The sequence below is a fragment of the Streptomyces sp. NPDC044061 genome (assembly GCF_056434305.1).
This window is the reverse complement of record NZ_JBWKFL010000005.1, coordinates 1-55,422: the sequence shown is the minus strand read 5'-3', so window position 1 is coordinate 55,422 and position 55,422 is coordinate 1. Positions and strand designations below refer to the sequence as shown.

The window sequence follows — 55,422 nt, the reverse complement described above, 5'->3', positions numbered from 1 at the left end:
GTTCAAGGGGCGTGCCAGGCTCGTACGACTACGCGCTGCCGACCCGCCGCCCGCGCAGCCCCGATCCGATCGCCCAGCCGAGGCCACCCGCCGCGACCAGCACCAGGGCGATCTCCGGCAGGATGCCCAGCTCGGTGGCGGGGGTCTCGGAGGTGCGCAGCGGCACCTTCTGGACGAGGTAGGCGGGCACGAACATGCCGGTCTTCTGAGTGATCGTCCCGTCCGGCATGATGACCGCGCTGACGCCGCTGGTGACCGGCACCGTCACGGTCCGGCTGTGCTCGACGGCGCGGACGCGGGACATGGCGAGCTGCTGGTAGGTCATCTCGCTGCGGTCGAAGGTGGCGTTGTTGCTCGGTACGGAGATCATCTCCGCGCCGTGGGTGACGGTGTCCCGCACGGCCCAGTCGAAGGCGGCCTCGTAGCAGGTGGCGAGGCCGACCCGGGCGCCGTCGATGTCGAACACGCCCGGCGTGCTGCCCCGGCTGAAGTCCTGGCGGACCATGCCGGTCCAGTTCTTGTTGATCGCGCCGACGAGCCCGCGCAGCGGGAGGTACTCGCCGAACGGCTGCACCTGCCGCTTGTCGTAGGTCTGCGTCGGTCCCTTGACCGGGTCCCAGAGGATCTGCTCGTTGAGCAGCCTGCCGTCCTTCTCGACGACCCCGCCGACCGAGATGGGCACCCCGACGGCCTTGGCGGCCTCGTTGATGACGGTGGCCGCGTCGGGGTTGGTGAAGGGGTCGATGTCGGAGGAGTTCTCCGGCCACAGGACGTAGTCGGGCTTGGCGGCCTTGCCGGACTTGATGTCGGCGGCGAGCTCGAGGGTCTCGCGCACGTGGTGGTCGAGGACCGCCCGGCGCTGTGCGCTGAACTCCAGGCCGGAGCGCGGCACGTTGCCCTGGATGACCGCGACGGTCGCGGTGCCGGCCTCCGCCTTGTCGCTCACCAGTGGCCGGGCCGCGACCGCTCCCGCCACCGGCACGGCGACGCTCAGCAGCGCCGCGGCCGCCGCCCCGCGGCGGAGGGACCGGGTGCGGCGCCGCTCGGCGACCAGGCGCCCCGCCTCGTACAGGCCGAATCCGCACAGGACGACGGCGAAGCCGAGCACCGGGGTGCCGCCCACCGCGGCGAGCGGCAGGAAGACACCGTCCGCCTGACCGAAGGCGATCTTGCCCCAGGGGAAGCCCCGGAACGGCACGCGCGCGCGTACCGCTTCTCCGGCGATCCAGACGGCGGCCGCCCACAACGGCCAGGCCGGTAGCTTGGACACCGCGGCCGTGCCCACCCCGACGAGGGCGACGAAGAGGGCCTCGATGGCGACCAGCGCGAGCCAGGGGCCGGGACCGACCTCCACGCCGGTCCACACCAGCAGCGGCAGCAGGAAGCCGAGTCCGAACAGGTAGCCGAGGCCCAGGGCCGCCTTCCAGGTGCGGCCGCGCAGCACCCAGGCGAAGCCCGCGAAGGCGGGCAGGGCCAGCCACCACAGGGTGCGCGGCGGGAAGCTGACGTAGAGCAGCACTCCACAGAGGGCGGAGGCGACGGCCGGGACCAGACGCAGGAGGCGTCGACCGCGCGCGGACGGCGCGGGGGGCGACTGGAGCTGGTCGGACTGGCCCACGGAAGTTGCGGTGACGGTCACCCGGGTGAGTGTACGGCGAGTGACGTTGACGCCGACAGCACGGACCGTACGGGCCCCGTGCGCACCCGGACCGCGCCGGAAATGACGCTGTTCCTGCTCTACTCGTCCACAAGTCGCTCTTCAGCCGTTACGGTGTGCCCCAGCCTCAGTGGTGCGGCCGGTTCGGGTGCGTGCGGCCGGGGCCTGCCACAGGTCGGGGGACCGGGGTGCGAGGGGCGGCGGGTGGGGTCGACGGGGACGAGGTCCGCGGCCGGTGCGGACGGCGCGGACGCCTACAGCGTCAGACGAAACGTTTCCGACGGGGCGGGCATGATCCTGCTCGGAGCGTGCGCCGCGTGGTCGCTGGTCACGGCGGCGGCTCACGAGGGGCGCCCCGAGGGAGTGCTGCTCGCGGTGCTCGCCGTGGCCGCCGGTTACGCCACGGGCCGGATCTCCGGGGCGCTGCTCCCGGTGACGGCGCCCGGCATCGGTGCGTCGGCCGGATTCGCGCTGGCCGTGGTGATGCCCGGCTTCTCCCCCGGCCACTGGTACGCCGCCCCGCTGGGGCACGCCGGTGGTGTCGCCGCCCTGCTGGCACTCGCCACCGGCGCGGCGTGCTGCGCGGCGTGGGCCGCGCGCCGGCCCGCGCTGCGGCTCGGGCTGCGGCTGCTGGCCGTCACCATCGCGCTGACCGGGGCCGCCATGGGCTCGGCCACCGGCTGCGCCGCGAGTGCCGCCGTACTGCTGTGCTCGCTCGCCGCGGGTTCGATGCGCCACCGGGGCCCCGCCATCGTGGGCCTGGGGGTCTTGGTCGTGGTGGTGGCGGGGACGATCTGGGCGGTCGCCGCGGGCACGGTGCCCGGCGGTCTTGCCGAGGCACTGGGGGGCCGGTTGGCACCGCACCGGGTGCAGCTCTGGCGGGACGCCCTGCGGCTGGCCCACCGGCACGCCCTCCTCGGGATCGGCCCCGGCCGCTTCGGCGAGCCGAGCGGTAGGCCGCCGCAGGGGCTGCCGGCCGACGGCAGACCGCACTCCGCGCCGCTCCAGCAGGCGGCGGAGCAGGGCCTCGTCGGGCTGCTCCTGCTGGCCGCCGCGTTCGGCTGGGCCCTCTACGCCCTGTGGCGCACTCCGCGCTCCACCCCGGTCGCGCTCACCGCGGGCGCTGCCCTGACCGCACTGGCCGCGCTCGCGTCGGTGGGCAACGCGCTCAGCTTCACCACGGTGACGGCGGGAGCGGGGCTGCTGGCGGGGTGGGCGACGGCACGACCGCTGACCGGTGAGAGTGCGCGGCTCGAGCGGTGACCGACGACAGTCCGAAGGTCGACGTCGACCGACGACAGTGGTTGTTCCGGCGCCCGTGATCACGGGCCGGAGCAGGTACGGGGCGCGGCCCCGTTCGGTCCGCCGGTCTCAGAGGGTGGGGCCCGGGGTGATCTTCCGAAGCCGGTCCCTGATCACCCGGACCGCGGACTCCGCGTTGTCCACGGTGATCGTGAAGGTGTGACCGTCCCACAGGCTCAGCACGACGCCCTCGCCGCGCCGGACGACGACCGCGGTGCCCTTCTCGGGGCGCCAGCGATAGCCCCAGCCGCCCCACTGGCGCGGGGTGACGTGCGGGGTGAAGTCGGCGCCGACGACCTGGGAGAGCGGAATGCGGCGGCGGGGCACCCCGATGTGACCGCAGCGCACCTCGACGCACTCCTTGTCGAGCTTGAGGTCGACGTGCACGAAGGCGAGCGTGCCGAAGAGGACCAGCAGACCGGCCGCGATGCAGCCGACGACGGACATCGCCAGCGGGGCGACGCCCGAGGTCCAGGCCGAGTCCACGGCCAGCTCGATGCCGAGCGCCATACAGGCCGCGCCGACCAGCGCCAGCAGCCACTGCACCCGGTTGGTGGCACGTCCGGTCCAGACGTCGGGGTGCGAGGTGTCCTGGGCGTGGCGGTGCTCCCTCATGTTTACGAGGTTACTCAGGTTTCGCTGGGCGGGTACCCGCTCGCGGAGGGTGACTGCTCCGGGCGGCGCAGCCGGAGACGGTGCGCGCCCCGGGCCGGAGCCGGTCAGCGCCGGTCGGCGAGCGGGCCCGCGGCGGGGAGCAGCCGGCCTTCGGCGTAGTGCAGCGCGGCCGTGGGCAGCGTGCCCTCGCGTCCGCTCAGCAGCACCGTGAGCGTGCCCTCGGCCGGGGCCTCGGGTGCGGGCTGCTCGCCGAGGCGGCGCAGCGCCTGGGCGGCCACGGCTCCGGCGGAGCCGTGCAGCACGAGCGGCGCGGCGCCGGAGCGCTGGACGGCGGTGCGGATACGTTCCGCCACCAGCTCGTAATGGGTGCAGCCCAGGACGACGGTCGTTACGTCCTGCGGGGTCAGCGCGGCCGCCGCGGTGACCGCCGCGTCGATGGCCGACTCGTCCGCGTGCTCGACGGCCTCGGCGAGCCCCCAGCAGGGCACCTCGGTGACCTGGACGCCGCCGGCGAAATCCTCGATGAGACCTCGCTGGTAGGGGCTGCCGGTGGTGGCCGGCGTCGCCCAGATGGCGACCGGACCGCCGCCCGCCGCGGCCGGCTTGATCGCCGGGACCGTGCCGATCACCGGGATGCCGGGTTCCAGGCGGGCGCGCAGAGCGGGCAGCGCGTGCACGGTGGCGGTGTTGCAGCCGATGATCAGGGCGTCCGGCCGGTGGGCCGCGGCGGCCTCGGCGACGGCCAGGGCACGCCGGGTGAGATCCTCGGTCGTGCGCGGTCCCCACGGCATACCGTCGGGGTCCAGGGAGAGGACGAGATCCGCGTCGGGCCGCAGACGCCGTACCGCGGCGGTGGCCGCCAGGAGGCCGATTCCGGAGTCCATGAGCGCGATCTTCACCCGGCCACGATAGACGATAGGACCTCGCGGCCCGGTCCGGTGGGGCAGACTGCGCCCGTGAGCGCGATCGTGTGGACCGCCGTCGTATCCCTCGCCGCCTGGTGCTGGCTGCTGCTGTGCCAGGGCTTCTTCTGGCGCACGGACGTCCGGCTCCCCGCGCGCCGGGATCCCGGGGAATGGCCGTCCGTCTGCGTCGTGGTCCCGGCCCGTGACGAGGCCGCCGTGCTGCCGGTGAGCCTGCCGTCACTGCTCGCGCAGGACTACCCGGGCCGCGCGGAGGTCTTCCTCGTGGACGACGGGAGCACGGACGGCACCGGGGAGCTGGCCCGTGAGCTGGCCCGGCGGCACGGCGGGCTGCCGCTCACGGTGGACTCCCCCGGCGAGCCGCCCGCGGGCTGGACGGGCAAGCTGTGGGCGGTGCGGCACGGCATCGGCCTCGCACGCGCGCGTGACCCCGAGTATCTGCTTCTGACGGACGCCGACATCGCGCACGCGCCGGACAGCCTGCGCGAGCTGGTGGCGGCGGCCCGCACCGGGGACTTCGACGTCGTGTCGCAGATGGCGCGGCTGCGGGTGGAGAGCTCGTGGGAACGGTTCGTGGTCCCGGCGTTCGTCTACTTCTTCGCACAGCTGTATCCCTTCCGCTGGATCGGTCGGCGGGGATCACGGACGGCGGCAGCGGCGGGCGGCTGTGTCCTGCTGCGCGAGGACACCGCCGAGAACGCGCGGATCCCGGACGCGATCCGGCACGCCGTCATCGACGACGTCGCGCTCGCGCGCGCGGTGAAGGGCACCGGCGGTCACATCTGGCTGGGGCTGGCGGACCGGGTGGACAGCGTGCGCCCCTACCCGCGGCTGCACGACCTGTGGCGGATGGTCTCGCGCAGCGCGTACGCCCAGCTGCGGCACAACCCGCTGCTGCTGCTCGGCACGGTCGCCGGGCTCGCCCTGGTGTACCTGGTGCCGCCCGCGGCCGTGGTCGTGGGCGCGGTCGCGGGCAGCACGGCGACGGCGGTCGTCGGCGCGGTGGCGTGGGCGGTGATGACAGGGACGTACGTTCCGATGCTCCGCTACTACCGGCAGCCGCTGTGGCTCGCACCGCTGCTGCCGTTCACCGCCTTGCTCTACCTCCTCATGACGGTCGACTCCGCCGTGCAGCACTACCGGGGGCGCGGGGCGGCCTGGAAGGGCCGCACGTACGCGCGTCCGGACGCCGTGCCCGAGGAGGGCTGAGCCCGCTACTTGCGCCCGGGGGTCCAGTTCATGCCCCACCCGTAGGCGCGGTCCATGGTCCGCTGCGGGCTCACCCCGCGCTCCGGCACCAGGTACCGCGCCTCGCGCTGGACTACGAGGTCGTCGCCCGTGTGCGTGATCAGGGCGAGCGCGCAGACCGTGGAGGGGACCGTGCACTCGTCCAGGGAGAAGTCGATCGGGGCGCCGTGCTGGGGCCGCAGGGTGACCGTGGCGTGCAGGTCGGCGAAGGAGGCGGCGCCCTCGTAGATGGTGACGAAGACCAGGATGCGCCGGAAGTCCTGCTTGTGGTCGAGGTTGATGGTGAGGTTCTCACCGCTCGCCACGGCGCCGGTGCGGTCGTCGCCGTCGAGGTGGATGTACGGCGGCCGGTGCAGGGACCCGAAGGCGTTGCCGAGCGCCTGTACGACGCCCTTGCGGCCGTCGGCGAGTTCGTACAGGGCGCACAGGTCGAGGTCGAGGTCCGCCGAGCCGGCGCCCCATCGGCCGCCCCGGCCCGGGAACTGCTTGCGCACCTGCCAGTTGAGGTTGACCCGCATGGCACCGGAGGTGCCGCCCTGCTTGGCCAGCGAGACGGAAGGGGCCGCCTTGGTGAGGGTGACCTTGGACAGGCGCACCGGTGCGGCCGGAGGGACCGTGGGGGCCGGAGGGGCCGGTGGCGGGGGAACCGCGGCGGTGGTCGGCGGCGGCATCGTGACCGGAAACGGGACCGGCGGCGCGGGTGGCGGTGTGGTGGCCGGCGCGGGAGGCGGTGCCGTGGGGGTGACCGGCGGCGCGGCGTGCTGCGGCTCGTCGACGGTGATGCCGAAGTCCGTTGCCAGCCCTTCGAGTCCGCTGCTGTAGCCCTGGCCGACTGCGCGGAACTTCCAGCCGCCCTGTCGGCGGTAGAACTCGCCGAGCAGGAAGGCCGTCTCCACGGTCGCGCCGGGGCTGTCGAAGCGGGCGACCACGTCTCCGCCGCCGTCGGTCACTTCGATGTAGAGGTCCGGGACCTGACCGAACGTCCCGCCGTCCGCGGAGGCCGCCAGGACGATGCGCTCGATCCCGCTCTCCACGCGCGCGAGATCCACGACCAGGGTGTCGGTGACGTGGCCCCCGGCCGTCCGCTTGCCCTCGTGACGGACCGCGCCCGAGGCGTGCGCGGGCTGGTTGTAGAAGACGAAGTCCCCGTCGGAGCGGACCTTTCCGGCCGCGAGCAGCAGCGCCGAGGCGTCCGCGTCGGGCACGCCCGGCCCGGAGCGCCAGCCCAATTCGACGCGCAGGGCCGAGCTCGGCACCGGCGCATTCGATCCTTTCGGCATTGTCATGTCCGCCCCCATCGTGTCGGTGTCCCGGAGGTACCCGGGCTCCCGGATCATCCCTACCCGCCCAACCTATTCCCGGGGGGCGGAGAACTCCCATGGGCGGCGCGGGAAGATCGCCGGTCAACCGCCGGTAACCCGGCGGGAGCTCGGCTTTTACACGATCTAAACGATGATCGACGTCCATTTTTGCCAAGTTCGCTCTGATTGGGGATCCCGAGTCACTGCCGACACGGAAAACAACCCTCTTATCGGTCTCCCCAACCAGCACATCGTGGGCTTAACTTATGTGCCATGACCTCCCCCCGCTCCACTTATGGCGGCGGCTACTACTCCGCCTCCTTCCCGGACACCCCGATCTACGACTCGCTCGTGGCCGAGCGGGGCACCCCGCAGATCGCCCCGATCCGGGTCCCCGCCGCGTACGACTCGGGCAGCCACCTGCCCGCGCTGCCGTCGGCACTGCCCGCCCTCCCGGCGGCCCCGTCCCACCAGGCTCCCGCCTACGGCTACCCGCAGATGCCGCAGCCCGCCCCGCTGCAGCAGGCGCCCACGGCCTACATCCCTCAGCAGGCGAGCGCGCCGCGCGGGTATCCCGGCCCGCAGGCCCCGCAGCAGCCGCGCCCGATGGCGGGCGGCACGGGGTACGAGGCCATGCGCCCCGCCGCGCCGCGGCCCGCGCCCGCTCCCTACCAGGACCCGTACAACAACCAGCAGTACCGCGGCTACTGACCTGCGCCCCCGGTTGTCCGTGCCGCCTGGCACGATGGCGTCATGGGGAACGCAGAACTGCAGTCGGTCCACGTACATCCGGTCAAGGCATTCCGGGGCGTCGCGCCCCGGGAGGCCGTGGTGGAGCCCTGGGGGCTGGCCGGAGACCGACGCTGGGCACTGATCGACGACGGGGGAAAGGTCGTCACGCAGCGCGAGCAGCCGCGACTCGCACTGGCCGCCGCCGAGCCCTTGCCCGGCGGCGGCATTCGTCTGTCCGCACCCGGGCAGGAGCAGCTGACCGTCCGCGTTCCGGACCCCGCGGCGACGGTGCCCGCGATCGTCTTCGGCACGAAGGTGGAGGCGGTCCCGGCCGCCGACGCCGTTCATGAGTGGTGTTCCGCCTACCTGGGTGCCGCCGTCCGTCTGGTCCACATGGACGATCCGGCCACCCGCCGCCCCGTCGACCCCGACCACGCACTGCCCGGCGAGACGGTGAGCTTCGCCGACGGCTACCCCCTGCTGGTCACGACCGTCGCCTCGCTCGACGCCCTGAACTCGCTCATAGCGCTGGGAGATCACGCCGCCGAGGGCCCGCTGCCCATGAACCGTTTCCGGCCGAACGTGGTCATCGCGGGCACCGAGGCCTGGGCCGAGGACCACTGGACCCGGATCACCATCGGCGAGGTGGTCTTCCGGGTCGCCAAGGCCTGCGGACGCTGCGTCGTGACCACGACCGACCAGGACACCGCCGCTCGCGGCCGCGAACCCCTGCGCACGCTGGCACGGCACCGCAGGGTGGGCGGCCAGCTGCTCTTCGGCCAGAACCTCGTGCCCCTCGCGCCCGGCACGATCCGGGTCGGGGACCCGGTGCGGGTGCTGACGTAGCACATGCGGACGACTCGGTCCGCCGCACGGCACCCCGGGCCGGAAGCGAGGGCACCGGCAACGGCGACCGCGTCGGCGCACCCGCGTCGGTGAATGGCTCGGCAACCGGGAACCGGGCGGCGGGTGCCGGTCGTTGGGGAGGACGACATGAGAATTCCGTGAGAGGCCCCGATCAGGAGTGATCTCGCTCTCTCTTGGCCGGGGGCAGGGGTCGGCGACGCCGCCGGGGGCTATCACGGAGCGGAAGGGGGTGGGGGACGTGCGGGCAATCGGCGGCCTGTGGCGCTGGCGGCGCAACCCGCTGCACCGTGCGACCGATCTGACCGAGGCCTGGGTGGCCCTCGTGGCGCTGGTACTGGTCGCCGTGGCCGCGCCCGTGATCGGCTCCCTGGTCGGCGCGGCGGCCCAGGACTCCCTCCAGCACGCCGTACGGGAGCAGCGGCACGCCCGGCACCTGGTCACGGCCACCGTGGTCCGCAGGCTGGGCGGCGCCCCGGTGGAGACCGACCCCGACACCAGCGCCGCGCACGACGCCCGCAGCCGTGTCCTCGCCGACTGGACGGCACCGGACGGCACACGGCAGCACGGCCCGGCCCTGGCGAACCTCAAATCGCCGCACCGGGGCGACCACTTCAGGCTCTGGACGGATCCGCACGGACGAATAACCACCCGCCCGCTGGACTCACCGACGGCGACGACGCACGCGGTGCTCGCCGGGTTCGGCGCGGCCCTGCTGACGGCGGGCCTGGTCGAGAGCGGCCGGCGCCTGATCGTCTGGCGCATGGTCCGCCGCCGGTACGCGCGTTGGGACCAGGCCTGGGACCGGGCGGGCCCGGACTGGGGCAAGGCGGGCACCGGCAGCTGACGGCCTTCCGGCTCTGGTCAACCCACCAGCCGCGCGCACGCTACGGTGGACCGGCCGACTCGTTATCGGCACAGACCCGCGTTCGACGAGGTGGGGGCACAGCAACGCCATGGCACAGGGCACGGTCCAGGTGACGCACACCGGTACATCGCGGTGGCGGCGCCGCACGGGTGAGTACGCTTCGCTCGCCGCCGCCCTGGAGGCCGCCGCCGACGGTGACGTCCTCACCATCGCCCCCGGCACCTACCGGGAGAACCTCGTCGTCCAGCGGGCCGTGACGCTGCGCGGACCGGAGGGCTCGCCGGGCTCGGTGCGGATCGCGCCCATGGACGGTGTGCCGCTGACGGTGCGGGCCTCCGCGGTGGTCCAGGACCTGCACGTGGAGGGCCAGGACTCGGCGGCGCCCGCCCTGTTGGTGGAGGAGGGCACGCCCGAGCTGATGGACGTGCGGATCGTCACGCGGTCCGCGGCGGGCATCGAGGTGCGCGGCGGGGCGCGCCCGACCGTGCGGCGCTGCACCGTCGACAACCCGGCCGGCATCGGTATCGCGGTCCTCGACGGCGGTGGCGGGGTGTTCGAGGAGTGCGAGGTCGTGGCGGCCGGGCAGGCGGGCGTGGCCGTCCGCGGTGGCGCCCACCCCCGTCTGGAGCGCTGCCGGGTGCACCACGCCTCCGGCACCGGGCTGAGTGCCACCGGGGAGAACTCCGCGCTGGAGGCGGTGGGTTGCGAGGTGTACGAGGTCCGGGGTTCCGGGGTGCAGGTCACCCAGCGGGCCACGGCACACCTGACCGACTGCGATGTGCACCGCACCACGGCCGACGGGGTCACGCTCGACACGGACGCCGTGCTCACGCTCGCCGACTGCCGGATCCACGACATCCCGGAGAACGCCGTCGACCTGCGTTCCCGTTCGGTGCTCACGCTGACCCGGACGACGGTCCGTCAGTTCGGCCGCAACGGCCTGTCGGTGTGGGACCCGGGCACCCGGGTGGACGCCAACCAGTGCGAGATCTTCGACAGCACGGGCGACTACCCGGCGGTGTGGGTGAGCGACGGCGCCACCGCGGTGCTCGACTCCTGCCGGGTGCACGACGTGCCGGACGCGCTGTTCGTGCTGGACCGCGGCTCGCGCGCGGACGTCGTGGACAGCGACCTGTCCCAGGTGCGCAACACTGCCGTGTCGGTGAGCGACGGCGCCACCGCGCAGCTCGACGACTGCCGGATCAGGGAGGCCGCCACCGGCGCCTGGTTCCGCGACCACGGCAGCGGCGGCACGCTCAACAACTGCACGCTGGCCGGAACCCAGACCGGCGTGATCGTCACCAAGGGCGCCGACCCGACCATCGAGCGGTGCACGGTCGACTCCCCCGCCGAGGCGGGCTTCTACGTCTCCGCCGGCGGCCGGGGCAGCTTCCTGAACTGCCGCGTCAGCGGCAGCGGCGGCTACGGCTTCCATGTGATCGACGGTTGCCGTACGACGCTCAGGAAGTGCCGTACGGAGCGGTGTGCGCGCGGTGGTTACGAGTTCGCGGACCCCGGCCCGGACACGGGGGCCGGGACTGGTCCGGTCGTGGAGGACTGCACGAGCGACGAGAGCGGCAGCCTCAGGCCGCCGGCGGCGCACGAGACGGCCGTGCAGGCGTCGTCCCACTCTCCGGGGCTGCTCGGTTCGATCCCGGGGCAGCGCACCACGGAGCAGGAGCCGCTGATCACGCCGCCCGCGCCGGAGCAGCCGGCCCGCACGTCGAAGGCCGTGCTGGGCGAACTGGACGCGCTGGTGGGCCTGGAGAGCGTCAAGCGTGAGGTGCGGGCGCTGACGGACATGATCGAGGTGGGCCGGCGCCGGCAGCAGGCAGGCCTGAAGGCGGCCTCCGTCAAGCGGCATCTGGTCTTCACGGGCTCTCCCGGCACCGGCAAGACGACGGTCGCCCGGCTCTACGGCGAGATCCTCGCCTCCCTCGGGGTGCTGGAGAAGGGCCACCTGGTCGAGGTGTCCCGGGTCGACCTGGTCGGCGAGCACATCGGCTCCACCGCGATCCGCACCCAGGAGGCCTTCGAACGGGCGCGCGGCGGTGTGCTGTTCATCGACGAGGCCTATGCGCTGTCCCCGGAGGACGCCGGGCGGGACTTCGGCAAGGAGGCCATCGACACGCTGGTGAAGCTGATGGAGGACCACCGGGACGCGGTGGTGGTGATCGTCGCCGGCTACACGGCCGAGATGGCGCGCTTCCTTTCCGTCAACCCCGGTGTGGCCTCCCGCTTCTCCCGGACCATCACCTTCGGTGACTACGGCCCGGAGGAGCTGCTCCGGATCGTGGAGCAGCAGGCCGACGAGCACGAGTACCGGCTGGCGCCGGGTGCCGCGGAGGCGTTGCTGAAGTACTTCACGGCGATCCCGAAGGGCCCCGCGTTCGGCAACGGCCGTACGGCACGCCAGACCTTCGAGGCGATGGTGGAACGGCACGCGAGCCGCGTCGCCCAGCTGGCGGACCCCAGCACCGACGACCTGACGCTGCTGTACGCGGAGGACCTGCCGGACCTGCCCTGAGTCAGGCGGCCTCCGTGCCGTCCCCGCCGTCGGGCACACGGCTTCGCGTCACACCGGGGTTCCCTCTTCCGGGCGCTGCCCCGGGAGGTCCGGGCGCAGGCGGGCCAGCAGACGGGATCTCTCCCGCGCGAAGGCGGGGTCGGCCTGGTAGTCGGAGTGGCCGAGGATGGGGGCCGGGAGGGGGTGCTCGGGGGTGCGGCCGTAGACGAGCGGGTCCTTCAAGGGGGCGTGGTCCACTTCCGGGCCGCAGTCACCGGGAAGGCGGACCGGGCCGCCGATGGGGTCGGTGAGGCGGTGCAGGTTGCGCCAGCAGGCGACGTCGCGGTGCAGGGCGGCCAGGGCAGAGGGGCCGAAGTGGGCGGGGAACCAGCGGCCGTACAGACGTTCCAGCGGGGAGCCGTACGTGAGCAGGGCGACGCGACCGCGCACGGACGGGGTCAGCTGCCAGGCCGCCGCCGCGGCCAGGACGCTGCCCTGGGAGTGGCCGGAGAGCACCAGGCGGCCGCCGGTGCGCCGGGTCCAGGTCGCCATCCGCCAGGTCAGATCGGGTACGGCGCGCTCGGCGTAGCAGGGCGGGGCGAAGGGGTGGGCGGCGCGCGGCCAGAACGTGCCGACGTCCCACAGGATGCCGATGGTGCGCCGGGCCGAGGCGTCCTTGTAGGCGCGCCGGCCCCAGGTGACGAACAGCAGGAAGCCGAGCCCGACCAGCCAGGAGCCGAGCGCCTGCGAGGTCTCGGCCACGGCCTGGACGACGTCGTAGGTCCCTCGGGCCGCTCCTTCGGGGGGCCGCCCGGTGGCCAGGGCGCCGGTCAGCGCGCCGGCCCCCAGCAGGAGCGTGGTGGTGGCAAGTACGGCGACGACCAGCGGTGCCCGGTCGGTGAGGGTGGCCATGGCCCGGGCGTGGGCGATGCCGCGGGTGCGGGAGGGGTCCTCGGGCTCGCCGGGGTGGTCGTGACGTACGCGGTCGCGTTCGAAGCGGGCGAGCCGGGCGGTGCGCAGGGCGAGTGCGGCGGTCAGGGCGAGGAGCACCAGCAGCACGGGCGGGATCAGGGACGCCTGCCAGGTCAGGAGGACCGGCGGCCCGTCGAGCAGGGCCCGGGTGCCGTCCAGCCAGTCGGCGACACGCTGCGCGAGCCCGCCGGACATCACACCGCCCAGCGCGCAGGCGAGCAGCGCGACGGCCGGCCCGCCGAGGCCGCGCATCCCGGCGCGCGGGTCCGGGTGGCGGCGGTACAGGTCGTGGGCGACGGCGGCGAGGACGACGACGAGCAGACCCTGGGCGAGCATGAGGGTGCCGAAGGCCGGGTCCCCGGGCAGCCGCCCGGTGGACCGCCAGCCGGGTCGCGACCAGCCGGCGTAGAGCAGGGTGAGCAGCAGCAGGCCGAGGGCGCCGAGCGGCAGACGGTGTACGAGGTGACGGTCCAGACCCTGGTCGAGGCGGTTCTCGCTGCGGCCCCGGCGGCAGACCACGCCCACCACGGCGGCCGCGCAGCCGAGCAGGGCGGCGGCGAGGAGCCAGCTGAGGGCGTCCAGGGCCGCGGGGCCGCCGGAGCGGTGGTCGAAGCGGGCCGCGGGCGTGGCGAGTGCGGCGGCGACGGTGAGCAGGCCCGCGGCGGTGTGGGCCGCGCGCAGCCGGGCCACCAGGCGGCGGCCGTACCAGAAGCCGGGCCGGGCGAGGGCGCTGTCGTCGGTTTCCGGCTCGGGGTCGCGGGCCATCGGCCGGTGGGACTCGTACGCGCTCCAGGTGCGGTGCGAGAGGTACCAGAGCAGGGCGGTGAGGGCGGTCGGGACCGACGCGGCGAGCGCGAGCCGGCGGCCGGGCAGGCTCCACCAGGCGCCGCCCGAGGCGGTGGGCGAGAGGAAGCGCAGCCAGGAGTGGCGGCGGGCGCAGGCGGTGACGCCCGCGCACTGCCAGGCCACCAGGTCGAGGGCGACCTCGCAGGCCGCGGCCACCAGCAGCACGGTGAGGGTGAGGGCGGCCAGGCGCACGAGGAGGCCGTAGAACCGCACGGTGCGCCCGCGGCCGCGGGCGGCGGGGCGCATCCAGTGGGCGCGGTTGACCACCATGAAGGGCAGTAACAGCAGCCACAGGGCCCGGCTGCCGTCGCCTGAGGTGAGGTTGCACCAGACGTACGCCTCCTGCACCGGGCCCTGCCCGGCCGGGGCGTCCTCGGTGTGGTCGGCGCGCCGGAAGACCGCTGCCGTGTCGTCGCCGGTGATCCGGACCGACCGCGGGTCGCCGAGCATCTTCTCCGGGGTGGTGCCGCCGACTCCGTGCACCAGGAGTTCCAGCTCGGTCACCGTCTCCGTGGGCCGCGGGGCGGGACCGTCGATGTCCCGCCGGGCGACGCGTTCCTGCGCACGTTCCACTGTTTTCCCCCGTGACGCGCCTGATGGCCGGTGTCCGTGCGCGGAACAGGATCTCCGTTTCGGGGCCCCGCCACACCTCTCGCCAAGGAATCTCCCCGGTCCGTGTGACGGCGGACGGAAGGCGTTGCGCCCGGATGTGACCGGATGGCATGTGCGCGTCGTGACAGGTGGTGGCGCAACCGGTGCCCTCCCGTGAAAAGATGGGACGCCCGCACACTGAAGACGGATGGAACGTCCAGGTCGGAGCAGGTGCGGCGGGGCGTGTCGGACGAGGGATCGCGGCGAAAGGACCGGAGCGTACGTGAGTGAGAATCAGAACCTCCTCGCGGAGCAGCGCCGCGCCCTGATCCTGGACGAGGTCCGGCGCCGGGGTGGCGTTCGGGTCAACGAACTGACCCGCAAGCTCGGTGTGTCGGACATGACGGTGCGCCGCGATCTTGACGCGCTGGCCCGCCAGGGTGTGCTGGAGAAGGTGCACGGCGGTGCGGTCCCGGTGGTCGAGGCGAGCACGCACGAGCCGGGCTTCGAGGCCAAGTCGGGTCTGGAGCTGACGGCCAAGGAGGACATCGCGCGTGCGGCGGCCCGGCTGGTCACGCCGGGTACGGCGATCGCCCTGTCCGGCGGTACGACGACCTACGCGCTCGCGCAGCACCTGCTCGAGGTGCCCGACCTGACCGTGGTGACGAACTCGGTGCGGGTCGCCGACGTCTTCCACGCGGCACAGCGCACATCGGGGCAGCGACAGGGCGCGGCCACGGTGGTGCTGACCGGAGGGGTGCGCACCCCGTCCGACTCGCTGGTGGGTCCGGTGGCCGACCAGGCGATCGCCGCGCTCCACTTCGACCTGCTCTTCCTCGGCGTGCACGGGATATCGCTCGAGGCGGGCCTGTCCACACCGAACCTGGCGGAGGCCGAGACCAACCGCCGGCTCGTGCAGTCGGCACGCCGGGTCGTGGTGGTGGCCGACCACACCAAGTGGGGCACGGTCGGTCTCAGCTCGTTCGCCGCGCTGGAGCAGGTGGACACGCTGGTCACCGACGCGGGCCTGCCCACCGAGGCGCGCACGGAGATCTCCGAGCACCTGCGGCGTCTCGTGGTGGCGGGCGAGCCGGAGGACGACGAGGACATCTGACGTAGCGTCAGTTACGCTGGCCGTGCAACACCCCGGTTGGTCAAGGGACTTCACGAGGGGGTTCGTCAGCATGGTTCACCGTCTGCGCCCGGTGGGGGGCGAATTCGTCGAGACCGCCCCCGTGCGGTTCGTGTTCACGGGGCAGGTCGCGGCCGCTCCGGACGCGGTCTTCCGGGCGCTCGCGGAGGACGTGTCGGGCTGGCCGGAGTGGTTCTCGGCGGTGTCGTCGGCCCGGCCGACCGAGCGCGGGCGCGAGGTACGACTGCGGGGCGGGATCCGTTTCGAGGAGTCGGTGCTGGTGGCGAAGGCACCCGAGGTGTACGCGTACCGCGTCGACGCGACGAACACTCCCGGGGCCCGGGCATGGATCGAGGAGTGGCGGCTCTCCCCCGCGGGCGCCGGGACCCGGATGCGGATGACCTTCGCCCTCGACGGCACGGCCGCGTTCCGCCTCGTGTGCCGACTCGTACGCCCGGGCGTGGGCCGCGCGTTCCGGGACGCGGTCAGGGCACTGGACCGACGGCTCGGCTAGGGCCTTCCTTCCGGATCAGGCCGGCCCGAGCCCACGGCGCCTCCCGGCCGGCCCGGGGCGGCGTTCCACGGATGCGAGCCCCGTGGGCCGGACTCATGCTGGTGAGGGTACGCAATCCGGACCGACCTGAGGAATTCCGTCATGACCGTCCAGCCCGCCACCGGCGACGTCGTTCTTGAGACCGCCTCCCAGGAACTTGCCGACGCCACCTCCCAGCCGCCGTTCCTGTACGAGATCGGCGCGGAGAAGGCCCGCCAGGTGCTCGACGACCTCCAGGCACAGCCGATCGAGAAGCTCGCCGCCGACGACGAATGGGTCACCGTGGCCGCCGAAGTCGGCGATGTGCGGGTGCGCATCGTACGGCCGCAGGGTGCGACGCGGCCACTGCCGGCGGTGCTGTACATGCACGGGGGCGGCTGGGTCCTCGGCAACGCGGACACCCACGACCGGCTGGTGCGCGAACTCGCCGTCGGAGCCCGGGCCGCGGTCGTCTTCGTCGAGTACACGCGCTCGCCCGAGGCCCAGTACCCGGTCGCCCTGGAGCAGGGATACGCCACCGCCCGCTGGATCGTCGAACACGGCGCCGAGCACGGCCTCGACCCCGCCCGGCTCGCGGTGGCGGGCGACTCGGTGGGCGGGAACATGACCGCGGCCCTGGCCCTGCTGGCCAAGGAGCGCGGCGACGTCCGCTTCGTCCACCAGTCGCTCTACTACCCCGTCACCGACGCCGGGATGGACACGCCCTCCTACCGGCAGTTCGCCCAGGGCTACTTCCTCACCGCCAAGGCGATGGAGTGGTTCTGGGAGGCCTATCTGCCGGACGCCGCCCAGCGCTCGGCGATCACGGCCTCCCCACTCCGGGCGAGCCGGGAGCAGCTGGCCGGGCTGCCGCCCGCGTTCGTCGTCGTCGACGAGGCCGATGTACTGCGCGACGAGGGCGAGGCCTACGCGGCCAACCTCCGGGCCGCCGGCGTACCCGTCACGACGGTCCGCTACGACGGGATCACGCACGACTTCATGATGCTGAACCCGCTCAGCGGCACGCAGGCCACCCGCGCCGCGGTGGCCCAGGCCATCGCGATGCTCCGCGCGGCCCTCGGCACGGACGAGGGGTAGGAAGCGGGCCCGGGTGGCACGGACGAAGGTCAGGAAGCGAGCTCGGGAGCCGGCTCAGTCCGGCCACACGCCGGTGGCCAGCAGGGACTCGATCGCCGCCGCGTACGGGGCGATGTCCAGGCCCTGCTCCTCCAGCCAGGTGTCCGAGTAGTACTTGTCGAGGTAGCGGTCCCCGGGGTCGCACAGCAGGGTGACGATGCTGCCCGTGCGGCCCTGGGCGACCATCTCGGAGACGATCTTCAGCGCGCTCCACAGGCCGGTACCCGTGGAGCCGCCCGCCTTGCGGCCGATGGCCCGCTCCAGGGCGCGTACGGCGGCCACGCTGGCCGCGTCCGGGACCTTCATCATCCGGTCGACGGCGCCGGGCACGAAGCTCGGCTCCATGCGCGGCCGGCCGATGCCCTCGATGCGGGAGCCGCAGTCGCAGGTCACGTCCGGATCGCCGGTGGTCCAGCCCTCGAAGAAACAGGAGTTGTCCGGGTCGGCCACGCAGATGCGGGTGTCGTACTGCATGTAGTGCACATAGCGGGCGAGGGTGGCCGAGGTGCCGCCGGTGCCGGCCGTCGCGACGATCCAGGCCGGCTCCGGGAACCGCTCCAGCTCCAGCTGGCGGAAGATCGATTCGGCGATGTTGTTGTTGCCGCGCCAGTCGGTGGCCCGCTCGGCGTAGGTGAACTGGTCCATGTAGTGACCGCCCGTCTCCATCGCGAGGCGGGCGGACTCCTCGTACATCTTCCGGGAGTCGTCCACGAAGTGGCACTGCCCGCCGTGGAACTCGATCAGGCGGCACTTCTCGGCGCTCGTCGTGCGCGGCATGACGGCGATGAAGGGCACGCCGATCAGCTTGGCGAAGTAGGCCTCGGAGACGGCCGTCGAGCCACTGGACGCCTCGATCACCGGGCGGCCCGGCCGGATCCAGCCATTGCACAGACCGTAGAGGAACAGGGAGCGGGCGAGACGGTGCTTGAGGCTGCCGGTGGGGTGCGTCGACTCGTCCTTCAGGTACAGGTCGATGCCCCACCGCTCGGGCAGCGGGAAGCGCAGCAGGTGGGTGTCCGCCGAGCGGTTGGCGTCGGCCTGCACCTTGCGGACGGCTTCTTTCAGCCAGTCACGGTAGGCGGCGTCGCTGCGGTCGACGTCGAGAGTGGCGCCGGTCCGGGTCTGTGGGGTGGTGCTCACGGCGGGGCTCCTTACGGTGGGCGCCGACGACGACTGGCGCGGCCGACACCTCGAGCATAAGCATCTTTCACACCGCTTCCCACCTGCATAAACGCTTCTTTGAGCCACCCAAAGGCACGCTGGGGCACACCCGTGCGAGGCACTCGGGGGCGCATTGGCGCGAGTGCTCCGGGCGCCCGTCGCACGCGCCCCGTGCGTACTGGTGCTCCAGGCCGCATCGGGGCAGACTGCACCGGACGGGACGATCGTCCCGAACGGGGGCGCACACTGGATGACCAGAGCCGGTACGACCCCGGGCGGTACGACCGGACACGGGCCGGATCCGGACCCACGCGGGCCGGGGTCCGCGAGCGAGGCGCAAGGGGGCGGCGAAGGATGGCGGAGCCGGAGTTCACGGCCACGGGCGTGCGGATCGGCAAGCGGCTGCGTTCGCTCACCCGGGCCGGAAAGGTCCGGATCAGCGACGGCAGGCTGGAGTTGCTCACCAGTTACGGCACGGAGATCGACAGTGCGCCGGTGCAGGCGGTGCGGGCCTCCAAGCCGTGGTTCGCCCCGGAGGACCGGGCGCTGGCCGACCTCAACGGCAACCGGTACCTGCTGACGCTGGGCGAGCAGGACCCCGCTCCGGGCGAGCCGGGGCCGCCGGCGGCACGGCGGTTCATCGAGGCGGTACGACGGGCGGCGGGACGCGGCGGCTGACCTGGACCCTGTCGCGGCGAGTTGCGGGAGCGCATCCGCTGCGTCACGCTGGTCTCACGTCACTCTGGGTTTACCGGCGATAACGCTGCGAACCAGCCCGCCGGCCACGACAGCAGGCGGACGTTTGGACGCAAGCACCCTGCTGGATCCGTTGTTCTCCGTGTTCTTCCGGTTCCTCCGGACCTCACATCGGGGAGTCGCAGCCGTGATCAGTCACCCAAGCAGGCACTGCACGGTGGAGCTCCAAGCCCTGCCGTCGCGGATCGGCCAGGTCCGCAGAATCGTATCTGCGCAGTTGCGCTACTGGCATCTGGACCCGTTGATAGACCGAGCGGCGCTCGGTGTGACCGAGTTGCTCAGCAACGTCCACCGGCACGCCCGGCCGGACAAGTCGTGCACCGTCGAGCTGGAACTGCTGCTCGACCGGCTCACGGTCTCGGTGCGCGACCACGACCCGCGCCTTCCGGTGGTCGCCGAAGCGGCGGACGCCGCCCCGCTGTCCACTTGTGGCCGAGGCCTCGCGATGGTGGCGGCGATGAGCGAGAGCTGGGGGGCGCGACCGGACGGCGACGACGGCAAGGTCGTGTGGTTCACACTGCCCGCGCCGTCCACGACGCGCCTGCAGCCGGCCCGCTCGCCCCGACGTACGACCGAGCAGCAGCCGGCCCCGACGCCGGTACCCGCCGCTCCGACCCCCGTGGTGGCCCACGCCTCGGCCGCCGCACCGACTCCCGCCCGGTCGGCCGTCCCCGGTTGACCGGGCGGTGACCTCTTCGGTACGGCGCGCGGGCGACGGGGCACTGAGACCTGCCGCCCGCGCGCCGTGTCGGTCACTGCGGGGGGACCGTGGCGCGGGCGGTCGACCCGCCGGCTGGGCCCGGTCCCCCGGTCCCGGGTGCGCCGTTCGCCTTGCCGCCCGCAGTCGGAGCAGCCTGGTCGGCGGGGTCCGCCTTGCCGCCCGCGGAAGAAGGTCGGGCTCCTTGCGCGGGTGAATCGCGGGGTGGCTGTTACGAGTCCGGGCTCGCGCCGGCGATCCGCCGTGAGAGCGGATGGCGGCCGGGGCACTCGCGTCGGCGAACCCGCGGAGCAGGGGACGGCGATCGCGGCACGCCACGCCACAGGCTGGACGCAGCCGACCAGCGGCTCCGCGCGGCTGGGCAGCGCCCGGCTGCGGCGCGAGATGCACACTGCCGCCGGTCTCATCCGTATCGGTCGTGGCGGACCACCGGTCGGCCGTCCGCCCCGGGCCATCAGGACCGCGAGCGCGTGGTCGCGGTAGCCGGTCGGTCGCCCCGGCCGACGCGACCACGCATCGGGTCCGCGCCGTCGTGCGATCACTCCGTGGCGATGGCTCGGAGTACGTCCAGGCGGGCCGCTCGGTGGGCCGGGCGCAAGCCTGCCAGAGCGCCTGCGCCCAGGCCGACCAGGGCGACCACGGCGAGCCGGGCGGGTGGGAGCGCGAAGGCGAACGCGGTGTCGCTCGCACCGTCGGAGGCCTTGACAAGCACCCAGCCCAGGAAGGCGCCGAGGACGAGTCCGCCGACCGTGCCGAATGCGGCGACCAGGAGCGACTCCCAGCGGACCATGGCCCGCAGCTGCGCCCGGGTCTGCCCGACCGCCCGGAGCAGGCCCAGTTCCCGGGTGCGTTCGTGGAGTGCGAGGTTCAGCGTGTTGGCGATGCCCAGCAGGGCGATGACCACCGCGAGCGCGAGCAGGGCGTAGACGAGCGTGAGCATCATGTCGATGCCGCCGGCCGAGGACTGCGCGTACTCGTCGCGGGTCTGCACCTCGGGGTTGCCGTACCGGGCGGCCGCCTGACGCACCGCGGCCTTCCCCGCGTCGGCGCTCACACCGGGCCGGAAGGTGACGGCGATCAGCGTGTCGGCGTCCTGGGTGCGGTGCGGTGCCCAGGCGGCGCGGGTGATGACGTAGTCGCCGGCGAGTTCGGAACGGCCGTAGACGGCACGGACGGTGAAGTTCTCCGTCTTTCCGTCGGTGAAGGTGAGCCGTGTGGTGTCGCCGGTGTGCAGACCTCGGCGGTCGGCCTCCGCGCGGGTCAGGGCGAGGCCGTCGGTGCCGAGTTCACGCAGGGATCCGGTGACCGGGCCGAGGTCGAAGGTGCGGGCGAGCGCGGCCGGGTCGGTCACGGTCAACGCCCTTCCCCTGCCGTCCACTTCGGCGACCCCGCGGCCGAGACCCACCGCGGTCTCCACCTCGGGCAGCCGCCCCAGGACCGGGGCGAGCCTCGGGCTGAGCCCGCTGCCGCCCGCGCCGAACGAGGGCGTGCTGACGGCGACGTCGCCCGCGAACGACCGGGACACGGTCCGGTCCATGGTGGCCTTCAGGGAGGCGCCGAACACGGTGAACAGCGACACGACGGCCACGCCGATCATCAGCGCGCTCGCGGTGGCGGCCGTCCGCCTGGGGCTGCGCAGGGCGTTGCGCCGGGCGAGGCCGCCGGTGACTCCGCGCAGCCGGTGCAGAGGGCCACCGAGGACTCGTACGGCCGTGGTGGCCGCGACGGGGCCCAGCACCACGAAGGAGACCAGGGCCAGCAGCGCGCCGAGCCCGGCCGACCACACGGACGGCGACAGGAACACGCCGGTGAGGGTCGCCGCCAGCGCCGCGGCGCCGAGGACCGTTCCGGCGATCGCGCGGAGGCGGGAGGCGCCGGAGGAGTCGACGGCCGTCTCCCGCAGCGCTGCCAGCGGTGCGGTGCGGCCGGCACGTACCGCGGGCAGCAGCGCGGAGCCCAGGCAGACCACGACACCGACGACGAGGGGCAGGGCCATCGACAGTGTCTTTATCACCAAGTCGCCATCGGGGAATGGGAATCCGATCGCCGGGAAGAGCGCCTGAAGTCCTGCCGCGATCCCGACGCCGCCCGCGAGTCCGGCGGCGGAGGCGGTGACGGCGACGACACAGACCTCGGCGAGCGCGGCCGCGGTCACCTGGCGGCGGGAGGCGCCGAGGGCGCGCAACAGGGCGTTCTCTCGGGCACGTTGGGTGACGACGATCGCGAACGTGTTGTGGATGGAGAAGGTCGCGACGAGCAGGGCGACACCGGAGAACACGAGCAGGAAAGTGGTGAAGAGGGTCAGGAACTGGCTGGAGATCATGTCGGTGTTCTCCTGGGCCGAGCGCTGACCGGTGATGGCCTCGACTCCCCCGGGCAGCACGGGAGTCAGCCGCCGGACCAGTTCGCGCTGGTCCACCCCGGGACCCGCCCGCACCTGGATGCCGGCCGCCCGGCCGGGCCGAGCCGTGAGGTACTTCTCGGCGTCGGCCTGGGTCATGCCGGTGAACGTCACCTGGGCCATGCCGTCCTGGCCGCCGAAGGTGGCGAGGCCGACGATGGTCACCCGTACCGGGTCCGGGGTGCGCAGGACGGTGGTGTCACCGATCTTCAGACCGCCCTTCTTCGCGGCTCCCCGGTTGACCACGACCTCGCCGGAGCGCACGGGGACGCGGCCCTCGGCGAGCCGGTACGGGTTGAGCTTCGGGTCGGTGATCCAGTTGCCGGCGAGAGTCGGCGGGCCCTGGCCGCCGACGGGTTCGCCGTCGGCGCCGACGAGTTGGCCGGCGCCCTGGATGCTGGGGGCGGCGGCCGCCACACCGGGCACCCGCTCGATGGCCTCGACCAGCGAGGTGTCGACGGGCCGCCGTACGCCCTGGACTTCGCCGGGTGTGGTGATGGCGTCGGCGCCGCGTACCACGGCGTCCGTGCCGCCGGTGGCCTCGCCGAACATGCTGCCGAAACTGGAGCGGAGGGTGTCGCCCATGACCAGGGTGCCGGCCAGGAAGGCGACACCGAGGAACACCGCGAGGAAGGTGCCGGCGAAGCGCCTGCGGTGTGCGCGCAGGGAGGTGACCCCGAGTCGGACCGCCGCGTTCACGACCGCACCTCGAACGCCTTCATGCGGTCCAGGACCTTGTCGGCGGTCGGGGACTGCATCCGGTCGACCAGCCGCCCGTCGGCGAGGAAGAGGACCTCGTCGGCGTGGGCCGCGGCCACCGGGTCGTGGGTGACCATGACGACCGTGCGGTCCATCCGCCGTACGGCGCGGCTCAGGAGGCCGAGGACCTCACGGCCGGAGCGGGAGTCGAGGTTGCCGGTCGGTTCGTCGGCGAAGACGACGTCCGGGCGGCCCGCGAACGCCCGGGCCACGGCCACGCGTTGCTGCTGTCCGCCGGACAGCTCGGAGGGCCGGTGGTGCAGCCGGTCGCGCAGCCCGACGACGTCCACGAGCCCGTCGATCCAGTCCCGGTCGCCCCGCTTTCCGGCGAGGTCCAGGGGCAGGGTGATGTTCTCCGCGACGGTCAGCGTCGGCACCAGGTTGAACGCCTGGAAGACGAAGCCGACCCGGTCGCGGCGCAACAGGGTCAGGCGGTGGTCGTCCAGCGCGCCCAACTCGGTGTCACCGATGAAGGCGGCGCCCGAGGTGAGCGTGTCGAGTCCGGCCGCGCAGTGCATCAAGGTGGACTTGCCGGAGCCCGAGGGTCCCATGATCGCGGTGAAGCGCCCGGCGGTGAAGTCGACGTCCACGCCGTCCAGGGCGCGTACGGCGGTGTCGCCCCCGCCGTACACCTTCACCGCGCCCACTACGCGGGCCGCCGTGCGCAGTGCGGTCGTCGTGGTCATGCGGCACCGCCCTTGCCTGCGCGGCCGAACTGCTCCTCCAGGACGGAGAGGCGGCGCCAGTACTCGTCCTCGTCGATCTCGCCGGAGGCGAAGCGGCGGCCGAGGACCGCGAGCGGCGAGTCGCCCGCCGGACGGCCGCCGTCCACCGGGCCCCGCCAGGGGCCGCCGCGGCCTCGCCAGACCGTGCGGCGCAGGAAGGTGACGGCGCCGATCACGACGACCGCCCAGATCAGCGGGAAGAACAGGATCCACGGGCCGGGTCCGCCGTCCCAGTTCGCCAGTGTCTGCATCTCGGTTCATCTCCTCGTCGGCAGGGTTTCCGGGTGATGCCACGAGACTCCCTCCGGCGGGGCGCCCGGGTCGTCGTGCGGCCGGCGACAGTGCGCGTACCTCCCCGGGAGTACGACGGGGCGACGCGACTGCTCCCTGCGGAATGACGGAGACCCGCGGTACGGCCCTGGTCGAGGCCGGGTAAGGGGACCGGTTGCTGCTCGGCGGGGACATGGTGGCCGCCGGGGTCCGGTCGGTGGACGGCTGCCCCGGGATGCCGTACCTGCTGCGCCGGGTGCGGCCGCGGCCGGCCGGGGTGGTGGGCGCGGGGCTGCTGGACCGCATCCTCACGGAGCATCCGGGGCGGGCGTTCGCGGTCGACCCGAAGTGACCGGCCGTGGCCCGATCCGGTGGCTTCGTGTCCGTCGGGACGGTTTCGGCGCCGACCGTCGTGCGGAGGATGGGAGACGGACACCACCAACCCCGGGTTCGAGGAGACGAGACGGCCATGGCCCTGGAGATGCGCGACCGTTGCGAGCGCTGCGGGACCGCCGGGTTGCCGGCGGACGGTCCGGCGCGCATCTGCTCGTACGAGTGCACGTTCTGTGTGGCGTGCGGCGAGGCCATGGGGCAGATCTGCCCCAACTGCGGTGGTGAACTGGTCGCCCGACCGAGTCGCGTGACCGAGGGCGCGTAGCCGAGGGCGCCCGGTCGGAGCGGGCGGGGCCGCTCGGTGGGCCCCGGGGGATCAGGCCCGGATGCCGGTGTAGTCGCGGACGACCGGTTCCAGGTAGTCGACGGGCGGCCCGTCCAGCCCCTTCAGATCGTCCGGTGAGCGGATCAGTTCGATCCGGTCGAACTCGGGATCACGGCCGTCGGCGGTCTCCGTCCTCGCCAGCGCCGCGTACCGCTCGCGCAACTCCTCGGCCGGACGCGCCGGGGCGACGAACATGACGCCGACGTTTCCTCTCGCGCCCCGGGTGGTGAGCCACAGGGTCAGGGCATCGGCCGGTGTGTCTGAGCCGATCTCCTCGGCCAGCTCGCGTGCCGCGTGCCGGCGCAGCCCGGCGAGGTCCAACTCGTCCTCGCCTTCGGGCGGTTCGACGGTACCGCCGGGCAGCTGCCAGCGTCCCGGAGCCGCCGTCGAGGGCGCCATCCGGCCCACCAGCAGACGTCCGTCGCCGGAGGGCTGCGCCACGGACACGAAGAGGGAGCAGCAGGTGGGTGCGCCCGGCACCAGGCGCAGCGCGCGGAAGCGGTAGGTGGCCCGGGCCCACGACAGCACCAGGCCGTCCCGGCCGTCCGGCTCCAGCCCCGTCAGCGCTGCCACCGGGCCGTCGAACAACGCCGGGTTGGCCCGTACTTCCTGCGCCCAGAGGCGGTCCATCGCCGAGCGCTGTCCCGGGGTCAGCCGGGGCATGGCCGTCTCGACCAGGCGGATGCGCGGCGGGTGCCACAGCTCCACCACGGGAGCCGTCACCGGAGCGCCCCCAGCGGATCGTCCAGCACCGGCTGCCACGCCAACTCGGCGGCGCCCACCAGGCTGTTGTGGTCCAGAGTGCAGGCCAGGATGGGAACTCCGCCGCTCTGGCCCCACAGGCTGCGGTCGGCGACGACCGCGCGCAGACGGCCGGGGTCGACCTCGAGGAGGGTGCGGTGCAGGCCGCCGAGGATGATGCGGTCGGGGTTGAGGATGTTGACCAGGCCGGCCAGGCCCAGCCCGAGGCGGTCGACCAGGGTGTGGGCGGCGGTGCGGACGGCCGGGTCGGCGTACTGGGTGCGCAGCAGGTCGTCGGCCTGCTGGAGCAGGGACACCTCGGGTCCCGGTGCGCGACCCGCCTCGACGAGCAGGGCCAGCGGGTCCGCCTCGATGTCCAGGCAGCCCCGGCTGCCGCAGTGGCAGGGGCGGCCGTCCGGGTTGACGGTGAGATGGCCGACCTCCAGCGCGAGGCCCGAACTGCCCGTGTGGAGACGGCCGTCGAGGACCAGGGCGCCGCCGACGCCCCGGTGGCCGGAGGCCACGCACAGCAGGTCCCGGGCGCCCCGGCCGGCGCCGTGCCGGTGTTCGGCGAGGGCGGCCAGGTTCACGTCGTTGCCCGCGAAGGCGGGGCCGGTGATGCCCGCCTCGCGCACGCACTGCGCGAAGATCCGGCGGACCGGAGCGCCGACGGGCCAGGCCACGTGGAGGGGGTTGAGGGCCAGGCCGTCGGGTTCGGCGACGGCCGAGGGGACGGCGAGTCCGGCGCCGACGCAGCGGCGGCCCGTCGAACGCAGGAGCTCGGCTCCCGCCTCCACCACGGAGCCCAGCACCTTCGCCGGGTCGGCGTCCACGGTCTCGCGGCCGGGCGCGGTCGCCACGATCCGCCCGCCGAGGCCGACCAGCGCGGCGCGGAAGCCGTCGGCGTGGACCTGCGCGGCGAGCGCCACCGGGCCGTCCTCGGCGACCTCCAGCCGGTGCGAGGGGCGTCCCTGGGAACCGGCCGCCGCGCCGGGCCGGGCGTCGACACGGATCAGCCCGAGCGCCTCCAGTTCGGCGGCCACCGCACCGGCCGTGGCCCGGGTGACCCCGAGTTCGGCGGTGAGCACGGCCCGGGTCGGCGCCCGCCCGGTGTGCACGAGCTCCAGCGCGGGTCCGAGCGCACCGCGCCCCCGGTCCAGCCGCGCTCTCGAGGTGGTCCCTTCCCCCGCCTGCCGGGGGTCCGCCTTGCCGCTCATGAGGGCGAGTCTCCCATGATCCGCGCCCGTCGTGGCCTGCACCGCGATCTACAGCCCGCTCACGCGCAGGGTGATGTTCAGCCGCCCGGCCAGCCCCAGCTCCGGCGGCGCCGTGCCGGGCCGCACGCGCGGCACTCCGTGGTACGCGAGCCGGGACGGCCCGCCGAAGACGAACAGGTCCCCGCTGCGCAGCTCCACGTCCGTGTACGGCTTCGTACGGGTCTCCGTGTTGCCGAAGCGGAAGACGCATGTGTCGCCGAGGCTCAGCGACACCACCGGCGCGTGCGATCTCTCGTCGCCGTCGCGGTGCATGCCCATGCGGGCGTCGCCGTCGTAGAGGTTGATCAGTGCGATGTCGTACGACTCCGCGGGGACCGCACCGGTGCCGAGTGCGTCGGCGACGGCGCCGCGGCCCAGCTCGTCCAGCCAGGCCGGGAACGGCTTGACGGGGGCGCCGTCGCCGTCGACGACCGTGCGGGCGTAGGCGTACGGGTACCAGTGCCAGCCCAGGCAGACCTGCCGAGCGGTCATCGTGCCGCCGCCCGGGGTGCGGACGGTGCGCAGCCCGGCCGGGGGCCTGGCCCACTCCCGGCAGGCGGCGAGCAGCGCACGCTGCCGCTCGGCGTCGAGCCAGTGCGGGACGTGCACGGCGCTCGGCGCGACCTCGGCCCGCTCCCGCGGGAAAAGTTCCACGTCCATGCGCTCCATCCTGCCCGAGCCCCGACCGACCGGCCCTGAGCTGCGGCTCGGCTAGCCTGGAGCACGATGAACGACCGTATGACGACTCCGTGGGGCGAGCTCGAGCTGTCCCGCTTCCCCGAGGATCCCCGCGACCGGCTGCGTGCCTGGGACGCCTCCGACGCGTACCTGCTGCGGCATCTGGCCGAGGAGGGGGTGCCCCTGACGGGCACGGTCGTGGTGGTGGGCGACCGCTGGGGCGCGCTGGCGACGGCGCTCGCACGGCACCGGCCGACGCAGGTCACCGACTCCTTCCTGAGCCAGGAGGCGACCCGGACGAACCTCGCGCGGGCCGGGGTCGAGCCAGGTGCCGTACGCCTGCTCACCACCCAGGACCCGCCGCCGGAGCGGGTGGACGTGCTGCTCGTGCGGGTGCCTAAGAGCCTGGCCCTGCTCGAGGACCAGCTGCTGCGGCTCGCCCCCGCCGTGCACGCGGACACGGTGGTCGTCGGCACCGGGATGGTGAAGGAGATCCACACCTCCACGCTGCGGCTGTTCGAGCGGATCCTCGGGCCGACCCGGACCTCTCTGGCGCGGCAGAAGGCCCGGCTGATCTTCTGCGCCCCGGACCCGTCCCTGGAGCGGCCCGCCAACCCGTGGCCGTACAGCTACGCCCTTCCGGACGGCGTCGGCGCGGTATCCGGGCGCACGGTGGTGAACCACGCGGGTGTCTTCTGCGCCGACCGGCTCGACATCGGCACCCGGTTCTTCCTGCGGCACCTGCCGGCCGGACCCGGCGCCGGGCGCGTGGTGGACCTCGGCTGCGGCAACGGTGTCGTCGGTACGGCGATGGCGCTGGCCGATCCGGAGGCCGAAGTGCTGTTCGTCGACGAGTCGTTCCAGGCCGTCGCCTCGGCGGAGGCGACGTACAAGGCCAACGGGGTGCCCGGGCACGCCGAGTTCCGGGTCGGTGACGGCCTGGCCGGGGTGGCGCCGGGCAGTGTGGACCTCGTCATGAACAACCCGCCGTTCCACTCCCACCAGGCGACGAGCGACGCGACGGCGGGGCGCATGTTCACCGGGGCGAAGCGTGCGCTGCGCCCCGGCGGCGAGCTGTGGGTGATCGGCAACCGGCACCTGGGCTACCACGTCACGCTCAAGCGGCTGTTCGGGAACAGCCGCCTGGTGGCGAGCGATCCGAAGTTCGTGGTGCTGAAGGCCGTCAAGAGGGGTTAGGTGGCGGGTCGGGCCAGGTCGCGGCCCAGGACGGCGATGATGCGGGCCACCTCCCGGGCCATCGCCTCCCTGCCCACGCTGAGGTACTTGCGCGAGTCGACGGCCTCCGGGTGGGCGGCGAGGAAGCCCCGGATGGCGCCGGTCATGGCCGCGTTGAGGGCGGTGCCGACGTTGACCTTGGCGATGCCGCCGGCGACCGCCGCGACCAGGCCGTCGTCCGGCACGCCGGAGGAGCCGTGCAGGACCAGGGGCACGGGCAGCGCGGCGGACAGCCGCTTGAGCAGGCCGTGGTCGAGGGTGGCGGTGCGGCTGGTCATGGCGTGCACACTGCCGACGGCCACGGCGAGGGCGTCGACCCCGGTACGGGCGACGAAGTCGCGCGCCTGCTCGGGGTCGGTGCGGGCGCCGGGCGCGTGCGCGTCCAGCGCGGGCTGACCTGCCTTTCCGCCGACCTGCCCCAGCTCGGCCTCGAGGTACAGCCCCTGGGCGTGCGCCCAGTCGGCCGCGGCCCGGGTCGCGGCGAGGTTCTCGGCGTAGGGCAGGCGGGCGGCGTCGTACATCACCGAGCTGAACCCTGCCTCGGGCGCCTGGCGCAGCAGGTCGTCGCTCTGGACGTGGTCCAGGTGCAGCGCGACGGGGACGTCCGCGCGTTCGGCCGCGGCGACGGCGGCACGGGCGAGCGGCAGGAGCCGTCCGTAGCGGAACTTGACGGCGTTCTCGCTGACTTGGAGGACCACGGGCACGCGGGCGGATTCGGCGCCGGCGATGACGGCCTCGACGTGTTCCAGGGTGATGATGTTGAACGCGGCGACTGCGGAGCGGACTTCGGCGGCTCGGGTGACCAGCTCGCCGGTGGTCGCGAGGGGCACGGCTTGCCTCCCTTCCGGGGCACGGGTCAAGGGGCGAGGATCACCGAGCGGGTGAGGTGACGCGGCCGGTCCGGGTCGAGACCGCGCCGGGCGGCGACGGCGACCGCGAGGCGCTGGACGCGCACGAGTTCGGCCAGCGGGTCGAGGGCGCCCTCGACCCAGATTCCGCCGGTGCCGCGCACCTGGTCGGCGAGGCCCGCGGGCGTCTCGCCGAGCATCCAGGTCGCGGTGCCCTCGGTGGTGATGCTGATCGGCCCGTGCCGGTACTCCATCGCCGGGTAGGCCTCGGTCCAGGACAGCGAGGCCTCGCGCATCTTCAGGCCGGCCTCGTTCGCGAGTCCGACGGTCCAGCCGCGCCCCAGAAAGGTGAACTGCGTGCAGTCCACGAGCCCTTGGGGCAGAGATGCCGAGAGGGCCGTGCGGGCGTCGGCGACGACGGCGTCGGTGTGCAGGCCGAGGTGGGCGCGCAGGAGGGTGAGTGCGGTGGTGGCGAACCTGGTCTGGACGACGGAGCGTTCGTCGGCGAAGTCGAGCACCACGAGGTCGTCGGCGGCCGTCGCCACGGGGGTGGCGGGGTCGGCGGTGACGGCCGTGGTCCTGGTGCTCCCGCTCAACTGCCCGAGCAGCTCCAGTACTTCGGTGGTGGTGCCGGAGCGGGTGAGGGCGACGACCCGGTCGTGGGACCGGCCGCGCGGGAACTCGGACGCGGCGAAGGCGTCCGTCTCCCCCTGCCCGGAGGCCTCGCGCAGGGCGGCCGCGGCCTGCGCCATGAAGTACGACGTCCCGCACCCGACGATCGCGACCCGCTCCCCCGCGCCCGGCAGCGCCCCGGCGTACCGCGCCGCCTCCTCGGCCGCGCGTATCCAGCATTCCGGCTGGCTGTTCAGCTCGTCCTCGACATGGCTCATGGCCACACCCTCCCCTTGCTGATTGTTCTTGCAAGATATAGCGAGCTTTCGAGCACAATCAAGCATTCGTGCACAGAGTGGGGTGCGCTAGGGTCGCCGGGAAGACGGAGAACGGAGGCTGCGGATGTCCCGGGACGCCCGCTGGAAGGCGCTGCTCGAACTGCTCGTCGAGCGCGGCCGGCTGGAGGTCGAGGAGGCGGCGGCCGAGCTGGAGGTGTCGGCGGCCACGATCCGCCGGGACTTCGACCAGCTCGCCGAGCAGCAGATGCTGGTGCGCACGCGGGGCGGGGCGGTGGTGCACGGGGTGTCCTACGAACTGCCCCTGCGCTACAAGACCGCCCGCCGCGCCTCCGAGAAGCAGCGGATCGCCAAGGCGGTGGCGGATCTCGTGGCACCGGGCGAGGCGGTCGGACTGACCGGCGGCACGACCACCACGGAGGTGGCCCGCGCGCTGGCCGTGCGCGGCGACCTCGGCACCGGAACGCCGGCGCTCACCATCGTCACGAACGCGCTCAACATCGCCAACGAACTCGCGGTACGGCCCCAGTTCAAGATCGTGGTGACCGGTGGGGTCGCGCGCCCGCAGTCGTACGAACTCATCGGCCCGCTCGCGGACGGCGTGCTCGGCCAGATCACCCTGGACGTCGCCGTCCTCGGGGTGGTCGCGTTCGACGTCACGCACGGTGCCGCGGCACACGACGAGGCGGAGGCCGCGATCAACCGGCTGCTGTGCGAGCGCGCCGAGCGGGTGGTCGTGGCCGCCGACTCCAGCAAGCTGGGCCAGCGGGCGTTCGCCCGCATCTGCGCGGCGGAGCTGGTGAACACACTCGTCACGGACACGGCGGTGCACGAGGAGACCGTGCAGCGCTTCGAGGAGGCCGGCATCCGGGTCCTCGCCGTGTGAGCGGGAGGTTCCGGCGGTCGCCCCGCGATTCGCCGTGCGAGCAAGAGGTTCCGGCGGCCAACGCCGTTCGCCGTGCCAGCACGAGGTTCCGATGGTCGCCCCCATTTGCCGTGCGAGTCGACGGCCGCCGTTCGAGTGGGAGGCCCTGGCGATCCACCGCCGTTCACCGTGCAAGTGGGCGGCGCCCGACGGCCGCCCTGCCTGTGAGACCCGGGCAATACACCGACGTTCACGACGCGAGTGCGAGGCCCCGGCCGCCACCCCGTTCGCCGCGTGCCCGGAGACACCCGGCGTTCGCCGTGCCAGGGAGGCCCTGACGGTCGGCGGTCGCGGCAAGGCGCCGTGTGCGTCGAAGGCCCGGCGGTCGCCGCCGTTCGCCGCGTGAGCGGGAAGACCCTGACGGTCAAGTCCGTTCGCCCCGCACGCCGGAGGCCGGGGGCGCCGCCGTTCGCCCCGCACGCCGGAGGCCCGACGGTCACCGCCGCACGCCGCGTGAGCGCAAGACCCTCACGGTCAACACCGTTCACACCGCGAACCGAAGGCCCGACAGCCACCGCCGCACGTCGCGCGAGCAGGAAACCTGCCGGTCGACACGGTTCACACCGACCGCCGGAGGCTCGGCGTTCGCCACCCTCTCGGCGGAGCGGGCGCCGTTCGGCCGGGGCGGTTCCGGCCCGTGAGGTCAGATACCGCCGAGGTCCGCCTTCACGAACCCCGCCCCGCGCTGGTCGTTGCAGCCGACCACCGCACGGTCGGCCGGGTCCGGCCAGCTCTGCTGGGCCTGGAGCGCCACGCTCACCAGGGTCAGCAGCAGGTCGACGTCGCTCGAGGCGTCGAGCCGGAGGGTCACCCACTGCGAGCCCGGCACGATCCGGATGGCGCCCGAGCCCTTCAGATCCTTGGCGAACCGCCGGATGGCCCGGTCGGTCAGCCGCAGATCGACGTCCCGGTCCGAGTGGAAGTGGACGATCTCACCCTGCGCCGAACGCACGGCCTGTCCCAGGCCGCAGCTCGGGACGGCCTGTCTCAGGTCCGGCCAGGTCGCCAGTTGCGCGAGCGCGCGCGAGGCCAACGTCATGGGGCCATCATGGCCCGCTCACCCTTCGGTAACCAGCTCGTGAGCAAGCATTAACCGACCTGTATCCGTCAACGACTCGGACGCACCCATGGAGACCCACCCTCCGAACAGGGCTGTTCCGAAACGGTGTTGTCCACCCCGGACCGGTCAACAACAGGAAGTATGCGCTGCTCAGAGGCGCTTCAGGGGCAGAATCCGCCTACGGAGCGCCGTATGACAAACAGCCGCACGTGTGACAAACCCGCGCGACTGTTCCCATGCGCGAATGCGCTGAACCCTGACCGAAATCCAACCTCCGCCCACCACCCCCAAGCGCTCCGCCCGACCTCACCCCGACCGCCCCGCACCCGCCCAAACCCTCTTGCCCAGCCCGGCACCCGCCCCCTAGCCTTGTTTTGTGCCGCAAATAAACAAAACCCGAACGCACAGCGTCGTGCCGGGCAACGGCCTCACTCGCCTCCGCGTCGCGATCACCGCGTTCTTCGCCCTGGACGGCTTCGTCTTCGCGGGCTGGGTCGTCCGCATCCCCGACATCAAGCACCAGACACACGCCTCAGTCGGCTCCCTCGGGCTCGCTCTGCTCGGGGTCTCCGCCGGGGCGGTCGTGACGATGACCCTCACCGGGCGGCTGTGCCGTCGCTTCGGCAGTCACCAGGTGACCGTCGTCTGCGCGGTGCTCCTCTCGCTCAGCGTCGCTCTGCCCCCGCTCACCCACTCGGCGCTCGCGCTCGGTTCCGTACTGCTCCTGTTCGGGGCCGCCTACGGGGGCATCAACGTGGCCTTCAACAGTGCCGCCGTCGACCTGGTGGCAGCCCTCGGCAGGCCCGTCATGCCCAGTTTCCACGCGGCGTTCAGCCTCGGCGGGATGGTCGGCGCGGGGCTCGGCGGGCTCGTCGCGGGCGCCCTCTCCCCGGCCCGGCACCTGCTCGGCCTGGCACTCGTCGGCCTGCTGGTCACCCTGGTCGCCGGACGCGCCCTCCTGCGGCACGAGCCACCCGTCCCGCCGGACCGCCCCCGCCCGGAGCCGGGCGGTACGCACCGTTCGGACACCCGAACCCGTGGCCTGGTCGCCGTCTTCGGCCTGGTCGCTCTGTGCACCGCCTACGGCGAGGGCGCCATGGCCGACTGGGGTGCCCTCCACCTCAAGCAGGACCTGGCGGCCTCGCCCGGCACGGCCGCCGCCGGGTACGCGTGCTTCGCGCTGGCCATGACTCTCGGCCGGCTGACCGGGACGCGGCTGCTGGAGCGCCTCGGACGCGCCCGGACCGTGATCGCCGGTGGCATCACCGCCGCTACCGGCATGTTCCTCGGCTCGCTCGCGCCCTCCGTGTCGGCGGCACTGCTCGGCTTCGCCGTCACGGGACTCGGACTGGCCAACCTGTTCCCGATCGCCGTGGAACGAGCCGGCGCACTGACCGGCCCGTCGGGCGTCGCCGTCGCCTCCACCCTGGGCTACGGCGGCATGCTACTCGGCCCACCCGCGATCGGCTTCATGGCCGGCTGGTTCTCGCTGCCCACGGCACTCACCAGCGTCGCCGCGCTGGCCGCGGTGGCCGCGGTCATCGGGGTTGCGACACGTCGGGTGATGAGCGCCTAGCGGCACGACCGTCGGCCCGCAGAATCGGGTGGTCTGCTCAAGGGGCTGCTCAGTACGGTGCTCCGGTGTGTTTCTACCCCATGACCTACTACAAGCTGCACCACGCATGCGTCTCATGTCGTGTCAGCTTCAAGCGGCATGCGTATCCGCGGCGGGAGCACCCGTGCCCGAACTGCGCCCGGCCTCTGATCTGCGCCGGTCATGACTTTGCTCCGCCGCCCAGGCGCGACGTCCGGGGATGGTCCGTGGTTGCCGCGGTGCTGGAGGAAGGGTTGCGCTACGAAGGGCGATCGGCCTGCGGGTGCGGCAAGGAGCCCAAGTACCGTCCGCGGAGGCGTGCCGAACTGCGGGTGCGTCGGAGCGTTGCCGCACGAGACGGGCTGCCGCTGTCCGAGACGTTGTCTCGACCGGATCATCTGACTCCGGCGGCCGGTTGACCTCGCACCGCACCGTGCCGGGCGGCGGCTTTCACGGAGGCACGCCGAAAACGGCTTCCCCTGTGGTGCCCTCCGTCCGGCACACTCAACCCCATGGAGACCTCCGAGTACCTTCAGACGCTGGACCGCGAAGGCCGTCTGCTGGCCGCCGCCGCAGAAGAGGCCGGGACCGACGCCAAGGTGCCGACCTGTCCGGAGTGGCAGGTCGGGGATCTGCTGCGGCACACGGGGGCGGTGCACCGGTGGGCCGCCGCGCTCGTCGCCGACCGGCACACCACGCCGCGCCCGCTCGGTGACGGTCCGGATCTGGAGGGCGCCGCACTGGTGGCCTGGTACCGGGACAGTCACCGTCTGCTGGTCGACACGCTGGCCGCCGCGCCGGCCGATCTGGAGTGCTGGACCTTCCATCCGGCGCCCTGCCCGTCTCCGCTGGCGTTCTGGACCCGGCGGCAGGCGCACGAGACGGCCGTCCACCGCTGTGACGCCGAGGCGGCGCGGGGCGGCACGAAGTCCCCGATCGCCACGGACTTCGCGGCCGACGGCATCGACGAACTGCTGCGCGGCTTCCACGCCCGGCCCAGGAGCCGGGTCCGCACCGAGCGGCCGCGCGTACTGCGGGTGCGGGCGGTGGACGCGGACGCGGTGTGGACGGTACGGCTCTCCACGGAACCGCCGGTCACCACGCGGGACGCGTCCGGCGCAGCCGAGGCCGAACTGGCGGGCCCCGCCGATCAGTTGTACCTGGCACTGTGGAACCGGGCACCCATGCCGGGCGTGACCGGTGATCACTCCCTCGCCACGCTGTGGCGGGAGAAGTCCGGGATCTGACGTCAGGTCAGTCGGCGTCGGCCAGCATCCGGGCCAGCACCGCGCGCTGCAGGGGCCGCACCTCGCCGTGCAGCTCGCGCCCCCTGACCGTGAGCACCACGCGGACGCCGCGCCGGTCCTCCGGGCACATGGCCCGCTCGACCAGGCCGTCCTTCTCCAGGCGGCCGATCAGCCGGGACAGCGCGCTCTGGCTGAGATGGACCCGCTCCGAGATCTCCTGGACACGGTAGGCACAGCCGCCGTCCGCCGCCGAGCCCTCGGCGAGCAGGTCCAGGACCTCGAAGTCGCTGGCGCACAGGCCGTGTCCGTGCAGGACCCGGTCCAGCTCGCACTGGGTACGGGCATGCAGAGACAGGATGTCCCGCCACTGCTCCACGAGCGCCTGCTCGGGCCTGTTCGCCGCCATGCGCGCACCGTAGCAGAGAACCAGGATTGTTGCATCGTAATTAAATGCGCTTGCATCGAATGCATGCGCATGTAGTCTCTTGGTCATGACCTCTCCGCTCACCACCCCCGCGTCCCCGTCCTCGGCGGTTCGCTGGACCCCCCGGCTGTGGGGCACGCTGCTCGTGCTCTGCGCCGCGATGTTCCTGGACGCGCTCGACGTGTCGATGGTCGGCGTCGCGCTGCCGTCCATCGGCACCGATCTCCATCTGTCCACGTCGACGCTGCAATGGGTCGTCAGCGGCTACATCCTGGGATACGGCGGGCTGCTCCTCCTCGGCGGCCGCACCGCCGACCTGCTCGGCCGGCGCCAGGTGTTCCTGGTCGCGCTCGGCGTCTTCGCGCTCGCCTCGCTGCTCGGCGGACTCGTGGACTCGGGGCCGCTGCTGATCGCCAGCCGCTTCGTCAAGGGTCTGAGCGCGGCCTTCACCGCCCCCGCGGGTCTGTCGATCATCACCACGACGTTCCCGGAAGGCCCGCTGCGCAACCGCGCCCTCTCCATCTACACCACCTGCGCGGCCACCGGCTTCTCGATGGGCCTGGTCCTCTCCGGGCTGCTCACCGAGGCCAGTTGGCGCCTCACCATGCTGCTGCCCGCGCCCATCGCGCTCGTCGCCCTCGCCGCCGGTCTCAAGCTGCTGCCGCGCAGCGCCCGCGAGGAGAACCACGACGGCTACGACATCCCGGGCGCCGTCCTCGGTACCGCCTCGATGCTGCTGCTGGTCTTCACCGTCGTCCAGGCGCCGCAGGCCGGCTGGGCCTCCGCCCGTACGCTGCTGTCCTTCCTGGCCGTCGCCGTCCTGCTGACCGCGTTCGTCCTCGTGGAGCGGCGCTCGGCGAGCCCGCTGATCCGGCTCGGCGTACTGCGCTCGGGCAGCCAGGTCCGCGCCCAGCTCGGCGCGGTCGCCTTCTTCGGCTCGTACGTCGGCTTCCAGTTCCTGACGACCCTGTACATGCAGTCACTTCTCGGCTGGTCGGCGCTGCACACGGCGCTGGCCTTCCTGCCGGCGGGCGCGCTGGTGGCGGTGTCGTCGACGAAGGTAGGCGCGATCGTCGACCGGTTCGGCACCCCACGGCTGATCGCGACCGGCTTCGCGCTCATGGTCGCCGGGTACGCGCTGTTCCTGCGGGTCGACCTCGACCCGGTGTACGCGGCCGTGATCCTGCCGTCGATGCTGCTGATCGGCGCGGCCTGCGCGCTGGTCTTCCCCTCGCTCAACATCCAGGCCACCAACGGGGTCGAGGATCACGAGCAGGGCATGGTCTCCGGCCTGCTCAACACCTCGGTGCAGGTGGGCGGGGCGATCTTCCTGGCCGTGGTGACCGCCGTGGTGACCGCGGCCGCCCCGGCGCACACCACCCCGCAGACCGTCCTCGACAGCTACCGGCCCGGCTTCATGGTCGTCACGGGCGTCGCCGTGGCCGGCCTGCTGATCACCCTCGCCGGGCTGCGCAACCGTCGTACGCAGCCGTCGATCGTGGTCGCCAGGTCCACTGTGGAGGAGGCGGAGGCGGAACGCGTGGCGGTCCGCGACTAGGGGGCCCGTCTTCCAACGTGCGTCCGGCGGGGGGGCACTTGCCCCGCCGGACGCAAGCCTGTGAGACTGACGTGATGGACGAGTACGGGGGACGGCGGACCAAGGCCGAGCAGGACGCGGCGACGGTCGAGATCGGGTACGCGCTGGTCAGCGCCGCCTTCGCGGCCGCCGTGGTGTTCGGGGCGGTCGCCGGGCCCGCGCTGCTCCTCGACCTGCCCCAGCTGCTGTCGACGGCACTGCTGCGGCTCGGCCTGGCGCTCGCTCCGGTGCTCTTCGTGGCCCGGGTGGTCAGTGTGCTGATCCGCTTCCGGCGGGTGACTCAGCCCAGCCAGCCCGGTCGCACCACTCCCGACTCGTAGGCCAGCACCACGAATTGGGCGCGGTCCCGGGCGCCCAGCTTCACCATCGTACGGCTCACATGGGTCTTGGCGGTGAGCGGGCTGACCACCAGGCGCCGGGCGATCTCCTCGTTGGACAGGCCGATGCCGACCAGCGCCATCACCTCCCGCTCCCGCTCCGTCAGCTGGCCGAGGGCACCGGCGGCCGCGGGCTCCTTGGAGCGGGCGGCGAACTCGGCGATGAGCCGGCGCGTGACGCCCGGGGACAGCAGCGCGTCGCCCTCCACCACCGCCCTTACGGCGCGTACGAGTTCGTCGGGCTCGGTGTCCTTCACCAGGAACCCGGAGGCGCCCGCGCGGATCGCCTCGAAGACGTACTCGTCGAGCTCGAAGGTGGTGAGCATGACCACCTTCACGTCCTTCAGTTCCGCGTCCCCGGTGATGTGCCGGGTGGCCGCCAGGCCGTCCAGCCGGGGCATGCGGATGTCCATCAGCACGACGTCGGGCCGCAGTTCACGCACTCGGCGCAGGGCCTCCTCGCCGTCCGCCGCCTCCCCGGCCACCTCGATGTCCGGCTGTGCGTCGAGCAGCGCCTTGAAACCGGCCCGCACGAGCGACTGGTCGTCGGCGAGCAGTACCCGGATCACTGGACCTCCCTGCTGTGCACGGGCAGTACGGCGAGCACCCGGAATCCTCCGTCGGGGCGCGGACCCGCCTCGATGGTGCCACCCAGTGCGGCCGCCCGCTCCCGCATGCCGGCCAGCCCGTTCCCGCTGCCGCCGGCGTCGGCCCCGGTCGCGGGCCCGTCGTCGTCGATCCACAGCCGCAGTTCGCCGCCGTCCTGCTGGAACCGCACGCGCGCGTGCCGTGATCCCGAGTGCCGTACGACGTTGGTCAGGGCCTCCTGCACGATGCGGAAGGCCGCCAGGCCCGCGCCGGGCGACAGGTGCGGGGGCTCGCCCTGGACGTCGACGGTCAGGCCCGCGGCCGCCGCCTGTTCGACCAGTTCGGGCAGCCGGTCCAGGCCGGGCGCGGGGGCGCGCGGCGCCGCGCCGGGGGCACGCAGGGTGTCGAGGACCTGGCGCACCTCGCCGAGCGCCTCCTTGCTCGCGGCCTTGATGGTGGTGAGCGCCGCCCGCGCCTGCTCGGGGTCGCTGTCCAGCAGCGCGAGGCCCATGCCCGCCTGGACGTTGATGACGGAGATGCTGTGCGCGAGGACGTCGTGCAGTTCGCGGGCGATCCGCAGCCGCTCCTCGTCCGCGCGGCGCCTGGCGGCCTGGGCGCGGTCGGCGCGCTCCCGCGCCCACTGCTCGCGCCGTACCCGGGCCAGTTCGCAGACCGCGACGACGGCCAGCACCCAGGTGGCGACGACGATCTCCTGGCCCACGCCCGCGGCCTTGTCGCCCGGGGGCGGAAGCCAGCGGTAGAGCCAGAGCGCGACCAGCGCGTGCCCCACCCACAGCAGGCCCACGGCAGCCCAGGCGGCTCGCCGGTGACCTGCGACGACGGCGCTGAAGCAGCTGACCGCCACGGCCAGGAACACCGGACCGTAGGGATAGCCCGCGGCCAGGTAGACCAGGGCTGCCGTCGCGGTGCCGAAGGCGACCGCAACCGGGTGGCGGTGCCGCCACAGCAGCGGGAGCGAGGCGGCGAGCAGCAGGAGGCGCGCGTAGAGGTCGAGTTGCTCGCGTTGGGGCTGCGCGTGCGCGGCGAAGTTGGAGCCGACGAGGACGAACGCGGTGACCAGCGCGGTGGAGCGCCAGGGCAGGCGGGCAGGGTGCGGCTCCGGCTCGTCGGGGCGGTTCCACCACGGGGGCCCGTACCGCCACCAGTGCGAGGGGCCGCGGCCGCGCTGCTCTTCCATGCCCGCCACGCTAAACGCGGATGGGCCACGACGACGTCAGCCGGGCGAGGTGATCACGGATACTCCCCGCGGAGTACGGCCGCCCGTGCGTTCAGCGTCCGCCCGTCAGTCCTTCGACCTCGGCGGTGAACAGCAGCTCCGGGTCGAAGCCCATGCCGGTGAAGTGACCGGCGAGTTCCAGGGAGAGGACGCCGTGCAGGCGGGTCCAGAAGGCCAGGGCACGGCGCAGCACCTGCGGCGCGGCGGGGTGGCCCCCCGCCCACTGACGGTGGTCCGCGAGATGGGTCAGGAGAGCGTCGCCCGCCCCGGGCTCCGGATCCACGGCCGACACGGGGCTCATGTCCCCGGCCGCCCCGGCATCCTCGGCCGCGCACGCGTCCAGCAGGGCCGTCATGATCTCCCGGGCGATCGCGGTGGTGTCGTCCGGCGCCCGGTAGCCGGGGACCGGAGTGCCGTAGACGAGGAAGTAGCGCTGGGGGTCCTCCAGGGCCCAGCGGCGCATGGCCCGGGCCAGACCGGCCGGCCCCGTGCCCGCGTCGGCCGCGGCGCGGAAGGTGTCCGCGAGGCTGCGGTAGGCGTCCCGCACCAGCTCGGTGATCAGGTCGTCGCGGCCGCCGAAGTACCGGTACAGCGCCGGGCCGCTCATGCCCAGGTCCTTGGCGATGGCGTTGAGGGACAGCCCCGATGCCCCGGCCGTGGCGATCTGCTCCCAGGCCCGCGCCTTGATCTCGGCCCGCACCTGGCTTCGGTACCGCTCACGTGGACTCGCCGCGCCTGCCGCCATCGCCTTCACGCTCCTCGTCGTCGGGGTTTCAACCTATCACTGGCGAGATAGGCCGTAACAATTCTGACGGAGAAGGCTTGACATGAAGGAGAATAGCCATCAGTTTAGTTATAGCTTCTAACGCAAGCGAGCTGCTCTAGCCGGAGCCGCTCCAGCCCGACCTGGAGGTCGTGATGGAAAGCAAGGAACTGGTCGAGGTCGTCCTGCCGGGCACGGTCGAGCCCGAGGGCCTGCGGTTGCGGCACCGGGAGATTCCGGCGCCGGGCCCCGGCCGGATCGTGGTCCGGGTGGAGGCCACCGGGGTGTCCTTCGCCGAGCAGCAGATGCGCCGGGGCCGGTACTACGACCAGCCGCCGTTCCCCTTCGTGCCCGGCTACGACCTGGTCGGCACGGTCCTCACGACCGGCACCGGCGTCACACCCGGCCTCGTCGGCCGGCGGGTGGCGGCACTCGTCAAGGTCGGCGGCTGGGCCAGCCACGTGCTGCTCGACGCGGCCGACGCGGTGGAGGTGCCGGACGGGATCGGCGCGGCGGAGGCGGAGACGCTGGTCGTCAACGGGATCACCGCCTGGCAGATGCTGCACCGCAAGGCCCGGGTGCGCAGCGGCGGCACGATCCTCGTCCACGGCGCCAACGGCGGCGTCGGCACGGTGCTGGTGCAGCTCGCGCGGGCGGCCGGCCTGAAGGTGATCGGCACGGCGTCCGCGCGCCACCACGCGACCCTGCGCGCCATCGGCGTCACCCCGGTCGACTACCGCGACGAGGACGTGCCGGCCCGGGTACGGGAACTCGCGCCCGGCGGAGTCGACGCGGTCTTCGACCACCTCGGCGGGCGCAGCGTCATCGACTCCTGGCGACTGCTCGCACCCGGCGGGACCCTCGTTTCCTACGGCAGCGCCACGACCCGGGACGACACGGGTTCCAAGCAGTGGCCGGTACTGAAGATCCTGGGCCGGGTGTGGCTGTGGAACGCGCTGCCCAACGGCCGCCACGCGTACTTCTTCAACGTCTGGGCGGGACGCGCCCTGAACAAGGACCGCTTCCGGTCCCGGCTGCGCACCGACCTGACCGAGGTGTTCCAGGCCCTCGGGCGTGGGGAGCTGACCGCTCACGTCGCGGCACGGCTGCCGCTGACCGAGGTCGCCGAGGCGATGCGGCTGGCCGAGTCCGGCACGGTGGCCGGGAAGGTCGTCCTGATCCCGGAGGCGTAGGTGGGGCCGGCAGCCGGCCCGGCCCTCCGGCCGTCAGGGACGGGTCAGGCCGACGGTCCGGGCGAGCTGGAGGGCCGCGTGCCGGAAGAACGCCTCCCGGTCCTCCACCACTCGACGGAACTGCCCGAACAGCTCGAAGCCGACCAGCCCGAACAGCTGCGCCCAGGCGGCCACCAGGGCCGCCGCCGCCTCGGGCGGCAGGTCGGGGGCCAGGTCGGCCGCCATGCGCTCGGCCTCCGGGCGCAGCTCGGCGGAGAGGGGCAGGTCGGCGAGGCCCGGGCCCTGGTGGGCGTCACGGACGACGCCGATGAGGAGCAGACCGATGCGGGAGGCGGCCGGCACGGTGGTCTCGGGGGCGGCGTAGCCGGGCACGGGGGAGCCGTAGATCAGCGCGTACTCGTGCGGATGCGCCAGCGCCCAGCCGCGCACCGCCTCGCACACCACCGTCCAACGCCGCACGAAGTCCCCTTCCCCGACCTGGGCGTGCGCCGTCTCGCCCGCCACGCCGAGGGAGTCGTAGGCATCGATGATCAGCGCGGTCAGCAGGTCGTCACGGCTGGGGAAGTAGCGGTAGAGCGCGGAGGAGACCATGCCCAGCTCGCGGGCGACGGCCCGCAGGGAGAGCTTGGCGGCGCCCCCCGCCGCGAGCTGTCTGCGCGCCGCGTCCTTGATGGCCGCGGTGACTTCGATCCTGGCTCTCGCGCGGGCGCCCTGTGCGGTGCTCATGCCAGCAGTGTGCCACGGCGGCAGAGCAGTGCACACAAACGAGATCGGTGACCAGAAAAGAGAGCAGTGCTCTTGCTTCGGGCACCCGTCTGTCCCACACTGAAGTCCAGCGAGAGCACCGCTCTCCCAAACCGTGGGGGTCACCATGTCGTCGTCTTCGCCGTTCTACGTCAAGAGCAGCCCGCTGACCGTCCGGCTGAACGGGGTGGTCGGCTGGCTCGCCCGCCACGGGCTCAGCCTCGCGGGGAACGCCGAGTTGTCCGTACGCGGCCGCAAGAGCGGCCGGATGCAGCGTGTCCCGGTCAACCCGCACACCTACGAGGGCGGTCAGTACCTCGTCTCCGCCCGCGGCTACTCCCAGTGGGTGCGCAACATGCGGGCCGCGAACGGTGGAGAACTGCGGGTGGGCAGGAAGGTGCGTGCGTTCACCGCGGTGGAGCTTCCCGACGAGGAGAAGCTCCCGATCCTGCGGACCTACCTGGAGAAGTGGGGCTGGCAGGTCAAGCAATACTTCGCGGGCGTCACGGCCGACTCCTCCGACGAGGAGATCCTGGCGATCGCCCCCGACCACCCGGTCTTCCGGATCACCGTCACGAAGTGACGGGGTCCTCCGCCGAGACTGCGGGGGCGGCCGGTCCCCGGTCCAGCGCGGTCAGGGCGCGCTGGGCGATCGGGTGGCAGCGGACCAGCTCGCCCAGGGAGGTCGACCCCTGCGTGATGTCCTTGAACACCCGCCAGGCGGGACGGAAGCCGGTGAGGACCGCGTGGAAGATGCCGGGGCGCCGTTCGAACGCGGCCAGCATGCGCTTGCCGACGCTCATCTCCACGCCGAGCCCCGCCTTGATCGCGAACGCGTAGTTCAGCGCCTGGCGCCGGGCGTCGACCCCGTCGTGCGCCTCGGCGATCCGGACGGCCCACTCCCCCGCCAGCCGGCCCGAGCGCAGCGCGAAGGAGATGCCCTCACGGGTCCACGGCTCCAGCAGCCCCGCCGCGTCACCGCAGACCAGCACGCGGCCGCGGGAGAGCGGCGAGTCGTCGGCGCGGCAGCGGGTCAAGTGCCCGGAGGAGATGCTCGGTTCGAAGCCGGCCAGCCCGAGCCGGGCGATGAAGTCCTCCAAGTACCGCTTGGTGGCGGCGCCTTCACCGCGGGCCGAGATCACGCCGACCGTCAGGGTGTCGCCCTTCGGGAACACCCAGCCGTAACTGCCCGCCATCGGGCCCCAGTCGATGAGCACCCGTCCCTTCCAGTCCTCGGCGACCGTCCGCGGGACCGGGATCTCCGCCTCCAGGCCGAGGTCGACCTGGTCCAGCTTCACCCCGACGTGCGCCCCTATCCGGCCGGCGCTGCCGTCGGCGCCGACGACCGCGCGGGCCAGCACCGTCTCCCCGCCCTGGAGCACCACGGCGACGGTGCGCCGGTCGGGCACCGCGGAGCCGTGCTGCTCGACGCGCTGCACGGTGACGCCCGTACGCAGCTCGGCGCCCGCCTTCTGGGCGTGCTCCACCAGCTGCTGGTCGAACTCGGGCCGGTTGATCAGCCCGAACAGCATCTGCTTGGAGCGGCGGGTACGGGTGAAGCGTCCGTTGTTCGAGAACGTGACCGCGTGCACGCGGTCCTGGAAGGGCAGCTCGAAGCCGGGCGGCAGCGCGTCGCGCGAGGGGCCGATGATGCCACCGCCGCACGTCTTGTAGCGGGGCAGCTCGGCCTTCTCCAGCAGCAGCACACGCCGCCCCGCGACCGACGCCGCGTAGGCGGCCGAGGCCCCTGCGGGTCCCGCGCCCACCACGACGACGTCCCACACCCGCTGCACGTCGCCCGCCGAAGAGTTCTCGCCGCTCACGATGGTCTACTGCTCCGATCAAGCCGCTGCCGCACCTGTCCCCCGCATCCTACGGCGACGATCGCCACAGGCCGCTGTGCGAGGATCGGTGTACCCAGCCGTACAACGTCGCACCTACGAGGAGCGTGCCCATGTCGTCGAATCCGGTCGCCGAGACCGTCGCCTCGCTGCTGCCCCGGGCGAAGGCGGAGCTGACCGAACTGGTCGCCTTCAAGTCGGTGGCGGACTTCGCACAGTTCCCGAAGAGCGAGAGCGAGGGCGCCGCGAGCTGGATCGCCGACGCGCTGCGCGCCGAGGGCTTCGTGGACGTGGCGCTGCTCGACACCCCGGACGGCACGCAGTCGGTCTACGGGTACCTGCCGGGCCCGGAGGGTGCCAAAACGATTCTGCTCTACGCGCACTACGACGTGCAGCCGCCGCTGGACGAGTCCGGCTGGACCACCCCGCCGTTCGAGCTGACCGAGCGGGACGGCCGCTGGTACGGCCGCGGGACAGCCGACTGCAAGGGCGGTCTGATCATGCACCTGCTCGCGCTGCGGGCGCTGAAGGCGAACGGCGGCGTGCCCGTGCACGTGAAGGTGATCGTCGAGGGCTCCGAGGAGCAGGGCACGGGAGGCCTGGAGCGGTACGCCGAGCAGCACCCGGAGCTGCTGGAGGCGGACACGATCGTGATCGGCGACGCGGGCAACTTCCGCGTGGGTCTGCCGACGGTGACCACCACCCTGCGCGGCATGACGCTGGTCCGCGTCCAGATCGACACCCTCGCCGGAAACCTGCACTCGGGCCAGTTCGGCGGTGCCGCCCCGGACGCGCTGGCCGCGCTGATCCGCGTTCTGGACTCGCTGCGCGCGGCGGACGGCTCGACCACGGTCGACGGGCTGGACGCCGCGGCCCGGTGGGGCGGTCTCGAGTACACCGACGAGCAGTTCCGCAAGGACGCCAAGGTGCTGGACGGGGTCGGTCTGATCGGTGACGGCTCGGTGGCCGACCGTATCTGGGCCCGCCCGGCCGTCACGGTGCTCGGTATCGACTGCCCGCCGGTGGTGGGTGCCACCCCCTCGGTCCAGTCGAGCGCCCGGGCCCTGGTCAGCCTGCGGGTGCCGCCGGGCGTGGACGCGGCCGAGGCCACCAAGCTGCTCCAGGCGCACATCGAGGCGCACACCCCGTGGGGTGCGCGGGTGACGACCGAGCAGATCGGCCAGGGCCAGGCGTTCCGCGCCGACACCTCCAGCCCGGCCTACCAGGCGATGGCCGACGCGATGGCGGTCGCCTACCCGGGCGAGACCATGCAGTACGCCGGCCAGGGCGGCTCCATCCCGCTGTGCAACACCCTCGCCGGTCTCTACCCGCGGGCCGAGATCCTGCTGATCGGCCTGAGCGAGCCGGAGGCCCAGATCCACGCGGTCAACGAGAGCGTGTCCCCCGAGGAGCTGGAGCGCCTGTCGGTCGCCGAGGCGCTGTTCCTGCGCAACTACGCGGCGGGCTAGGGTCTTTCCCTCGGATCAGGCCGGCTCGGAGCGAGCCTTCTGTCCGCACCGCGACCCCGGCAAGATCCGAAAGAGAGGCCCGAGGCCCAGTCGTCACCTCCCCTGCGTCCGCCCCCGGCGCCCGCCCGAACGGCGGGGGCCGGTGGCGGCGGGGGTGCCCGCGCGCAGTGACGTTCGGGGGCGGGGCGTGAGTCGCACAGCACCGGAGCGCCCTCGATGGAGGCCACCGCCCTGCCGGCCGGAATTCGCCGACAGAGGCCGACCCTTCTGCCGACGGCAGAGCGCTCTCGCCCTCGGGCGGGGATGCCGCCTAGCGTCGGCGCATGGACGTCGTCGAACTGCTTCCCCGCCTCCACCTGCTGCGCTTCGCCGTCGGGCAGGCCTACCTCTGGCACGACGGCGAGGAATCGACGCTGATCGACGCGGGCGCGATCGGCTCGGGCCGAACGATCGCCGACGCGCTCACGGCGCTGGGCCGCGCACCCGGGGACGTACGACGGATCGTGCTGACCCACTTCCACGCAGACCACTCGGGCGGGGCGGGCGAGTTCGCCGCGCTCAGCGGCGCCGAGGTACTGGCCCACCACCTGGACGCGCCGTTCGTCCGGGGTGAACGCCCGGGCCCGCCCCCGCGGTTCGAGGACTGGGAGCTGCCGATCCACGCGGAGGTCTCGCAGCGCCTGCCTTCGGGCGAGCCGGTGCGCCCACCGAGCGTGACACCCGTGTCCGACGGTGACGTGCTGGACTTCGGCGGCGGTGCGCGGGTGCTGCACGTGCCCGGGCACACGGACGGCAGCATCGCCCTGCTCCTGCCCGGCGAGGGCGTGCTGTTCACGGGCGACACGGTGGCTGCCTCGCCGGTCGACGGGGCGGTGATGCCCGGCGTGTTCAACCTCGACCGGCATCGACTCCTGGCCGCCCTCCACCGGTTGGCGGCCCTCGACGTGGACGTGGCGTGTTTCGGGCACGGCGACCCCGTGGTGGGCGGGGCTTCGGGGGCACTGCGGCGAGCGGCGGAGAGCCACCCGGCCACCGGCTGACCGTGGGACGCCGTGGGGCCGGGCGCCGGCGGTGAGGTCCGGGGTGTGCTCCGCCCGCTCCTGCCGGCCGTTCCCGGATCAGGCAGCCTGTCCGGCGACCGGCACACCGGCCTCCAGGTAGAGCGCGGCACCGCGCTCGCGGGCCCGCAGCGCCCAGCGCAGCCGCTCGTAGCGGACCGGGGGCAGCATGTCGGCGGCCTCCTGCTCGGTCGCGAAGCGCCACTCGCGCAGCTCCGGCCCCGGCAGCAGCACCCGGGCGGCCTCGGCGGAGTCGAGCCGGCCGCCGTCGAAGAGCAGGCGCAGACCGCCGAAGCCGGGAGGCGCGGGCCGCTCCCAGTCCACGACCAGCAGCCGGGGCACCTCCCGCAGCCGTATCCCGGTCTCCTCGGCGACCTCGCGCATGCCGGCGCGGGCGGGGGCCTCGCCGCGCTCGACCACCCCGCCGGGGAACTCCCAGCCCGGCTTGTAGGTGGGGTCCACGAGCAGCACCCGGTCCTGCTCGTCGAAGAGCAGCACGCCGGCGGCGAGGGTCTCGGCGGTGGGCTCGGGGGTCTGCACGATGTCGCACGGGGGTACGGCGCCGCTGCCGACTGCGTCGGCGATGCGCACGGCGGTCTCGTACGCGGTGAGGGCACTGGTGTCCACGAGGTGGGCGTCGGCGGTGAGCCAGGAGGCGAGGGCGGCCCGGTAGGGCTCGATGTGGTCGCACGCCCACTGCCGTACCCGCAGCTCGCCGTCGGGCACGTCGGACGGGATCTCCCGCCCGGCTATCCGCTCGCGCAGGATCGTTTCCGCCGGGGCGAGGAGCACATGCCGTACGGAGATCCGGCGGGCGGCGAGGCCGCCGAAGATCTCGTCGCGGTACTCCTGGCGCAGCAGGGTCATGGGCACCACGAGGGTCCCGCCCACCTCGGCGAGCATCGCGGCAGCCGTGTCGATCACGAGCCGGCGCCAGATCGGCAGGTCCTGGAAGTCGCCGACGTCGGCGAGGCGCTTGGGCGGCAGCAGGTGCGAGAGCGCTCCACCCATGACCTCGGGGTCGAAGAGCGTGCTGTTCGGGATCAGTTCGATCAGCTCCCGTGCGGTCGTGGTCTTCCCCGCACCGAACGCGCCGTTGATCCAGACGACGGTCACGGACTCCCCCTCTTCTGTTGGCCCCCTGTGGCTTGCCCGCTCCACCCTGCCACGGAAACCACATCCAGTTGAGGGCGCCCGCACGCGAGTGCCGGTGCCCCTGCTGCGGGAACACCGGCACATTCGCCCAGGGCTACTCCTGCACCAGCGCGTCGTCGTCCGGGGCGAAGCTGTCCTGGCTGACGAAGTGGTCGACGTTGTCGATGGTGCCGGAGACGTTGAGGTCCTGGACGGGACCCTTCTCCGCGGCGTGGGACGGGGTGACGGCGGCCACGACGAATCCGGTGGCGAGGCTGGCGATGGCGAGCATGCTGCGCTTCTTCATGCCCGGATCAACTGCGCAACCGTCCGCGGGTCACGCGGTTCACACCGATTGCGTCCTCACGCTCGGGTCGGCCACGTCGAAACCCCGTGGCCGCGGTGATCACCGGGCCGGTATCGTCCGGTTCCCGGCCCGCCGCGAGCACGGCGGGCCCCGACCAGGAGAGTCACCGTCATGACCAGCCCCCGCCCGACCACCACCCTCTGGCGCCCCACCGGCCCCAAGGAGCTGGACCTGGTCCGGGAGCTGGACTGGAGGGCGTGGCCACCTCGACTGCCCGAGCAGCCGATCTTCTACCCGGTGCTCAACGAGGACTACGCGATCCGGATCGCCCGGGACTGGAACGTGAAGCACGACGGCGCCGGCTTCGTGACGCGATTCGAGGTCGACGCGGAGTTCCTCCGCCGCTACCCCGTCCGGCAGGCCGGCGGGGAGACGATCCTGGAGCTGTGGGTCCCCGCCGAGGAGCTGGACGAGTTCAACGCGCACATCGTCGGCCGGATAGAGGTCGTGCACGAGTTCCGGTGAGGTCGCGGAAGGCCGGGCGATCCAACACAACCGAACGCCCGGGCCCTCCGTCACTCCCCGAAATGCCAGGCTGTCAAGGAGTGTGACGAAGTATCGAACTATCCGGACGCATCTCTTCCAACACAGTCCGACACGTCCTACCGTAAACGCGCACCGGTGACACGTACATGCCGCCATTCCAGCTTTCGCGAGTCGGAGGAACGTCAACGATGCGTCACCCTCACACCCGCACCACCCGCCGAAGAGTGGCCGGAGCGCTCACCGCGGGGCTGCTGTGCACGGCGGCGCCGGCCGCGCCCGCCGTCGCCGCCCCCGCCGCACATCCCCTCGCCGCGCCCGCCCTGGGCGACGGCCTCGCCCTCACCCCGCCCATGGGGTTCAACAACTGGAACTCCACGCACTGCCGCGCCGACTTCGACGAGGCCATGGTCAAGGGGATCGCGGACCTCTTCGTGGACAAGGGACTGAAGGACGCCGGCTACCAGTACGTGAACCTGGACGACTGCTGGGCCCTGCCCGCCAGGGACGCGAACGGCAAGCTCGTGCCCGACCCGGCCCGCTTCCCGAACGGGATCAAGGCCGTCGCGGACTACGTCCACTCCAAGGGCCTCAAGCTCGGCATCTACACCAGCGCCGGCACCAAGACCTGCAACAGCGCGGGCTTCCCAGGCGCGCTCGGCCACGAGTACAGCGACGCACGGCAGTTCGCCGACTGGGGTGTGGACTACCTCAAGTACGACAACTGCAACAACCTCGGTGTCGACGCCAAGCAGCGCTACACCACCATGCGCGACGCGCTGCGGGCGACCGGCCGGCCCATCGTCTACAGCATCTGCGAATGGGGCCAGAACAAGCCCTGGGAGTGGGCCTCGGACGTCGGCCATCTGTGGCGGACCACCGGTGACATCAGCGACAGCTGGGGTTCGATGCTGTCGATCCTCAAGCAGAACCTGCCCCTCGCACCGTACGCCGGGCCCGGGCACTGGAACGACCCCGACATGCTGGAGGTGGGCAACGGCGGCATGACGGACACCGAGTACCGCTCCCACTTCTCCCTCTGGTCGGTCATGGCCGCGCCGCTGCTCATCGGCACCGATCTGCGCAAGGCCTCACAGGCGACCCTCGACATCCTGGACAACAAGGAGGTCATCGCCGTCGACCAGGACCCGCTGGGCAAGCAGGGCACCGTGGTGTCCTCGGCGGGCGGGCGCTGGGTGATCGCCAAGGAGATGAAGGACGGCAGCCGCGCGGTCGCCCTGTTCAACGAGTCCGGCACCGCCCAGCGGATCGCCACCACCGCGAGCGCCGTCGGTCTGCCGGCCGCCCCCGCCTACACTCTGCGCGACCTGTGGCAGCACCGCGGCTACAACACAGCGGGCACCATCGCGGCCACCGTCCCGGCCCACGGCACGGTCCTGCTGCGGGTCTCCGCCGACCCGGACTGGGCCGCCAACCCGCCCGCCGCCGAACTCGGCCTGGACGGGAGCCCGTTCGTGGAGGCGGGCACCCCGGCCACGCTGACCACGACCGTCACCGATCTGGGCCGCACGCCCATGCGCCGGGTGTCCGTGTCGCTGACCGGCCCGGACGGCTGGACCGTGCGCGCGGCCTCGGCGACCACGGCCGCCGCACTCTCCACGGGCAGGTCCCTGCGCACCGGCTGGACGGTGACCGCTCCGGTGGGTACGCCGACGGGATCGTACGGCCTCTCGCTCAAGGCGAGTTACCGTTCGCCCGGCGGAGAGCTCGTCACCGGAAGCCTCCCGCTGACCGCGACCGTCGCACTGCCGCCGCCCACCGGGACGTCGTACCTCAGCGACCTGCCGTGGGTGTCGGCGACCAGCGGCTGGGGGCCGGTCGAGCGTGACACCAGCAACGGCGAGAGCGCCGCGGGCGACGGCCGTCCGATCACCGTGGGCGGCGCGGTGTACGCCAAGGGGCTCGGGGTCCACGCGGAGAGCGAGGTCTCCTTCTACACCGGAAAGGCCTGCGGGAAGGTGACCGCCGAGGTCGGCGTGGACGACGAGAAGGGCGCCAAGGGCACCGTCGCCTTCGAGATCTGGGCGGACGGCACCAGGGCCGCCTCGACCGGCGTGCTGACCAACGCGCAGCCCGCCCAACCGCTCACCGCCGATGTCACCGGCGCCCAGGTGGTCCGCCTCGTCGTCACCGACGGCGGTGACGGCATCGACTCGGACCACGCGGACTGGGCGGACGCCCGGATCAGCTGCTGAAACGATGCTCAGGGGTTTCCGGACGCCCTTTTCGGAGGCCTCAGACCCCCGCCGCGGTCGCGTCCGGCCTCCGGGCCAGCGCGGCCGCGGCGGCCCCGACCAGGCCGGCGTCCGTGCCCATCTGCGCGGGCGTGACGGTCAGCCGCTGAACGAAGGAGAGGGTCGCGTAGTCGGCGAGGGCCTTGCGCAGGGGCGTGAAGAGGATGTCGCCGGCCTTGCCGACGCCCCCGCCGATCACCGCGATGTCGATCTCCACCAGGGTCGCGGTGGCCGCGATCCCGGCGGCCAGGGCCTGCGCGGCCCGCTCGAAGGAGGCCACGGCGACCGGGTCGCCCTCCCGGGCGGCGGCGGCCACCGCGGCGGCCGAGGTGTCCCCGCCCGGGCCCGGCCGCCAGCCCTGCTCCAGGGCCCGGCGGGCGATGTTGGGGCCGCTGGCGATGCGCTCGACGCAGCCGCGTGAACCGCACGGGCACGGGTCTCCGTCGAGGTCCACGCTGATGTGCCCGATGTGACCGGCGTTGCCGGTGGGACCGGGGTGCAGCTGCCCGCCGAGGACCAGGCCGCCGCCGACCCCCGTGGAGACCACCATGCACAGCGCGTTGTCGTGGCCGCGGGCGGCGCCCTGCCAGTGCTCGGCCGCCGTGATCGCCACCCCGTCGCCGATCAGCTCGACCGGCAGGCCCCCGGTGGCCGCGCGTACCCGTTCGACCAGCGGGAAGTCGCGCCAGCCCGGCACGTTCACCGGGCTCACCGTGCCCGCCGAGGCGTCCACCGGGCCCGCGCTGCCGATGCCGATCGAGCCGGCGCGTCCCCACAGGGATGACCCGGCGAGGTCGCCGAGCACCTCCTCGACGGCCCGCATGACCGTTTCGCCGTCCTTCTGTGCGGGCGTCGCGCGCTGCGCACGGGCCTGGATCCGTCCGTGAGCGTCCACCAGTGCGCCGGCGATCTTGGTGCCGCCGATGTCCAGGGCCGCCACGAGGTCGGTGTGCATCAGAGTCAGATCTCCCCGTTGAACCTTGAGAACCAGAGAAAAGCAGGCCGGTCGAGCGGTGGGGGCGCGGGCCGGAGCAGCGGTGGACAGTCTCTCGCGCATCTGACAACGTTGTCCAGGCTCTATGCTCGACGCCACATCCTCATACAACCCCATGGTTCGCCGCACCTCCCCCCAGTGGACGACACGGACGACAGGACAGGACACCGCATCGTGCCCGAGACCACCCGCCGCGCAGAGCGCCTCCCCGGCACCCGTTACGGCAACCGCCCGACGATGAAGGACGTGGCGGCACGGGCCGGAGTGGGCCTGAAGACGGTGTCCCGCGTGGTCAACGGCGAGCCCGGCGTCACCCCGGACACCGAGCGCCGCGTCCAGGAGGCGATCGAGGCGCTGGGCTTCCGGCGCAACGACAGCGCGCGCGTCCTGCGCAAGGGCCGTACGGCCAGCATCGGCCTGGTCCTGGAGGACCTCGCGGATCCCTTCTACGGCCCGCTGAGCCGCGCGGTGGAGGAGGTGGCCCGCGCCCACGGCGCCCTGCTGATCAACGGCTCCAGCGCGGAGGACCCGGAGCGGGAGCAGGAGCTCGCGCTGGCCCTGTGCGCACGGCGGGTGGACGGTCTCGTGGTGATCCCGGCCGGTGACGACCACCGCTACCTGGAGCCGGAGATCAGGGCGGGCGTGGCCACCGTGTTCGTGGACCGCCCCGCCGGAAGGATCGACGCCGACGTCGTCCTGTCCGACAACTACGGTGGCGCCCGCGACGGCGTCGCCCATCTGATCGCGCACGGTCATCGCAGGATCGGCTTCATCGGCGACATGCCGCGCATCCACACCGCCGCCGAGCGGCTGCGCGGCTACCGGGCCGCCATGGAGGACGCCGGGATACCGGTCGAGGACGGGTGGATGTCCCTCGGTGCGACGGATCCGGTGCGGGTGCGCCGGGCGGCCGAGGAGATGCTCTCGGGCCCCTCCCCCGTCACCGCGATCTTCACGGGCAACAACCGGGTGACGGTCACGGTGATCCGGGTCCTCGCCGAGCACTCCCGTCCGGTCGCCCTCGTCGGCTTCGACGACATCGAGCTGGCCGATCTGCTCCAGCCGGGCGTCACGGTGGTCGCCCAGGACTCGGCAGCCCTCGGCCGGACCGCCGCCGAGCGTCTCTTCCGCCAGCTGGACGGCAGCCTCGTCGCACCGGAGCGCATCGAGCTGCCGACCCGCCTGATCACCCGTGGCTCAGGCGAGCTGCCGCCCGCCGGGTGAGACACCCGTGACCGGCCGCACGCTGGAGGAACTCGGCCTCGCCGAGGCACCGCGCGAGCATCCGCTGCTCTATCCGGGCGCCTGGCCCCCCGATTCCGGGCTGTTGCACGGTGACCGCATGTTCCCGCTCGAACGCCTGGTGTACGACGACCGGGCGCCGGTCCTCGCGGTCGGCTCCAACGCCAGCCCGGCCCAACTGCGGCACAAGATGGCGGAGTTCGGGATCGCCTCCCCGTTGCCGATGGTGCGGGCACGGGTGCGCGGGGTCGACGTGGGCGTCTCGGCGCACGTCAGCCGTCTCGGCTACGTCTCCGCCTCGCCCGTCGCGTCCTCGCGCGGCGTACGCGAGTTGTTCGTCATCTGGCTGGACCGACGGCAACTGTCCGCGATCGACACCAGTGAGGGCGTGCCGCTGCCCAACGGCAACTTCCGCCGGGCCTGGCTGCCCGCGCCGGACGTGCGCATCGAGCTGACGGACGGTCAGGTGCTACCCGGCGCCCATGTGTACGTCAACCGGCACGGAGTGCTGCACAACGGTGCCGGTGTGCCCCGCAGGCACCCCGGCGACCAGCACACCCTGCTGACCGAACTCCTCCTGGAATCCGCCCGGTTGAGGCAGCTGTTCGGCGTCTCCCCGGAGGAGTTCAGTGTGCGGGCCCGCTCGGACCCCGCTCTGTGCGCGCGGGGCACACGGCTGTTCGCGGAGCACCGGTGGGTGACGCAGTCCGGACTGGAGTCGTACGTCGACGGCCGGTGGACGGGGATGCCGGGCGCCGGTGCCCCGCCGTCGCCGCCCTCTCCGCCTCCGCGGTAGAGGTCGTCGACGGGAACGCCGGTGTGCCGGTCTCCCGCCGTCCGGTCCGACCCGCCACCCGACTCCCCTGCGGAGTCCGCTACTTGGTGGATGCCGTCAGGTCGCCGCGCCGGGGCGCCGCGAAGCCCTCCAGGTCGGCCCTGGTCAGGCCGCTGAGCCGGGCGACCTCGGCGATGTCGAGGGCGTCGCAGTCCAGGCCGCGCAGCAGGTAGCCGCTGAGGGCCTTGGCGGTGGCGGGCTCGTCCATGACGTCGCCGCCGGCGCGGTTCGCGTAGCGGGCGAGCCGGGCCGCCGCCTGCTCGAAGCCCTCGCGGTAGAAGGCGAAGACAGCGGCGTAGCGGGTCGGGATGTGACCGGGGTGCATGTCCCAGCCCTGGTAGTAGGCGCGGGAGAGGGCGCGGCGGGTGAGGCCGTAGTGCAGGCGCCAGGCGTCGTGCACCTTCGCGGTCGGGCCGACCGGCAGGACGTTGGTCGAGCCGTCCGAGACGCGTACGCCGGTGCCCGCGGCGGCGACCTGCATGACGGCCTTGGCGTGGTCCGCGGCGGGGTGGTCGCCGGCCTGGTAGGCGGCGGAGACGCCGAGGCAGGCGCTGTAGTCGAAGGTGCCGTAGTGAAGGCCCGTGGCGCGGCCCTCGGCGGCCTGGATCATGCGGGCGACGGTGGCGGTGCCGTCGGTGGCGAGGATGGACTGGCTGGTCTCGATCTGGATCTCGAAGCCGAGGCGGCCCGGCTCCAGACCGCGGGCCTTCTCGAAGGCCTCCAGGAGACGTACGAACGCGCTGACCTGCTCGGGGTACGTCACCTTCGGCAGGGTCAGCACCAGCCCCTCGGGCAGGCCGCCCGCCTCCATCAGGCCGGTGAGGAAGACGTCGAGGGTGCGGATGCCCCGGTCGCGCACCGCGGCCTCCATGCACTTCATGCGGATGCCCATGTACGGGGCCGCCGTGCCGTTCTCGAAGGCCTCGGCGATCAGACGGGCGGCGCGGGCCGCCGCCTCGTCCTCCTCGGCGTCCGGGCGGGGTCCGTAGCCGTCCTCGAAGTCGACGCGCAGGTCCTCGATCGGTTCGCGCTCCAGCTTGGCGCGGACGCGGGAGTGGACCGGCTCGGCGAGGTCGTCGGACAGCCCGAGGACGGCCGCGAACGAGGCCGCGTCCGGGGCGTGCTCGTCGAGGGCCGCGAGGGCCCGGTCGCCCCAGGAGCGGATGGTGTCGGCGGCGAAGGCGTCACCGGGGACGTACACGGTGTGGACGGGCTGACGGGTGCCCGGGTCGCCGGGGTAGCGGCGCTCCAGTTCCGCGTCGACCGGCGCGAGGGAGGCGCTGATCTCCTCGCTGACGGCGCCCGCGAGGCTTGTCGCCACCTTCTCCTGCTGACCCATCCCACACCCTCCAATTTTCCGCAGTACGGAATCAACAATCCGTAGAATGAAGTTATCCGGGGTGGTTCCCGCCGGTCAACACCTGCCGGGACGCATCCAGGATGCACCGAGGCCCCCGTGACCGCGTCGGTCACGGGGGCCTCGTACAGCGAGAGGGGAACTCAGCCCTTGCGGGTCTTGATCTCCTCGGTGAGCTGCGGGACGACGTCGAAGAGGTCGCCGACGACGCCGTAGTCGACGAGGTCGAAGATCGGG

General features: G+C 73.1%; 51 protein-coding genes and 1 pseudogene. 27 read left to right on the top strand and 25 right to left on the bottom strand.

Annotated elements, in window-relative coordinates; translation table 11 throughout:
* Window positions 1-28: 28 nt before the first annotated feature.
* Window positions 29-1,639, bottom strand: coding sequence for an apolipoprotein N-acyltransferase (lnt, locus tag AC07CM_RS09730; RefSeq protein ID WP_478875808.1), 1,611 nt, complete (start codon window positions 1,637-1,639; stop codon window positions 29-31).
* 309 nt (window positions 1,640-1,948) lie between these two features.
* On the opposite strand from lnt, the gene AC07CM_RS09725 reads away from it, so the two are divergent.
* Window positions 1,949-2,920 (top strand): O-antigen ligase family protein, encoded by a 972-nt coding sequence (locus AC07CM_RS09725; protein ID WP_478875807.1) that lies wholly within the window; start codon window positions 1,949-1,951, stop codon window positions 2,918-2,920.
* Window positions 2,921-3,028: 108 nt separating this feature from the next.
* On the opposite strand, the gene AC07CM_RS09720 is transcribed toward AC07CM_RS09725, so the two are convergent.
* Together AC07CM_RS09720 and AC07CM_RS09715 are read right to left on the bottom strand one after the other, a co-directional pair.
* Entirely contained in the window at window positions 3,029-3,574 is a 546-nt protein-coding gene (locus tag AC07CM_RS09720) for a hypothetical protein (RefSeq protein ID WP_478875806.1), read from the bottom strand.
* Window positions 3,575-3,678: 104 nt separating this feature from the next.
* Window positions 3,679-4,473, bottom strand: coding sequence for a glutamate racemase (locus AC07CM_RS09715; RefSeq protein ID WP_478875805.1), 795 nt, complete (start codon window positions 4,471-4,473; stop codon window positions 3,679-3,681).
* 57 nt (window positions 4,474-4,530) lie between these two features.
* Between AC07CM_RS09715 and AC07CM_RS09710 the strand changes: the two genes are divergently transcribed.
* Window positions 4,531-5,706 carry a glycosyltransferase gene (locus AC07CM_RS09710; protein WP_478875804.1) on the top strand — a complete coding sequence of 392 codons (1,176 nt, stop codon included), beginning with the start codon at window positions 4,531-4,533 and terminating at the stop codon, window positions 5,704-5,706.
* A gap of 5 nt (window positions 5,707-5,711) precedes the next feature.
* On the opposite strand, the gene AC07CM_RS09705 is transcribed toward AC07CM_RS09710, so the two are convergent.
* On the bottom strand, window positions 5,712-7,043 hold the full coding sequence (locus tag AC07CM_RS09705; RefSeq protein ID WP_478876123.1) for a TerD family protein: 1,332 nt from the start codon (window positions 7,041-7,043) through the stop codon (window positions 5,712-5,714).
* Between the two features lie 276 nt (window positions 7,044-7,319).
* Here AC07CM_RS09705 and AC07CM_RS09700 point away from each other — a divergent pair, with 276 nt between their 5' ends.
* The 4 genes from AC07CM_RS09700 (at window position 7,320) to AC07CM_RS09685 (ending at window position 12,037) form a co-directional block, all read left to right on the top strand.
* Window positions 7,320-7,757 (top strand): DUF6643 family protein, encoded by a 438-nt coding sequence (locus tag AC07CM_RS09700; RefSeq protein ID WP_478875803.1) that lies wholly within the window; start codon window positions 7,320-7,322, stop codon window positions 7,755-7,757.
* Window positions 7,758-7,799: 42 nt separating this feature from the next.
* Window positions 7,800-8,624 carry an MOSC domain-containing protein gene (locus tag AC07CM_RS09695; protein WP_478875802.1) on the top strand — a complete coding sequence of 275 codons (825 nt, stop codon included), beginning with the start codon at window positions 7,800-7,802 and terminating at the stop codon, window positions 8,622-8,624.
* 259 nt (window positions 8,625-8,883) lie between these two features.
* Window positions 8,884-9,489, top strand: coding sequence for an Rv1733c family protein (locus tag AC07CM_RS09690; protein ID WP_478875801.1), 606 nt, complete (start codon window positions 8,884-8,886; stop codon window positions 9,487-9,489).
* A 109-nt stretch (window positions 9,490-9,598) separates the two neighbouring features.
* On the top strand, window positions 9,599-12,037 hold the full coding sequence (locus tag AC07CM_RS09685) for a right-handed parallel beta-helix repeat-containing protein (RefSeq protein ID WP_478875800.1): 2,439 nt from the start codon (window positions 9,599-9,601) through the stop codon (window positions 12,035-12,037).
* Between the two features lie 48 nt (window positions 12,038-12,085).
* On the opposite strand, the gene AC07CM_RS09680 is transcribed toward AC07CM_RS09685, so the two are convergent.
* Complete coding sequence (locus tag AC07CM_RS09680; RefSeq protein WP_478875799.1) at window positions 12,086-14,407, bottom strand: hypothetical protein; 2,322 nt, start codon at window positions 14,405-14,407, stop codon at window positions 12,086-12,088.
* Between the two features lie 301 nt (window positions 14,408-14,708).
* On the opposite strand from AC07CM_RS09680, the gene AC07CM_RS09675 reads away from it, so the two are divergent.
* The 3 genes from AC07CM_RS09675 (at window position 14,709) to AC07CM_RS09665 (ending at window position 17,187) form a co-directional block, all read left to right on the top strand.
* On the top strand, window positions 14,709-15,539 hold the full coding sequence (locus AC07CM_RS09675; RefSeq protein ID WP_478875798.1) for a DeoR/GlpR family DNA-binding transcription regulator: 831 nt from the start codon (window positions 14,709-14,711) through the stop codon (window positions 15,537-15,539).
* A gap of 70 nt (window positions 15,540-15,609) precedes the next feature.
* Window positions 15,610-16,071 carry an SRPBCC family protein gene (locus tag AC07CM_RS09670; RefSeq protein WP_478875797.1) on the top strand — a complete coding sequence of 154 codons (462 nt, stop codon included), beginning with the start codon at window positions 15,610-15,612 and terminating at the stop codon, window positions 16,069-16,071.
* A 141-nt stretch (window positions 16,072-16,212) separates the two neighbouring features.
* Window positions 16,213-17,187, top strand: coding sequence for an alpha/beta hydrolase (locus tag AC07CM_RS09665; RefSeq protein ID WP_478875796.1), 975 nt, complete (start codon window positions 16,213-16,215; stop codon window positions 17,185-17,187).
* Between the two features lie 54 nt (window positions 17,188-17,241).
* Here the strand turns inward: AC07CM_RS09665 and cds1 are convergent, their stop codons facing one another.
* Entirely contained in the window at window positions 17,242-18,366 is a 1,125-nt protein-coding gene (gene cds1, locus AC07CM_RS09660) for an L-cysteine desulfhydrase Cds1 (protein WP_478875795.1), read from the bottom strand.
* A 375-nt stretch (window positions 18,367-18,741) separates the two neighbouring features.
* Here cds1 and AC07CM_RS09655 point away from each other — a divergent pair, with 375 nt between their 5' ends.
* Both AC07CM_RS09655 and AC07CM_RS09650 read left to right on the top strand, forming a co-directional pair.
* Window positions 18,742-19,065: a hypothetical protein gene (locus tag AC07CM_RS09655; protein WP_478875794.1), complete on the top strand. Its 324-nt coding sequence runs from the start codon at window positions 18,742-18,744 to the stop codon at window positions 19,063-19,065.
* Between the two features lie 205 nt (window positions 19,066-19,270).
* Window positions 19,271-19,822 carry an ATP-binding protein gene (locus AC07CM_RS09650; protein ID WP_478875793.1) on the top strand — a complete coding sequence of 184 codons (552 nt, stop codon included), beginning with the start codon at window positions 19,271-19,273 and terminating at the stop codon, window positions 19,820-19,822.
* 577 nt (window positions 19,823-20,399) lie between these two features.
* Here AC07CM_RS09650 and AC07CM_RS09645 read toward each other — a convergent pair.
* From AC07CM_RS09645 to AC07CM_RS09635, 3 genes are read right to left on the bottom strand one after another with little or no spacing between them, the layout of a single operon-like run.
* Complete coding sequence (locus tag AC07CM_RS09645; RefSeq protein ID WP_478875792.1) at window positions 20,400-22,961, bottom strand: ABC transporter permease; 2,562 nt, start codon at window positions 22,959-22,961, stop codon at window positions 20,400-20,402.
* Entirely contained in the window at window positions 22,958-23,707 is a 750-nt protein-coding gene (locus AC07CM_RS09640; RefSeq protein WP_478875791.1) for an ABC transporter ATP-binding protein, read from the bottom strand. The genes AC07CM_RS09645 and AC07CM_RS09640 overlap by 4 nt, the downstream gene beginning before the upstream one ends.
* On the bottom strand, window positions 23,704-23,997 hold the full coding sequence (locus AC07CM_RS09635) for an SHOCT domain-containing protein (RefSeq protein WP_478875790.1): 294 nt from the start codon (window positions 23,995-23,997) through the stop codon (window positions 23,704-23,706). The genes AC07CM_RS09640 and AC07CM_RS09635 overlap by 4 nt, the downstream gene beginning before the upstream one ends.
* Before the next feature lie 185 nt (window positions 23,998-24,182).
* Between AC07CM_RS09635 and AC07CM_RS09630 the strand changes: the two are divergent.
* Together AC07CM_RS09630 and AC07CM_RS09625 are read left to right on the top strand one after the other, a co-directional pair.
* Window positions 24,183-24,368: pseudogene (locus AC07CM_RS09630) on the top strand (phosphotriesterase family protein); the annotation flags it as partial.
* Between the two features lie 117 nt (window positions 24,369-24,485).
* Window positions 24,486-24,674, top strand: coding sequence for a DUF1272 domain-containing protein (locus AC07CM_RS09625; protein ID WP_478875789.1), 189 nt, complete (start codon window positions 24,486-24,488; stop codon window positions 24,672-24,674).
* Between the two features lie 51 nt (window positions 24,675-24,725).
* Here AC07CM_RS09625 and AC07CM_RS09620 read toward each other — a convergent pair whose 3' ends face one another.
* The 3 genes from AC07CM_RS09620 to AC07CM_RS09610 are packed head-to-tail and all read right to left on the bottom strand — an operon-like array spanning window position 24,726 to window position 27,391.
* Entirely contained in the window at window positions 24,726-25,457 is a 732-nt protein-coding gene (locus AC07CM_RS09620) for an NUDIX hydrolase (protein ID WP_478875788.1), read from the bottom strand.
* Window positions 25,454-26,692, bottom strand: coding sequence for an ROK family protein (locus tag AC07CM_RS09615; RefSeq protein WP_478875787.1), 1,239 nt, complete (start codon window positions 26,690-26,692; stop codon window positions 25,454-25,456). Before AC07CM_RS09615 ends, AC07CM_RS09620 begins: the two co-directional genes overlap by 4 nt.
* Window positions 26,693-26,740: 48 nt before the next feature.
* A complete protein-coding gene (locus AC07CM_RS09610) occupies window positions 26,741-27,391 on the bottom strand; it encodes an alpha-ketoglutarate-dependent dioxygenase AlkB family protein (RefSeq protein WP_478875786.1) in 651 nt (216 codons plus the stop codon).
* A gap of 78 nt (window positions 27,392-27,469) precedes the next feature.
* Between AC07CM_RS09610 and AC07CM_RS09605 the strand changes: the two genes are divergently transcribed.
* Window positions 27,470-28,606 (top strand): methyltransferase, encoded by a 1,137-nt coding sequence (locus AC07CM_RS09605; RefSeq protein WP_478876122.1) that lies wholly within the window; start codon window positions 27,470-27,472, stop codon window positions 28,604-28,606.
* On the opposite strand, the gene AC07CM_RS09600 is transcribed toward AC07CM_RS09605, so the two are convergent.
* Together AC07CM_RS09600 and AC07CM_RS09595 are read right to left on the bottom strand one after the other, a co-directional pair.
* Window positions 28,603-29,475, bottom strand: coding sequence for a class II fructose-bisphosphate aldolase (locus AC07CM_RS09600; protein ID WP_478875785.1), 873 nt, complete (start codon window positions 29,473-29,475; stop codon window positions 28,603-28,605). The genes AC07CM_RS09605 and AC07CM_RS09600 overlap by 4 nt on opposite strands.
* A gap of 26 nt (window positions 29,476-29,501) precedes the next feature.
* Window positions 29,502-30,383, bottom strand: coding sequence for an SIS domain-containing protein (locus AC07CM_RS09595; protein ID WP_478875784.1), 882 nt, complete (start codon window positions 30,381-30,383; stop codon window positions 29,502-29,504).
* 124 nt (window positions 30,384-30,507) lie between these two features.
* Here AC07CM_RS09595 and AC07CM_RS09590 point away from each other — a divergent pair, with 124 nt between their 5' ends.
* Window positions 30,508-31,287: a DeoR/GlpR family DNA-binding transcription regulator gene (locus AC07CM_RS09590; RefSeq protein WP_478875783.1), complete on the top strand. Its 780-nt coding sequence runs from the start codon at window positions 30,508-30,510 to the stop codon at window positions 31,285-31,287.
* A 682-nt stretch (window positions 31,288-31,969) separates the two neighbouring features.
* On the opposite strand, the gene AC07CM_RS09585 is transcribed toward AC07CM_RS09590, so the two are convergent.
* Window positions 31,970-32,365, bottom strand: a complete 396-nt coding sequence (locus AC07CM_RS09585) for a luciferase domain-containing protein (protein WP_478875782.1) — start codon at window positions 32,363-32,365, stop codon at window positions 31,970-31,972.
* Window positions 32,366-32,798: 433 nt separating this feature from the next.
* Here AC07CM_RS09585 and AC07CM_RS09580 point away from each other — a divergent pair, with 433 nt between their 5' ends.
* Both AC07CM_RS09580 and AC07CM_RS09575 read left to right on the top strand, forming a co-directional pair.
* Window positions 32,799-33,962 (top strand): MFS transporter, encoded by a 1,164-nt coding sequence (locus tag AC07CM_RS09580; protein WP_478876121.1) that lies wholly within the window; start codon window positions 32,799-32,801, stop codon window positions 33,960-33,962.
* A gap of 530 nt (window positions 33,963-34,492) precedes the next feature.
* Window positions 34,493-35,227 (top strand): maleylpyruvate isomerase family mycothiol-dependent enzyme, encoded by a 735-nt coding sequence (locus AC07CM_RS09575; RefSeq protein ID WP_478875781.1) that lies wholly within the window; start codon window positions 34,493-34,495, stop codon window positions 35,225-35,227.
* A gap of 7 nt (window positions 35,228-35,234) precedes the next feature.
* On the opposite strand, the gene AC07CM_RS09570 is transcribed toward AC07CM_RS09575, so the two are convergent.
* The gene (locus AC07CM_RS09570) at window positions 35,235-35,633 is read right to left on the bottom strand and encodes a MarR family winged helix-turn-helix transcriptional regulator (RefSeq protein WP_478875780.1); all 399 of its coding nucleotides are present in this window, start codon (window positions 35,631-35,633) and stop codon (window positions 35,235-35,237) included.
* A gap of 85 nt (window positions 35,634-35,718) precedes the next feature.
* Between AC07CM_RS09570 and AC07CM_RS09565 the strand changes: the two genes are divergently transcribed.
* Together AC07CM_RS09565 and AC07CM_RS09560 are read left to right on the top strand one after the other, a co-directional pair.
* Complete coding sequence (locus tag AC07CM_RS09565) at window positions 35,719-37,209, top strand: MFS transporter (RefSeq protein ID WP_478875779.1); 1,491 nt, start codon at window positions 35,719-35,721, stop codon at window positions 37,207-37,209.
* A 74-nt stretch (window positions 37,210-37,283) separates the two neighbouring features.
* Window positions 37,284-37,568 (top strand): DUF6332 family protein, encoded by a 285-nt coding sequence (locus tag AC07CM_RS09560; protein WP_478875778.1) that lies wholly within the window; start codon window positions 37,284-37,286, stop codon window positions 37,566-37,568.
* On the opposite strand, the gene AC07CM_RS09555 is transcribed toward AC07CM_RS09560, so the two are convergent.
* The 3 genes from AC07CM_RS09555 to AC07CM_RS09545 all read right to left on the bottom strand — a co-directional run bounded on the left by AC07CM_RS09555 (window position 37,529) and on the right by AC07CM_RS09545 (window position 40,195).
* The gene (locus AC07CM_RS09555) at window positions 37,529-38,194 is read right to left on the bottom strand and encodes a response regulator transcription factor (RefSeq protein ID WP_478875777.1); all 666 of its coding nucleotides are present in this window, start codon (window positions 38,192-38,194) and stop codon (window positions 37,529-37,531) included. The genes AC07CM_RS09560 and AC07CM_RS09555 overlap by 40 nt on opposite strands.
* Window positions 38,191-39,411 (bottom strand): sensor histidine kinase, encoded by a 1,221-nt coding sequence (locus AC07CM_RS09550; protein WP_478875776.1) that lies wholly within the window; start codon window positions 39,409-39,411, stop codon window positions 38,191-38,193. Before AC07CM_RS09550 ends, AC07CM_RS09555 begins: the two co-directional genes overlap by 4 nt.
* A 91-nt stretch (window positions 39,412-39,502) precedes the next feature.
* Window positions 39,503-40,195, bottom strand: coding sequence for a TetR/AcrR family transcriptional regulator (locus AC07CM_RS09545; RefSeq protein WP_478875775.1), 693 nt, complete (start codon window positions 40,193-40,195; stop codon window positions 39,503-39,505).
* 173 nt (window positions 40,196-40,368) lie between these two features.
* On the opposite strand from AC07CM_RS09545, the gene AC07CM_RS09540 reads away from it, so the two are divergent.
* Window positions 40,369-41,406, top strand: a complete 1,038-nt coding sequence (locus tag AC07CM_RS09540; protein ID WP_478875774.1) for a medium chain dehydrogenase/reductase family protein — start codon at window positions 40,369-40,371, stop codon at window positions 41,404-41,406.
* Window positions 41,407-41,439: 33 nt separating this feature from the next.
* Here AC07CM_RS09540 and AC07CM_RS09535 read toward each other — a convergent pair whose 3' ends face one another.
* Window positions 41,440-42,132: a TetR/AcrR family transcriptional regulator gene (locus AC07CM_RS09535; RefSeq protein WP_478875773.1), complete on the bottom strand. Its 693-nt coding sequence runs from the start codon at window positions 42,130-42,132 to the stop codon at window positions 41,440-41,442.
* Between the two features lie 145 nt (window positions 42,133-42,277).
* On the opposite strand from AC07CM_RS09535, the gene AC07CM_RS09530 reads away from it, so the two are divergent.
* Window positions 42,278-42,733: a nitroreductase/quinone reductase family protein gene (locus tag AC07CM_RS09530; protein ID WP_478875772.1), complete on the top strand. Its 456-nt coding sequence runs from the start codon at window positions 42,278-42,280 to the stop codon at window positions 42,731-42,733.
* Here AC07CM_RS09530 and AC07CM_RS09525 read toward each other — a convergent pair.
* Window positions 42,723-43,973: a geranylgeranyl reductase family protein gene (locus tag AC07CM_RS09525; protein ID WP_478875771.1), complete on the bottom strand. Its 1,251-nt coding sequence runs from the start codon at window positions 43,971-43,973 to the stop codon at window positions 42,723-42,725. The two genes, AC07CM_RS09530 and AC07CM_RS09525, sit on opposite strands and share 11 nt — an antisense overlap.
* 131 nt (window positions 43,974-44,104) lie before the next feature.
* Between AC07CM_RS09525 and AC07CM_RS09520 the strand changes: the two genes are divergently transcribed.
* Window positions 44,105-45,460: a M20/M25/M40 family metallo-hydrolase gene (locus AC07CM_RS09520; RefSeq protein ID WP_478875770.1), complete on the top strand. Its 1,356-nt coding sequence runs from the start codon at window positions 44,105-44,107 to the stop codon at window positions 45,458-45,460.
* A gap of 323 nt (window positions 45,461-45,783) precedes the next feature.
* Complete coding sequence (locus tag AC07CM_RS09515) at window positions 45,784-46,500, top strand: MBL fold metallo-hydrolase (RefSeq protein ID WP_478875769.1); 717 nt, start codon at window positions 45,784-45,786, stop codon at window positions 46,498-46,500.
* A gap of 78 nt (window positions 46,501-46,578) precedes the next feature.
* Here the strand turns inward: AC07CM_RS09515 and AC07CM_RS09510 are convergent, their stop codons facing one another.
* Together AC07CM_RS09510 and AC07CM_RS09505 are read right to left on the bottom strand one after the other, a co-directional pair.
* Window positions 46,579-47,634 carry an NUDIX hydrolase gene (locus AC07CM_RS09510; RefSeq protein ID WP_478875768.1) on the bottom strand — a complete coding sequence of 352 codons (1,056 nt, stop codon included), beginning with the start codon at window positions 47,632-47,634 and terminating at the stop codon, window positions 46,579-46,581.
* A 133-nt stretch (window positions 47,635-47,767) separates the two neighbouring features.
* A complete protein-coding gene (locus AC07CM_RS09505) occupies window positions 47,768-47,959 on the bottom strand; it encodes a hypothetical protein (protein WP_478875767.1) in 192 nt (63 codons plus the stop codon).
* A 171-nt stretch (window positions 47,960-48,130) separates the two neighbouring features.
* Here AC07CM_RS09505 and AC07CM_RS09500 point away from each other — a divergent pair, with 171 nt between their 5' ends.
* Both AC07CM_RS09500 and AC07CM_RS09495 read left to right on the top strand, forming a co-directional pair.
* Window positions 48,131-48,484 (top strand): hypothetical protein, encoded by a 354-nt coding sequence (locus AC07CM_RS09500; protein WP_478875766.1) that lies wholly within the window; start codon window positions 48,131-48,133, stop codon window positions 48,482-48,484.
* A 209-nt stretch (window positions 48,485-48,693) separates the two neighbouring features.
* Window positions 48,694-50,718: an NPCBM/NEW2 domain-containing protein gene (locus AC07CM_RS09495; RefSeq protein ID WP_478875765.1), complete on the top strand. Its 2,025-nt coding sequence runs from the start codon at window positions 48,694-48,696 to the stop codon at window positions 50,716-50,718.
* Window positions 50,719-50,758: 40 nt separating this feature from the next.
* On the opposite strand, the gene AC07CM_RS09490 is transcribed toward AC07CM_RS09495, so the two are convergent.
* Entirely contained in the window at window positions 50,759-51,712 is a 954-nt protein-coding gene (locus tag AC07CM_RS09490; RefSeq protein ID WP_478875764.1) for an ROK family protein, read from the bottom strand.
* Between the two features lie 213 nt (window positions 51,713-51,925).
* On the opposite strand from AC07CM_RS09490, the gene AC07CM_RS09485 reads away from it, so the two are divergent.
* Both AC07CM_RS09485 and AC07CM_RS09480 read left to right on the top strand, forming a co-directional pair.
* Window positions 51,926-52,975 carry a LacI family DNA-binding transcriptional regulator gene (locus AC07CM_RS09485; protein ID WP_478875763.1) on the top strand — a complete coding sequence of 350 codons (1,050 nt, stop codon included), beginning with the start codon at window positions 51,926-51,928 and terminating at the stop codon, window positions 52,973-52,975.
* Between the two features lie 7 nt (window positions 52,976-52,982).
* Window positions 52,983-53,789, top strand: coding sequence for a hypothetical protein (locus AC07CM_RS09480; RefSeq protein WP_478875762.1), 807 nt, complete (start codon window positions 52,983-52,985; stop codon window positions 53,787-53,789).
* 79 nt (window positions 53,790-53,868) lie between these two features.
* Here AC07CM_RS09480 and AC07CM_RS09475 read toward each other — a convergent pair whose 3' ends face one another.
* The gene (locus tag AC07CM_RS09475; protein WP_478875761.1) at window positions 53,869-55,167 is read right to left on the bottom strand and encodes a DUF6986 family protein; all 1,299 of its coding nucleotides are present in this window, start codon (window positions 55,165-55,167) and stop codon (window positions 53,869-53,871) included.
* Between the last annotated feature and the right edge of the window lie 255 nt (window positions 55,168-55,422).

Excerpts from the sequence above, each read along its gene's own strand:
- AC07CM_RS09515 (WP_478875769.1), top strand. The coding sequence starts at position 45,784 with ATGGACGTCGTCGAACTGCTTCCCCGCCTCCACCTGCTGCGCTTCGCC.
- AC07CM_RS09695 (WP_478875802.1), top strand. The coding sequence starts at position 7,800 with ATGGGGAACGCAGAACTGCAGTCGGTCCACGTACATCCGGTCAAGGCA.
- AC07CM_RS09625 (WP_478875789.1), top strand. The coding sequence starts at position 24,486 with ATGGCCCTGGAGATGCGCGACCGTTGCGAGCGCTGCGGGACCGCCGGG.
- AC07CM_RS09490 (WP_478875764.1), bottom strand. The coding sequence starts at position 51,712 with ATGCACACCGACCTCGTGGCGGCCCTGGACATCGGCGGCACCAAGATC.
- AC07CM_RS09530 (WP_478875772.1), top strand. The coding sequence starts at position 42,278 with ATGTCGTCGTCTTCGCCGTTCTACGTCAAGAGCAGCCCGCTGACCGTC.
- AC07CM_RS09565 (WP_478875779.1), top strand. The coding sequence starts at position 35,719 with ATGACCTCTCCGCTCACCACCCCCGCGTCCCCGTCCTCGGCGGTTCGC.
- AC07CM_RS09720 (WP_478875806.1), bottom strand. The coding sequence starts at position 3,574 with ATGAGGGAGCACCGCCACGCCCAGGACACCTCGCACCCCGACGTCTGG.
- AC07CM_RS09540 (WP_478875774.1), top strand. The coding sequence starts at position 40,369 with ATGGAAAGCAAGGAACTGGTCGAGGTCGTCCTGCCGGGCACGGTCGAG.
- AC07CM_RS09725 (WP_478875807.1), top strand. The coding sequence starts at position 1,949 with ATGATCCTGCTCGGAGCGTGCGCCGCGTGGTCGCTGGTCACGGCGGCG.
- AC07CM_RS09570 (WP_478875780.1), bottom strand. The coding sequence starts at position 35,633 with ATGGCGGCGAACAGGCCCGAGCAGGCGCTCGTGGAGCAGTGGCGGGAC.
- AC07CM_RS09575 (WP_478875781.1), top strand. The coding sequence starts at position 34,493 with ATGGAGACCTCCGAGTACCTTCAGACGCTGGACCGCGAAGGCCGTCTG.
- AC07CM_RS09610 (WP_478875786.1), bottom strand. The coding sequence starts at position 27,391 with ATGGACGTGGAACTTTTCCCGCGGGAGCGGGCCGAGGTCGCGCCGAGC.
- AC07CM_RS09545 (WP_478875775.1), bottom strand. The coding sequence starts at position 40,195 with ATGGCGGCAGGCGCGGCGAGTCCACGTGAGCGGTACCGAAGCCAGGTG.
- AC07CM_RS09505 (WP_478875767.1), bottom strand. The coding sequence starts at position 47,959 with ATGAAGAAGCGCAGCATGCTCGCCATCGCCAGCCTCGCCACCGGATTC.
- AC07CM_RS09585 (WP_478875782.1), bottom strand. The coding sequence starts at position 32,365 with ATGACGTTGGCCTCGCGCGCGCTCGCGCAACTGGCGACCTGGCCGGAC.
- AC07CM_RS09615 (WP_478875787.1), bottom strand. The coding sequence starts at position 26,692 with ATGAGCGGCAAGGCGGACCCCCGGCAGGCGGGGGAAGGGACCACCTCG.
- AC07CM_RS09595 (WP_478875784.1), bottom strand. The coding sequence starts at position 30,383 with ATGAGCCATGTCGAGGACGAGCTGAACAGCCAGCCGGAATGCTGGATA.
- AC07CM_RS09605 (WP_478876122.1), top strand. The coding sequence starts at position 27,470 with ATGACGACTCCGTGGGGCGAGCTCGAGCTGTCCCGCTTCCCCGAGGAT.
- AC07CM_RS09535 (WP_478875773.1), bottom strand. The coding sequence starts at position 42,132 with ATGAGCACCGCACAGGGCGCCCGCGCGAGAGCCAGGATCGAAGTCACC.
- AC07CM_RS09520 (WP_478875770.1), top strand. The coding sequence starts at position 44,105 with ATGTCGTCGAATCCGGTCGCCGAGACCGTCGCCTCGCTGCTGCCCCGG.
- AC07CM_RS09685 (WP_478875800.1), top strand. The coding sequence starts at position 9,599 with ATGGCACAGGGCACGGTCCAGGTGACGCACACCGGTACATCGCGGTGG.
- AC07CM_RS09495 (WP_478875765.1), top strand. The coding sequence starts at position 48,694 with ATGCGTCACCCTCACACCCGCACCACCCGCCGAAGAGTGGCCGGAGCG.
- AC07CM_RS09635 (WP_478875790.1), bottom strand. The coding sequence starts at position 23,997 with ATGCAGACACTGGCGAACTGGGACGGCGGACCCGGCCCGTGGATCCTG.
- AC07CM_RS09475 (WP_478875761.1), bottom strand. The coding sequence starts at position 55,167 with ATGGGTCAGCAGGAGAAGGTGGCGACAAGCCTCGCGGGCGCCGTCAGC.
- AC07CM_RS09705 (WP_478876123.1), bottom strand. The coding sequence starts at position 7,043 with ATGGGGGCGGACATGACAATGCCGAAAGGATCGAATGCGCCGGTGCCG.
- AC07CM_RS09700 (WP_478875803.1), top strand. The coding sequence starts at position 7,320 with ATGACCTCCCCCCGCTCCACTTATGGCGGCGGCTACTACTCCGCCTCC.
- AC07CM_RS09500 (WP_478875766.1), top strand. The coding sequence starts at position 48,131 with ATGACCAGCCCCCGCCCGACCACCACCCTCTGGCGCCCCACCGGCCCC.
- AC07CM_RS09665 (WP_478875796.1), top strand. The coding sequence starts at position 16,213 with ATGACCGTCCAGCCCGCCACCGGCGACGTCGTTCTTGAGACCGCCTCC.
- AC07CM_RS09670 (WP_478875797.1), top strand. The coding sequence starts at position 15,610 with ATGGTTCACCGTCTGCGCCCGGTGGGGGGCGAATTCGTCGAGACCGCC.
- AC07CM_RS09590 (WP_478875783.1), top strand. The coding sequence starts at position 30,508 with ATGTCCCGGGACGCCCGCTGGAAGGCGCTGCTCGAACTGCTCGTCGAG.
- AC07CM_RS09640 (WP_478875791.1), bottom strand. The coding sequence starts at position 23,707 with ATGACCACGACGACCGCACTGCGCACGGCGGCCCGCGTAGTGGGCGCG.
- AC07CM_RS09560 (WP_478875778.1), top strand. The coding sequence starts at position 37,284 with ATGGACGAGTACGGGGGACGGCGGACCAAGGCCGAGCAGGACGCGGCG.
- AC07CM_RS09655 (WP_478875794.1), top strand. The coding sequence starts at position 18,742 with ATGGCGGAGCCGGAGTTCACGGCCACGGGCGTGCGGATCGGCAAGCGG.
- AC07CM_RS09550 (WP_478875776.1), bottom strand. The coding sequence starts at position 39,411 with ATGGAAGAGCAGCGCGGCCGCGGCCCCTCGCACTGGTGGCGGTACGGG.